Origin of the sequence: Nocardioides sp. NBC_00850 (assembly GCF_045207335.1) — a bacterium.
GTDB lineage: Bacteria > Actinomycetota > Actinomycetes > Propionibacteriales > Nocardioidaceae > Nocardioides.
On sequence record NZ_CP108845.1, the window covers coordinates 397010 to 454423 of the forward strand.

Genomic DNA, 57414 nt, shown 5'->3' on the forward strand with positions numbered 1-57414 from the left:
GGCCGAGCGCGGCTACGTCCGTCTCGCGGACGGGGCTGACCTCTGATGGCCATCGTCGCGGTTCTGTACGCCTACAACGACCTCCCCGACGTGCGCGCCGAGCACCTCGGCGCCCACCGGGAGTTCCTGGCGAGCCAGCCCAACCTGCTGCTCTCCGGCCCCACCTCCGACGGCTCCGGCCTGCTCGTCTTCGATGGCGAGGTCGCCGAGGTCGAGAAGGCCCTGGACGACGACCCGTTCCTCGCGGTCGGGCTGATCCAGGAGCGTCGGGTCTTCGAGTGGACCCCGGCCCTCGGCTCATGGAAGACCCAGCTGGGTCTGTGAGGGCCGGGGGTCCACCCCCGGATCGGCGCCCGGAGGATCAGCCTCGGGCGAGCGCCTGCAGGCGGTCGTACGCGCCGTTGAAGGTGTTCTGGTCCAACGGTGACGAGGTGTACTGCCAGAAGGTGTAGTAGCCCCAGCCTGCGGGCAGGGTGCCCGGCGAGCTGGCGTAGCGCGCGATCCACAGCGGGTGGGCGGCGGCGAACTGCGAGGTGTTGCCGGTGCAGGTCGTCCACCAGTCGGTGGTCGTGTAGATGACCGCGTCGCGGCCGGTGCGGGCGCGGTAGCGGTCCAGGAACGCCGCGATCCACGAGCGCATCGAGGCCTGGGAGAGGCCGTAGCAGGTGCCGCCGCTGTAGGGGTTGTATTCGATGTCGAGCACCCCGGGGAGGGTCTTCCCGTCGGCCGACCAGCCGCCGCCGTTGTTGACGAAGTAGTCGGCCTGCGCCGCGCCGCCCGAGTCGGACGGGTTGGCGAAGTGGTAGGCGCCGCGGATGAAGCCCTGGTTGTAGGAGCCGTTGTACTGCTGCGGGAAGTAGGTGCTGTTCCGGTAGTAGGTGCCCTCGGTCGCCTTGATGTAGGCGAACCGCTTCCCCTGGCCCCACCAGTAGGCCCAGTCGACGTTGCCCTGGTGGCCGGAGACGTCGATGCCGCTCACGGTAGCCTGCGCGGTGATCGGCGGGGCGTTCTTGGTGCCGCCCTTGGCGTCCGAGCCGGGCGTCGACCAGCCGACGTACGCCCCGTGCTCCAGCGTGACCCCGTGGGACCTCGCCTTCTGGGTGAGATGGCGGTCGTCCTTCTCGGCGGCGCCGGCGGACTGGGTCGGGGAGAGGGAGATGGCGAGGAGGAGACCGGCGGCTACTGCGGTCACTCTCATGGATCTGCGGCGCGAAGGACTCATGGGGGCTAGGCCTTTCCCGAGGAGGAGACTTGCACTGACAGACATGGTGCCGCAACCGATGTCCCCCGGGGAATGTTTTCCAGTAAGCAAGTTACTCAACCATACGGTTGACAATGTCGCAGGCGGGGCCTAGCCTCGTAGTCAACCGATTGGTTGAGGAGTACGAGATGAGCGAGGACAGACTCTCCCGAGTCTTTGCGGCCCTGGCGGACCCGACCCGGCGCGACCTGGTCGCCCGGCTCTCGTCGGCCGATGCGACGGTCGGCGAGCTGGCGGCGCCTTACGACGTCAGCCTTCAGGCGGTCTCCAAGCACCTCAAGGTGCTCGAGGACGCCGGCCTGGTGAGCCGGGAGTCGCGCCGCGCGCCCGTACGTCTCGAAGCGGAGGTGTTCGACCTCATGACCAAGTGGATCGAGAGATATCAGCAGCAGGCCGAGGAGCGCTACCAGCGCTTGGACGCACTCCTCGTCGAGATGCAGGAAAGCACGCCACCACGACAATCATCACAAGCAGAGGACGCATCATGACCACCACGAAGCACGAGACCACGATCGAGGCCTCCAAGGAGACCCCGACGATCACCATCGTCCGCGAGTTCGACGCTCCCCCGGAGCTCGTGTTCCGCGCCCACGCCGAGAAGGAGCTGTACGCCAAGTGGCTCGGCCCTCGCGACATCGGGATGAACATCACCGAGTGGGACTTCCGCACCGGCGGCTCCTGGGCCTACTCGGCCGAGCGCGACGGTGACGAGTTCACCCAGTTCTTCGGCAGCTTCCACGAGGTGCGCGAGAACGAGCGCATCGTGCAGACCTTCACCTGGCGCGGCGCGCCCGACGGGGCCTCGCTGGAGTTCCTCACCCTCGAGCCGCTCCCCGGCGGCCGCACCCGGCTGACCGGCCTCAGCGTCGTCGAGTCCTTCGAGACCCAGGCCGCGATCATGGCCAGCGGCATGGAGAAGGGCGTCCTCCAGGGCTACGAGCAGCTCGACGAGCTCCTGGCGGAGCTCTCGTGAACGACGCCGGCCTGAGCATGAGCGAGCAGCACGCGTACGACGCGGCCCGGTTCGCCGAGATCGTCGGCTCTGCCGCCGCCGAGGACTGGGCTCGCCCCAGTCCGGTGGCGGCATGGACGGCGCTCGATGTGGTCTCGCATCTGGTCGACTGGTCGCGGGGGTTCCTGATGGGATCCGCCGGTGTGGACCTGGCGCCGCTCGACGTCGCTGCGGACCCGGTCGCCGCCTGGAAGACGCACACCGCCGACATCCAGGGGCTCTTCGACGACCCCGCCGGCCGGATGATCTCCAACCCGCACATGGGCGACAAGCCGCTCGACGTGGCGCTCTCGGAGATCTACACACCCGACATCTGGATGCACTCCTGGGACCTGTCCCGCGCCTTGGGGCGCGACTACGACCTCGGCGCCGAGCGTGCCGCGGCGATGCTGGCCGGCGCTGCGGCCATGGAGGACGCGATGCGCGCCTCCGGCCAGTTCGGCCCCAGGGTCGAGGTCCCGGCCGACGCCACCCCGCAGGAGCAGCTCCTCGGCTTCATCGGCCGAGACCCGTACTGGACCCCGTGACCACCCATGTCGAGTCGGCTCGTCATGACGAGCCGACTCGAGCCCTGTTTCGGTCAGGATGCGCCGACTCGGCACGTCCGAGGCTCTGCTCCGGGTCGACGAACGCTGATCAGGACAGGGTGATCGATCCGAGGCCGGAAGCGAACTGGCACAGGTATTGCATCCGCACCGGCTCCGCGCCTGGCGGGAGCAGTGCTGAGGCGACGCGGAATCCGAGATCCTGCGAATACTGACCGCCGCTCTGTCCGCCCTCGCAGCGCACACTGACATGGCATGCCCGCTCCGCGGGGATCTCGAAGCTGACTTGGCCCCAGTAGACCCGATAGTCACGCCCGTCGATCGCCACGATCGGCGGCATCGTGGCGATGAACTTCTCCTTCGCCGTGGATGCCATCTCCAACGTCATCACCCGCGTCGCGCCCGAGTAGGACTCCACGTACGGCACGACGGTCGGCCATTGCGGCTGCGCCTGTTCGCTCACGGGCACACTGTGCCATGGCCGACCGGGTCGGCGGCTCAGGAACGGGCGAGCGCGCGGATGGCCAGGTCGAGCTCTCGGCGGTCGCGCCGGGAGATCACTGCCTCGACGACCTCGATGCCGCCGTTCGGCGAGGCGAGGGCGGCCTCGAGCTCCGGCACGGACGTGACCGCGAGGTGCGGGATGCGGTGGGCGGCGCAGAGCGCCTCCAGTGAGGTCCCGTGCGGAGTGCCGAAGAGGCGCTCGAAGCTGTCGGCGTAGTCGTCGGCGCCCTGCTCGAGGGAGGCGAAGATCGAGCCGCCGTCGTCGTTGGCGACGACGATCGTGAGGTCCGGGCGGACCTCCTCGGGACCGAGCAGGAGACCACCGGCATCGTGCAGGAAGGTCACGTCGCCCATCAGCGCGAGCGCGCGCGTCGAGGACTCGCGGCCGGCGGCGGCACCGATCGCGGTGGAGACGATGCCGTCGATGCCGGCCAGGCCACGGTTGGCCAGCACCTTCCGTCGCCCGCCGACACGGTTGGGCCGCATCATCAGGTCCAGGTCGCGTACGGGATTGGAGGGGCCGAGCATCAGCAGCCCACCGTCGGGCAGGGCGCGGGCGACACAGCCGGAGACGTCGTACGCCGTCATCTCCTGCTGCTCGTGGAGCAGCCGATCCAGCTGGCGGCTGATCGTGCGGTCGGCCTCGCGCCACTCCTCGAGCCACGCCGGATCGGGCTCGCCCTCGACGTGGAGCCGGGTGCGGATCGTGCGGTCGACCCGGAACGGGCGCGCGGGCCAGGCACCCTCGACCGGGGCCGCGATGACCTCGATGTCTGCGCGGGCGAGCAGGTTGGCGACCGGTCGGGAGAGGGTCGGGTGGCCGTAGACGACGACGCGCTCGATCCGTTCGGCGAGCGGTGACTCGAGCAGCAGCCGGTAGGAGCGCAGCGCGTTGTCGCCGGTACGCGCCCCCGAGGAGGGCTCGGCGAGCAGCGGCCAGCCGCCGTCCTGGGCGAGGACGCGGGAGGGCGGGCCGGCGTCGTCACCGGCGACGACGACCGTGCACGGCGTCCCGGGGCCGGTCGGGATCGACTCGTGGATCATCAGCTCCGGACGTACCGGCGCTGGACGGGCCTCGATGGTCCCCGGCTGCCACCGGTCGGGCGGGGTCAGCGGGTCGTCGAGCTGAAGGTTCCAGTGGACGGGGCCGCGCGCGGAGTCGAGCGCCGCGATGTCGTTCTCGTCGGGCGCGTCGGCCAGGTCGATGGTCTCCACCAGCCGGCCGAAGATGCCGACCTGGTCGGTGACCTGGTTGGCGCCGGTCTCGCGGAGCCGCGCCGGCCGGTCGGCCGTGACGACGGCCAGAGGCACTCCGGCGTGAGCGGCCTCGAGCACCGACGGGTGCAGATTGGCGACCGCGGTGCCGGAGGTGCACATCACCGCCGCGCGCGAGCCGACCTTGGTCAGGCCGAGTGCGAAGAAGCCGGCGGAGCGCTCATCGATCCGGGTGTGCAGACGTACCAGCCCCGCTCGCGACGCGTCGAGGACGGCGAACGAAAGCGGTGCGTTGCGCGATCCGGGCGCGATGACGATGTCGGTGACCCGCGCCTCGAGGAGCGCGGTGACGACCGCCCGGGCGAGCTCAGTTGCGGTGGCCATGCGTGCTCGCTTCATCAGAGGGTCTCCCGGTAGGCGAGGACATCGGCCAGGCGCCGGCGCCAGAATTCCGTACGTTCCGGGGAGGCGCTCAGCGCCGGCTCGGCAAGCAGGCGCGTCGGCACCGGTGAAGTCGGGAGCACCGGGAGGACGCCGCCGTGCGGGAGGAGCGGCGACGCGGCGATGTCCTCGGTGAGCATCGAAACCGTGCCGAGCCCACAGGCGTAGGGCAGCTCAGGCAGCGCCGCCGCGAGCGCGATCCCGGCGGCCATCCCGACCGAGGTCTCCAGCGCCGAGGAGACGACGCACGGGAGCCCGATGTCCTCGGCGATCCGCAGGCAGGCGCGTACGCCGCCCAGCGGCTGCACCTTCAGCACCGCCACGTCGGCAGCTTCGAGGTCGCGAACGCGATAGGGGTCCGCGGCCCGCCGGATCGACTCGTCCGCGGCGATCGGGACATCCACCTTGCGGCGTACGTCGGCGAGCTCCTCGACCGTGGGGCAGGGCTGCTCGACGTACTCGAGCCCGCCCGCGGCCCTGTCGAGCACCCCGATCGCGGCGAGCGCCTCCTCGACGGTCCAGAGGCCGTTGACGTCGATCCGCACCTTGCCGGCAGAGCCGAGGGCATCCCGGACCGCCTCGACGCGGGCGATGTCGTCGGCCAGGCTCTGGCCCGGATCGGCGACCTTGACCTTGGCGGTCGCGCACCCGGAGCGGGCGACGATCTCGTGGGCGCGCTCCGGACCGACCGCCGGCACGGTGGCGTTGACGGGCACGGTGTCGCGTACGGGCGTCGGCCAGTCCCCCGCGGCCGCCTCCTCGGCGCAACGCAGCCAGGGCTCGATCTCGGGGGTGTCGTAGTCGAGGAACGGCGACCACTCGCCCCACCCGCCGACGCCCTCGAAGACGAGGCCCTCGCGCTCCGTGATCCCGCGGAAGCGGGTGGTCATCGGAAGGGCGAAGACGTGTGGTTGGTCGGTCATCGCGCCTCCGCGTCGGTCGTGGCCAGCGCGAGCAGAGCCTGCCGGTCGGGCTTGCCGTTGCCGAGGAGCGGGATCTCGTCGAGCGCGACGACCTGTCGCGGCGCCCAGGAGCGGGGATGCTCAGCCGCGACCCACTCGCGGACGGCGCCGGCGTCGATGTCGCCGACGACGAAGGCGACCAGCCGCTGGCCCCATTCCTCGTCGGTGACGCCGAGGACCTCCGCGGCCTCCACGTCCGGGTGTTCGCGGAGCCTTCTGGCGACGAGTGCCGCCGGCACCTTCACGCCGCCGGTGATCACCATGTCGTCGATGCGGCCGAGGATCCGGAGCCGGCCGTCCTCGTCCAGGGTGCCGGCGTCGGAGGTGAGGAACCAGCCGTCCACCAGGGAGTTCGCGGTCTGCTCGGGGTCGTCCTGATAGCGGTCGAAGAGCGTCGGGCCGCTGATCCGGACCCGGCCGTCGGTGCCGATCGCGATCCCGACCCCGTCCAGCGGCATCGCGTCGTAGACGCACCCGCCACAGGTCTCCGCCGAGCCATAGGTGGCGACGACGTCGACCCCGGCGTTCTCGGCGCGGGCACGGAGCGACGGGTCGATCGGGCCACCGCCGAGCAGCAGCGTGTGGAACCCGGCCAGCGCGGCGAGGTCCTCACCGCCCGACTCGATGATCCGGTGCAGCTGGGTCGGCACCATCGACACGAACCGAGGCCCGTCCTCCATCGCCGCCGCGGCCTCGGCGAAGGAGCCGTGGGCGGCGGCGATCACCGGCTCGTGGCCTGCCAGCAGCGAGCGGGCGATCACGTTGGCCCCGGCGACGTACGACTCCGGCAGCGTCAGCAGCCACTGCCCGCTCGCCCCGACCCGTCGCGCCGACGCCGCTGCCGACGCCTTCACGGCCTCTCGCGAGAGCATCACCCGCTTGGGCTTGCCCGTCGATCCCGAAGTCTCCACGACCCAATGCTCCGGCCCGCCTCCGGCGAGCCACCCGGCCATCGCGGCGACGGTGCTCTCAGCCCGTTCCACCGCGTCGTTCATGGAGCCAACGCTAGCCCTCCACCGCGCTCTACCCATCGCCGGGCTGGTGGGCATCGCGCGGTGTAACACGCTGTTCGTAGGACTGTCCGGTCGTTCCAATAGGGCGAATAGTCCTACGAACGACGTGTTACACGTGGCGCAGGCGCTACTGGCCGCGGATGTTGAAGTCGCCCACCAGGCCGTGGTGGTCGGACTCGAGCCTGAAGGTCGCGTGGCGGGTGGGGGTGGCCGTGGAGCTCGAGCCGAGGAGCCAGTCGATGGTGCCGCCGCCGTCGTGGGTGGCCCAGCCCTGCGGGGGCGCGCCCAGGGTCTCGAAGGAGGAGGTCATCCCGGCCTTGGTCATCAACGGCTTCGGGCCCCACGGATCCCCGTCGCCGCCGTTGCGCGGGTAGGGCGAGTTGAGGTCGCCGGCGACGAGGACCGGGCCGTACTTCTGCAGCCCCTGGGCCAGTCCGGCGAGCTTCGCGAAGCCGCGCTGGGCCTCGTCCTTACGCGCCTGTGCACTCTTGGCGGGCGAGGTCATCGTGTGGGTCGAGATCACCGAGATGCGCCCGGAGCCGTCGCTGCTGGCGAGGACCACCCAGGTGGCGTACCTGTTGTCGTTCTTGACGCCGGTGACCGGCTTGGTGAGTTGGACGGTGCCCTTGTCGACCGCCACCCAGCGGTCGGTACGCCACATGACGACCGGACTGAGGGCCTGGCTACGGGTGCCGTACTCGTCCGCCGAGGCGCGGTAGGTGCCGTAGCCGCGCACCGAGATGTCGGAGACCGACCGTGACTGGGCCTCGTTCAGGGAGACGAAGTCGGGTCCGTGCTTCATGACCGTGGCCAGGTCGGAGCGGTATCTCGAGCTGGACATGGAGACCTTGATGTTGGCCTGCGCCAGGCGCACCTGCGGGCCGGAGACGGCGGCTGGGGAGGCGCCGACCTGCCCCGCGCCGGGCAGCCCGCCGACCTGCTTGGTCGTCTCGAGGGTCTTGCCGATGTTCTTGTCCAGCCAGGCCGCCGGGTCCACCTGGTCCTGCAGGTAGCCGCCGCCGTGCGGGTGCACCTCGAAGTGGAGGTGGCAGCCGGTCGAGTTGCCCTCGCTGCCGACCTGCCCGATGACCTGCCCGGCCTTCACCGTCTGCCCCGCGGCCACCGAGAGCGACTGCATGTGGCCGTACCACGTGGTCAGGTTGCCGGGCGCCGTCTGCACCTTCACCAGCCAGCGTCCTGCCCAGCCCCAGCTGCCGCCCGACTCCAGCACGATGGTGCCGCCGTGGGCCGCCTGCACGGGCGTGCCGCACGGCGAGGAGTAGTCGTTGCCGGTGTGCATGTTGGCCCAGTTGGAGCCGGAGTTGCCGTAGTTGTCGTTGTCGACCGCGAGACCGGCCTGGATGGGACGTACGACGCTGGTGCTGATCCCGGCCATGCCGATCGTGCAGGCCACGTCGGTCGCGGTGGCCGTCAGGTCGGCGGCCGAGACCCCGTCGGCGAGCGCGGCGACGAGGGCTCGCGCCTCGTCCTCGTGCTGGGCGTACGCCAGCGGGAACGCCGAGCGCTGCACCGCCTGCGCCGCCGCGGTGACCTGCATCTTGCGCCAGCCCGGGATGTCCAGGAGACCGGTGTTGCCGGTGTGGGCGGCCACGCCGTAGAACGCCTGGGCGGACTTGACCGGGTTCATGATGTCGGCGACCGAACCCCACCCGGAGACCGGGCGCTGCTGGAAGAGGCCCACCGAGTCGCGGTCGCCGTAGTCGAGGTTGCGCAGGGTGCTCTCCTGCATCGCGGTCGCGAGCGCGATCACCCACCCGTAGGCGGGCACGCCGGACTGCTTGCCGACCGCCACGATGGTCCGGGCGTTCTGGATCTGCTCGGTGTTGAACCCGGCGATGCTGCCCTCGGGGATCTCACCGTCCGGCCCCAGGTTGCCGGCCTGGATCGCGTTGGTGCCGCCGACACAGCCCGACTCGGCCTGGTCCTGGTTGCTCTGCTCGGTGCTCGCCAGGCCGCCGATGAGGATCACCAAGGCACCCGTGACCACCAGGACGAGCGTGGCCGCGCCGGCCACGATGCCCCAGATCAGACGCGCCTTGAAGATCCACATCGCCCTATCCCCCCGGAAGAATGTTCGCGACGTACCAGACGTTGTCGACCAGCGTCAGGTAGACGACGACCTTGGGACCGTCGGTGGTGACCTCGACGCGTGCCTCCCCGTCGGTCTGCTCGAGCACCTTCGCGGCGCCGACCACCTTGGTCGCCGGCACGGTCGCCGGGTCGGTGGAGCCCAGTGCCTGGGCCAGCGACTCGTCCGGGCGGGCGGCGTTGATCCCGGCCCACCATTCGTCGGTGGTCAGGTCGGGACGGGCCCAGGCGGCGACGAACTTGGTCGCCAAGGGTGTCGGGTCCGGGACGGGTGCCGGCGAGCCGGTCGCGGAGGCGCTCTGCTGCGCCGACGCGGAGCCCCGCTCGGGCTGGGCGGCCGGCTCGGCGTCGGGAGCGTCGCTCCACTGCGCGATGAGCCAGATGACGAAGACGATGCCGACAACCACCGAGAAGAACCGGAACGGCGACCTCATGGGCCACCTCAGCACCGGCGCGATGACCTCCCACAGCACACCACGCGTCGTTGTCGACCGCACTACCGGGCTCCTCCTTCAGACCAGCTCGGACCGTTGTCGACGGGCACCGAGCGGTTCCCGTTCGGTGAGTAGATGACGAAGACCGCGTTGCCGTCGGCGTCGTAGTCCACGTTGGCCTCGGCCACCGGCGACTGTCGCGGCGGCTCCGGCTCGCGGTCGGCGTAGGCGCCCGCGGTGTAGTCGACCGGGTTCGGCGCCTCGGGGCGGTCGTTGTTGTAGACCTGCCCGGCGGCGAACCCTGGGCGGGCCTCGTCGCGGATGGACGGCTCGTCGCGCTCGACGGAGCGCGAGTCGAACCATTGGCCGGCCACCCGCTCACCTTCCTCACCGCTCATCGAGGAGCCCAGGGCGTACGTCGGTGTGCTGCTCGCGCTCGCCCCGGCACCCAGCGCTCCGGCGGCCGTCACCGGAGCCTGGTTGGGCACCTGTTCGGCGACCATCGTCGGTCGGCTGCCGGTCAGCTCGTGTCCGGGCATGTAGACGCCGCCGGGGCTCGAGACCGATCCTGTGCCTGCCGGGCCACCGCTCGGGACGGGCGGCCGGTCGGCGTTCGCGTCGCTGACCCCGGCCTCGGCACCCGCCCGGGTGCCGACGTACGAGGAGAGCATCGAGGTGAGCCGGCCCATGCCCGGCAGCGGGATCCCGTAGGCGGCGGGTCGGGTGAGCCGCCAGGCCAGCACGGTCAGCACCGCGATCAGCCCCAGCTTCAGCACGAACCACATCGTCGAGGTCAAGATCGCCGAGTCGAGCCGCAACAGCAACAACGCGACCAGGAAGTAGATCGGGCCCATCACCAACGGACCCACCACCCGCTTGAGCATCGCCACCGCGGCGTCCCGGGTGTGATCCAGCATGAACAACACCCCCGCCGCCGGCGCGAACGGCACGATCAACCGGATCAACGCGAACGACAACAAGATCGCCAGCCCGGCCACCAGCAGGAACCCACACACCACCACGACCACGGCCAGGTTCACCAACGCCGTGGTCGCCCGCTGGGACCAGTGCTCACCCTTGAAGTACTCATAGGCGACCGGGTCGGACTTCTTGACCGCCTCGGCATGCTCCTTGAAGGCGTCCTGCTTGGCCTCCAGGACCTTCTTGCCCTCGCCGTTGGGGTCCTTGCGGTAGGTGTCGTACTCCTGCCAGGAGAAGTGCGTGGACCGGAACACCCGCGGCCCATACGTCTTCGCGGTGGCCGAGTCCGGGTCACCGAAGGCACCGGCCAGCCAGGTGCGGTACTGCGTCGACCGCACCACCTCGTCCATCTGGCCATCCACGGCCTTGACCGCATCGGTCTCACCGAACTTGTCGTCGTTGACCCCGGGCACCGTCCGGCCGTCGTTGAACCCGGTCGCGATCATCCCGGTCGCCGACCGGACCCCGTCATCGACCAGCTTGGTCGACTCCACCGGGTACTGGATCAGCCACGAGGTCACCACCAACACGCCCAGCGCCCAACCCGCCGCCGTGACCGCCCGCGCGAACCGGCCATCACGCGCCCGGATCATCACCGTCGCCGCCACCAGCAACAACACCACGCTCACCCACGGCGCCCACACCCCATCGGTGACCGCCTCCGAGGCCGCCACGATCGGGTCGTCCAACGCCTTGAGGAAGGAGTTCTCCCCGATCACCGCGTTCAACAACGCATGCGACCAGTTCGGCAGGATCCCCGAGATCTCCAACATGATGTTGCCGATCGAGGTCCCCGCCCCCGCGACGAACTGCCCCGTGCACCCGTTGTCATAGGTCCACCACTGCGGTGTGGTCCCGTAGGCCGACTCCAGCGAGACCTCGTCCTTGTTGCGGAACGGATCCAGCTCGTCGTTGATCTCCTTCGGGTCGTTCAGCTGCGTACCCGCCTTCGACGCCGCCCCCAACGCCGTCATCCGCACGATGAAGCTGCCGTCCCCGTAGGGAGAAGCCGGCATCGGTGCGTCCAGGTTGTTGCACGCATCGCTCACACCCGAGAGCCCACCCGTCGGATCGAACGGGATCGGGATGTCGATCCCCCTCGGCCCCGCTGCCGCCGCCGGTCCGGCGACCGACAGCAGAGCAACCACGAGTACGACGAGGGCAGCCGCCCTACGGCGCAGGGGTGTCCTGTGGTGAGCGGGGCGCGGCTGCATCAGCCGATCCCATCCCCGGAGAGCTCGGTCTTGGGAAGGTCGGTCGGCTCGCCGCCGATGGCTCGGCTGACGCGGCGGGTGGGGTCGGCGGTGGTGTTGAGCGCCTCCTGCAGACCCGGGTGGTGGTTGAGGGTGACCTTGATGATCTCCATGCCGCCGTGACCGGTGTCGCCACCGAGGCCGTCGCGGTAGATGAACTCGCGGTAGCCCAGCTGCTCGTCGCCGCGCCTGGTGCGCGGCGAGAGCCGCGCCAGGATCGACTCGTAGCCGAGTCCCTCGGGCTTGCCGAGCAGCTTGAGCGCGTCGCGCTGGGCGCTCTCGTCCTGCGTACGTCCCACGAAGGCCGCCCCGACGAAGTTGTTGATGTCGGAGCCCAGGATCGCGGAGGCGTTCTGGGTCGAGACCAGCGCGGCACAGTTGTTCTTGCGGGAGTCGCTGGAGAGCTTGTGGACGAGGGCGCGACCGGTGCCGCCGGAGGCCTGGGTGACCTCATGGGCCTCGTCGAGCGCGAACAGCTTCCGCTCGTTGGGGTCGCTGCGGTAGATCAGGTGCAGCGCGGACCAGGCGGCCAGGGTCATGATCGGGCGCGCCATCTGCTCCTCGGCGCTCCACTCCTCGCGCGGCACGTGCTCGGGCGGGGTGTTGAGTCCCTTGAGGTTGTAGAAGGTGAACGGCGTGCCCTTCAGCTCCTCGTCGGACTGGAGGAAGTCGTTGCCGAAGAAGAGACGACCGAGCTCGCGCTCACGGGCGGCGGCGAGCTCGCGGCCGATCTCGTGGTCACCGCCGTCGCCCTCGAAGAGCATCTTCACGATCGTCGAGGTGTCGGCGCCGCGGTCGGCCTGCGCCTCCATGACGCGGGCGCGGATGCGCTTGAGCACCTCTTCGTTGTTGGCCAGTCCGACCGGGAGGCAGGAGCGGAGCACCGAGACGGTCAGGTCGCGGCGCTGCTGTACGGCGGCCGACCGCTCCCGGTGGAGCCGCTCGGCGAACTCGTGGTCAGACATCGCCTCGGCCCGGATCAGCTCCGGGTTGGGGTCGGGGACGACGGCGTACGGCGACAGGCTTCCCGGGCGGCCGCCGAGGACGTCCACGCTGCGGGCGCGGGCCGGCACCTGCTGGCCGTTGAAGACGCCACCGCCGATCTCGGGCAGGGTCATCAGCCGCTGCAGTCGTCCGGCCGGGTCCATGGCGACGCCGTGGATGCCGGACAGGATCGACATGTAGATGACGACGCCCATCAGGGTCGACTTTCCGGAACCGGGCGTGCCCACGAGCGGGATCAGACCGGCCTGCTCCATGACCTCGGTGAGGTACCACGGGTCCATCAGCACGGCCCGAGACGCCATCGCGGAGGTCTCGCCGAGGTAGAAGCCGCGCTTGTCGCCGACCTCCGCGGTGACCGCCGGCAGCCCGGCGGCGACCTTGAGCACCGGGAACTTCCGGGCGTGGGCTGTGCTGGCCAACGGCTCGCCGGGGACGAACTCGCGGGCCAGGTGATATTGCCCCAGCTGGCGGGTGATCTTGATCTGCGGCCGGTAGAGGTCGACGACCTTCTGCGCCTTGTCGAGCGCCTCCGCCTCGCTGCGGCCGGTGACGGCGATCCGGTACCAGCCCCTGGTGCGGGTGGACAGGCCGGTGAACTCCGAGCGCATCTCGTCCTCGACGTCGGCGGCCCGGCCGGCCTGACGGGAGAGCTGCTTGGGAGGCCGCTTGCCGTGGTCCTCGGACCAGTGGCTGACCTGGCCGTCGATGCGGCGGGTCAGGGACGCCATCTCGCGGGAGACGTCCTCCGGAGAGCGGGGCTCGACCCGGAACGACCACTCCACCGGGAAGCCGAGCGCGTCGGTCTTCGCCATCCACGGCGCGTGGGTCTCCGGGACCTCGATGTCGCCGATTCGGGAGACCGTCAGCACGCACACGTGGCTGGTCTCCTGGCGGCCGCCGATGCTGCTGGTGACCTGCACGGTCGGCGCCAGCGGCTCGGCCGACCAGGCGACCGACTCGAACCACTCGGCCATGTCGTCGGTGTCGAGGAAGTTCTGCTGGGCCTCGCCCGGCTCGGGCACCGGGATCTTGGCGCCCAGGGAGAGCGAACGGGCGATCATCCACTCCATGTCGTGACCGACCGCCGGCCGCGCGGAGAAGCCCGGACGCGACATCACCCGGTTGACCGTGTCGAGGCGCTCGCTGATCGCGGCCATCTCACGCTCGGCGGCGCCGGCGGAGAACTTCGCCAGCGTTCTCACCGTCGCGTCGCGGCGGCCGAGGTCGACGCCGTAGTAGACGAGCTTGTCGGCCTGGCTGTGGGCGGCCATGTGGGCCTGGTTGCGCGCCATCATCTCCTCGAACCCGGGCTGCGGGTCGGGAGCGTTGGCGAACGCGGCGTGTGCCCAGTGACGTACGGGATAGGGGCGGGTGGTGACCCGGCCGTGGACCGTGTTGCCGACCAGGTCGGCCAGCTGGCTCGCCTGGTCGGTGATCAGGGCCTCGAGGTCGGAGTGGGCGCGGAACGACCAGGTCTGCGGCTCGGCGAGGTACCAGGCGATGATCCGGTCGCTGGTGAAGGTCAGGTGACCGCGCACCTCCTCCAGCGCCCAGCTGTCGCCTCTGGGCTCACGGACGCCCTTGGAGTCGTCGCCGCCCCGGCCGAAGACGCTCTTGCGTCCCGGCTTGGGCTTCTCGAAGCCAGGCCCGTAGGCCCGCTCCGTTCGCGGCCGCCTCATGCGGTTCCTCCGTCGTTGGGTGCGTCGTCGCCGTCGAGGCGCTTGCGGTAGTCGTCCACACTCTGCGGGCGCCCGTCAGGCACCGCCCGCTCGTCCTGATTGTCCCTGGGACGCGTACGTCCTGAGGGCGCATCGTCGAAGTCGTCCCATTGGTCGGCGTCGTCCCATTCGTCGACGTCGTCGAACTTTGGCTCCGGTGCGATCACCACTGCCGGCCTGACCGCATGCGAGAGCGGCAGCCGGGCGGGCTTGGGCGCGGACTCCGGCACAGGCTTCGGCACAGGCTTCGGTTCGGTCTTCGGGGCAGGCTGCTGGGCAGCTGGGGCCCTCGCAGGCGGTGGCGGAGGAGGTGGCGGGGGTGGCGCAGTGGGCGGTGCCGGCTGGGCTGGGGGCGGAGGCGGCGGTGCAGCGGAGGCGGCGGTCTCGGCAGCCGGAGCCGGCGGCGCGGGCGGCGCGGGCTGAGCGGCCTGAGCGGTCGGCTCGGGGGACGGCTGCGGGGGCGACACGGGCTGCTCCGGCTCCTGCCGGGCCTGCCACGGCGCACCGCCCTTCCACGGAACGTCGCGGGGCTCACGCGACGAGGAGGACGGCCGACTCGACCAGCCACCCTTCGCCGGACGTACGCCGGTGGTGTGCTGCTGCCTCGCGGGCTGGGCCTCGGGCTGGACCGTGAGGTGGGCCGGGAGCGGCTCTTCGACGACCTTCGCCTCGATCACGGGCCGCACGGGGGCAGCCTTGCCTCGCACCGGCTGGCTCGGGGCGCTCGGCGTCGAGGTGACGACCGTCGCCGGCAGCATCCTCGGCGAGGGGGTGGCACCGGGCTGCTGGGCGAACCGCCGGCCGGGTCGTCGCATGGCCTTCGCCCAGCCGCCGCGGGGGATCGTGGCGTGCCGGAAGGCGACAGCCGCGCCGCCTGCGTACTGGGCGCTGGTCTCCACGCGCGGCGTGGTCAGCTCGTGCCAGAAGGTCATCAGCCAGGCGCCGGCCGAGCTCTCCGAGCTGATGTAGTCGGAGGCCTTCATCGAGAGGTAGGAGGCGCCGATCAGCCACAGCCCCATGCTGAGCAGCGTCACCGGCATGCCGAGCTTGCGCAGCAGCACAAGCGTCAATGGTGCGATCACCAGAAAGAGGAAGATGGTGCGATAACGCATCTCCCCGATGTAGCGACGAGGGGGACCGAGATAGGTCTGGTCGACCTCGTACAGCTCGTCGTCGTCAGGCAGCCTCATCCCCGAGATCCCTCCCTGGATTAGCTAACGGGACCGGGTTCACCCCTTGAAGAGACCAGCCATCCACTGACCGAGGTCCGTGGCGTTGTTGCCCACGGCCAGGCCGAGGACGCCGAGACCGATGATCAGGCCACCGACGATCGTGACAGCCTTCGAGATGTTGCCGCTGCGGGCAGCCCACAGGACCGTGACGCCCAAGATCAGGACGACCAGCGTGATGATGTTGTCGGTGATCCATTCGGCCAGGCCGCCGGTGCCATACTCAGCGGCTTGCGTCGTACTTTGAATCAACTGGTGCGGTGCCATTGTTCTGCTCCCTTTCCCGAGGTGAGGTGTGGTTGCCGGATCCGTCCGGAAGTATTCGGTTGTCCCGCCCGGCGCAGCCCCATGCGGCACCGGTGGGTGGAGGCGCCTTGCCCCTCCCGCGGGCTGACGCAGACTCCCGGGCATCGGCATTCTGGACAAACGCCACCGCCATGTGAGACGAGCGTAGTCGCCAGACCGCCGTAGCGCACCTCGTTCCACCTGACGACACGTGCACACCGCGCGCGTACCAGCGCTCCGTGGACCGCGTCACCGGGACGTCATGCCGCACACCGGACCGCTGTGCGCGACACTGTCCCGCTCAGCGGTCTCCTTCGCCGTAGTCTTGCGAGGGGAGGCTAACTTCGGGGAATCTATATCCCGGAGCAACCTCGCGAGTTTCGCGCGCTTGCGTCCGGATTCGCGAATTCACTCCACATTCAATCGGATTTCTCGGGAGGACGAGCTCACATGGACAAGAAGAAGATCTTCATCGTCATCGGCGTACTGTTCGTCGGGTTCTGGCTGTTCACCGATCCGCAAGGGCTGACCAGCACGATCTCCGCAATCGCCGGCGGCATCTGGGGCGTCACCACCGACGTCTTCGGCGGCGTCATCGGCACGATCGAGGGCTCCACCCGCTGACCTCGGCCGCCACCTACGCCGACGCAAGGGCGTCGGCGCGATGGACTCCTTTTTCCTCGCTGCCCGGTTTGGGGACCGATCAGCACAGATAACTGTTTGACGTCGAACACCGCGATGACAAGACTGCGCTTGTCTCGATGTCAAGATAGTTTGGAGTCGTCTTGTCCCCTCACTTCATCCGGTTGAGGGACAAGGTCCTCTCAGACGACCCGCTCATCCGGGCGATGTCGTACCAGTCGGTGTTGTCGGCCTTCGCCGAAGGCACCTTTCTCACCGGCTCGGCGGTCTTCTTCACTCAGATCGTCGGCCTCTCCGCCGCACAGGTCGGCCTCGGTCTCACGATCGCGGGCGCAGCAACCTTCTTGTTCGCCGTCCCCCTGGGCCGACTCGCGGATCGTCTCGGCACCCGATTCAGCTGGATCGCCGGTGCCGTCCTCCAGGCGCTGCTGTTCGGTGCCTGGGTGCTGGTCGGCAACTTCGCCGCGTACGTCGCCGTCGAGGTGCTCCTCGCGCTCGCCTCCTCCTGGCAGAAGTCAGGCCGCGACGCCTACCGGATCTCGGTCTTCCCCGCGGCGACCCGGGTGCGTGGGTTCGCCTACATGCGCGCCGCCCGCAACGTCGGCTACACGCTCGGTGCCCTGGCCAGCGGTCTCGCCCTGGCCGCCGACTCCAACACCCTGATCAAGGCCGTCCCGCTGATGACCGCCGTGGTGCTGCTGGTCAACGCCTACTGGATCTCGCGCCTCCCCCGGCTCGCCACCGCTGCCTCGCCCGGTGATCTGAAGGCGGACGTACGCGACCGCCTCGGCGCCCTGCGCAACCGCGCGTTCCTCGCGACGACCTTCTTCGACGGCGTGCTCGGCACCCACCAGGTCCTGCTCAACGTCGTCATCCCACTGTGGCTGGTCCAGGAGACCGACGCCCCGCGGGTGCTGCTGGCGTGGCTGTTCGGCACCAACACCGTGATGGCCGTCGGGCTGCAGGTCATCGCCGCCCGTGGCGTCACCGACGTGACGACGTCTCTCAAGGCCCAGCGCCGCGGCGCGCTCTGCTTCCTGGCCTCCTGCGCGATCATCGCGGTCACCCACGACACCGTCGGCCTGATCACGATCGCTCTCGTCTGGATCGGCCACGTCACCGTCACCGGCGCCGAGCTCTTCCAGTCCGCCGGCGAGTGGGGCCTGGTCGCCGATCTCTCCGACCCGGAGCACCGTGGCGACTACCAGGGCGCCGCCCAGGTCGGCTACACCCTCGGCACCGTCTGGGCCCCCGCGGCGTACACGTTCCTGGCCATGGAGCTCGGCCACCTCGGCTGGGCCATCATCGCCGGGATCATCGTCATCGCCGCGATCGGCGTCCACCCCTCCGCCCGCGCCGCCGAGCGCTACCTCGCCCGGCGTACCCAGCCCGTCCCGGCGCCGGCGTAGCCGCTTCGGAGATAGCTGCTCGGGGGGCCGCTTCGGTGTAACACGTCGTTCGTAGGACTACTCGCCCTATCAGAACGACCGGATAGTCCTACGAACAGCGTGTTACACGCGACCGTGCGCCACCTCGGGGCCACTCGCTCTCCACAGGCTCATCTCGTGTTGGGGTTATCCACAGTGCGCCGTTGAGCGCCGGCGAGTGTCGGATCCGGGCCACAGGCTGTGGCTATGAACCCACGTACCCAAGCGATCATGGCGGCCAACCATGGCCTCATCACTCGCCGCCAGGCACTCTCATCCGGCCTCGATCTCGACACGCTCTATCGACTCGTCGAGAGCGGCACGTGGACGGCCGTACGCCGCGGCGTCTACGCCGAACGCACCTACGTCGAGAGCATCACCTTGCCCACAGACAGGCGGCGCCTTCTCGATCGGGCAGCCTGCGCGGCCATCACAGTTCCGTTCGTACGAAGCCATGAAACGGCAGCCCTCGAGCTCGAGATGGGCATCCTCCTACCCGTGAAGGCCCAGACCCATGTCACTCGCCAGCCCGTGGTCGGCACCCATAACAAGTGGGGTGTGAAACACCACCTTGCGCCCTACTCCGAGGATCAGGTCGTGCAGGTGAACGGGTTCAACGTGCTCGGTCTTGCCCGGACGGCGATCGACATCGCTCGCGAGCACGGTCGGCCGTACGGGGTCGTCGCCGTCGACTCCGCGCGGCGGATGGGCGTATCCGTCGACGAGCTCTGGGAGGTCCTCGAACACATGAAACACTGGCCCAACCGCCGCCTGGCCAGGGAGGCCATCGAACTCTCGTACGCCGGGGCCGAGTCGGTTGGGGAGTCACTCACCCGGGACGTACTCGAGGAGCTCGGGCTGACCGGCATCGAGACCCAGTTCGAGATCACGGACGGCGTACGTACTGCTCGATTCGATCTCCGGGTGGGCCGTCACATCTTCGAGTTCGACGGCCGGAGCAAGTATGTGGCCACGGCAGATGGAGGCCTGGCGCTCCGGTCGGTCGACGACATCCTCGCCGAGGAGAAGACCCGACAGGACTGGGCCCACGGCTTTCATCTCGGCATGTCACGGGTCGGATGGGCCGATCTCTTCGGCCGGCAGCGCGACTACCTCAAGAACCGCCTGGATCGGGAGTACCGAGCCACCTGCCGAGCCTTCGGCACCGACATCTCAGACCTGGAACGGTTCCGCGTACGTCGTTCGAGGGCTGCCTGATCCCGCGGCTCAGACGAACAGCAGAGGTACGCCGACGAGCAGTCCCCACACCAGCGTGGCCAGCCCGGTCTGCTGGAGGACGGGGATCAGGCGCGGGCCGAGGTTGGCGCGGTCGAGGACAGTGCGTACGCCCTGGGCAGCGACGGCGATGAACCCGAGACCGAGCAGCGCCCACCACGACGTCGTCAGAGCCACGAGCACGACGGCGACGGCGGCGACGGCCACGAGGGCGACGTAGAGCCAGCGGGTCCGCGCGTCGCCGAGGCGTACGGCGAGGGTGATCTTCCCCGACTCGGTGTCGCCGGGGATGTCGCGGAGGTTGTTGGCGACGAGGAGGGCGGAGGTGATCGCGCCGATCCCGACACCGGCCCACAACGCGCCCCACTCCCAGGACTGCGTCTGGACGAAGGTCGTGCCGATGACCGCGACGAGTCCGAAGAAGACGAAGACCATGACCTCGCCGAGGCCGGCGTAGCCGTAGGGGCGGGAGCCGCCGGTGTAGTACCAGGCCGCGATCATGCAGACCAGGCCCACGAGGATCAGCCACCATGCGGAGGTCAGCGCCAGCACCAGGCCGGCGACCGCGGCGATCCCGAAGGCGATGAACGCGGCGCGCTTGACCGCGGCCGGCGTCGCGAGGCCGGAGCCCGTCAGCCGCAGCGGGCCCACGCGGTCGTCGTCGGTCCCGCGGACCCCGTCGGAGTAGTCGTTGGCGTAGTTGACCGCGACCTGCAGCGCCAGCGCCACCACAAGAGCGAGCAGCGCCTTCCACCAGACCAACCCACCGGCGTACGCAGCCACCCCTGTGCCGGCGATGACCGGCGCGAGCGCCGCGGGGAGGGTGCGAGGACGGGCTCCCTGGAGCCACTGAGCGGAGTTTGCCACCCGGCTATTCAACACCGACGGCTCGTTGCAGGTCCCGCGGGGATGTAACACGTCGTTCGTAGGACTACTCGCCCTATCAGAGCGACCGGATAGTCCTACGAACAGCGTGTTACACGACCCCACACCAACCCCGAAAACCCAGCGACCCCTGCCCGGAGGGAGGCAGGGGTCGCGGGGTGGGGGTGTGGGGGATGGATCAGGTCTTCGGAGGATCGTTGGAGTCGACGCTCAGCTCGGCCTCCATGGCCTCGATCTCCTCGGCCAGCTTGTCGGGCGGCGGAGCGCTGGGCTCGGCAGCCTCGGCACCGGCACCACCGGACCCGGCGGTACGGCGCTTGTTCCACACGTCGAAGGCGACGGCGAGCAGGAGCACGAGGCCCTTGATGGCCTGCTGCCAGTCGATGGAGACACCGAGCAGCGACATGCCGTTGTTGAGGACACCCATGACGAGACCACCGATGATCGCGCCGACGACGGTGCCGACACCACCGGTGACGGCCGCGCCACCGATGAAGGCGGCGGCGATCGCGTCGAGCTCGAAGTTGACGCCGGCCTTGGGGTTGGCCGCGGTCAGGCGGGCGGTCGTGACCAGGCCCGCGAGGCCGGACAGGAGCCCCATGTTCACCATGACCAGGAAGTCGACACGCTTGGTGTTGACGCCGGACATCGTGGCGGCGTCGACGTTGCCGCCGATCGCGTAGACGTGCCGGCCGAAGACGGTCTTGTTCATGATGAACGTGTAGACCACGATCAGCCCGGCCAGGATCAGCCCGACGATCGGCAGCCCGCGCGCGTCGGCGAGCAGGTAGGCGAAGTACATGATCACGATCGTCAGCAGCGCCAGCTTCACCACGAAGAGCGGGAAGGGCAGGACGTCGAAGTTGTACGCCATCTGGGCGTTGCGGCGACGCACCTCGAGGAAGATCAGCACACCGACAGCGGCCACCGCGATGAGGAGCGTCAGGTTGTGGAACCCGGTGTCGGGCCCGATCTCGGGCAGGAAGCCGTTGCCGATGGCCTTGAACTGCTCGGGCAGACCACCGACGGTCGCGCCCTTGAGCACGACCAGCGTCAGACCGCGGAAGAGCAGCATCGAGGCCAGCGTGACGATGAACGCCGGGATCCCGACGTACGCCACCCAGAAGCCGTGCCAGGCGCCGATGGCGGTGCCGATCAGCAGGCCGAGGAAGACGGCGACCCACCACGGGAAGTCGTACTGGGTCATCATGATCGCCGCGGCGGCGCCGACGAAGGCGGCCACGGAGCCGACCGAGAGGTCGATGTGACGCGCCACGATCACGATCACCATGCCGATGGCCAGGATCAGGATCTGGGCGTTCTGGACTACCAGGTTGGAAACGTTGAGCGGCTTGAGCAGCACGCCCTCGGTCGAGATCTGGAAGAGGATGACGATCGCCGCCAGAGCGATGATCATCCCGTACTGGCGGACGTTCCCGCGCAGCGTGTTGAGCAGGGCATTCATCGGGGGTTACTTCCTCGCGTCCGCGGTCATGTAGCGCATCAGGGACTCCTGGGTGGCCTCTGAGCGGTCGAACTCATGGGTGATCACGCCCTCGGCGAGCGTGTAGATGCGATCACACAGGCCGAGCAGCTCGGGCAGCTCGGAGGAGATCACCAGTACGCCGCGACCGCTGCGGGCGAGCTCCTGGATGATCCCGTAGATCTCGTACTTGGCGCCGACGTCGATGCCTCGGGTCGGCTCGTCGAGGATCAGCAGCTTCGGGTCGGTGTACATCCACTTGGACAGCACCACCTTCTGCTGGTTGCCGCCGGAGAGCTTCCCGACCCCGGCGGTGATCGAGGGCGCCTTGATGTTGAGGTTCTTGCGGTAGCCCTCGGCGACCACGACCTCCTTGTGCTCGTCGACGACGAGCCCGGAGCGCAGCTTCTTCAGCGCCGCCGCGGTGACCGAGGTCTTGATGTCGTCGATGAGGTTGAGCCCCAGGCCCTTGCGGTCCTCACTGACGTACGCGATGCCGGCATCGATCGCCTGGGTGACCGTGTTGAGCTGCAGCTCCGCGCCTTCCAGGATCAGCGAGCCGGAGGTCCGGGAGCCGTAGGAGCGACCGAAGATCGACCGCGCGAGCTCCGTACGTCCCGCGCCCATCATCCCCGCGATGCCGACGATCTCGCCGGCTCGCACGGACAGGTTGGCCTGGCGGATGACCTCACGGTGGCTGTCCTGCGGGTGCATGACGGTCCAGTCGCGCACCTCGAAGAGGACGTCCCCGATGGAGGGGGTGTGATCGGGGAAGCGGTTCTCGAGGTCGCGGCCGACCATCCCGCGGATGATCCGGTCCTCGTCCACGCCACCGCCGGCGACGGACAGGGTCTCGATGCTCTGGCCGTCACGGATGATGGTGATCTCGTCGGCGATCTGCTCGATCTCGTTCAGCTTGTGGCTGATCATGATCGAGGTGATCCCCTTCTCCTTCAGCCCCTCCAGGAGCGCGAGGAGGTGCTGGGAGTCGTCGTCGTTGAGGGCGGCGGTCGGCTCGTCGAGGATGAGCAGCTTGACCTCCTTCGAGAGCGCCTTGGCGATCTCGACCAGCTGCTGCTTGCCGATGCCGAGGTTCTTCACCGGCGTCAGCGGGTTCTCCCGCAGGCCGACCCGCGCGAGCAGGTCGATCGCCTCGCGGTTGGCGCGGCCCCAGTCGATGATGCCGCGCTTGGCGGTCTCGTTGCCGAGGAAGATGTTCTCCGCGATCGAGAGCTCGGGGATGAGGGCGAGCTCCTGGTGGATGATCACGATGCCGGCGGCTTCGCTCTGCCGGATGTTGGCGAACTTCGCGGTCTCGCCCTCGAAGACGATGTCGCCGCTGTAGGTGCCGTGGGGGTAGACCCCGCTGAGCACCTTCATCAGGGTGCTCTTGCCGGCGCCGTTCTCACCGCAGATCGCGTGGATGTCACCGCGGTTGACGACGAGGTTGACGTCGGCGAGCGCCTTGACGCCGGGGAACTCCTTGGTGATGCCGCGCATCTCCAGGATCGGTGAAATCATGTCGTTCCTGCTATCTGGCCAGGTGCCGGCGTGGGCCCGGTCCGGAGGGACCCGGGCCCACGCCGAGTACGGGGCGCTACTTGATCTCGTCGGCGGTGTAGTAGTCGGAGTCGACGAGCACCTTGCTGACGTCGTCCTTGGTGACCACTACCGGGTCGAGGAGGTAGGACGGAACGACCTTCTTGCCGTTGTCGTAGGTCTCGGTGTCGTTGACCTCGGGCTCCTCGCCCGCACCGACGGCGACGATCATGTCGACGGTCACCTTCGCGAGCTCGCGGGTGTCCTTGAAGATCGTGGAGTACTGCTCACCGGCGTTGATCGACTTCACCGACTGCACCTCGGCGTCCTGACCCGTCACGACCGGGAGGTCGGCGGTGGTGTAGCCGTTGCCCTTGAGGGCGGCGATGATGCCGAGCGAGAGGCCGTCGTAGGGCGAGAGCACGCCCTGGACCTTCTTGGAGGCGTACGTCTTGGTGAGGATGTCCTCCATGCGCTTCTGCGCGGTGGCGGGGTCCCAGCGCAGGATCGCGGCCTGCTTGAAGTCCGTCTGACCGGAGGGGATGACGATCTCGCCGGACTTGATCAGCGGCTCGAGCACCGACATGGCGCCGTCCCAGAAGAAGGTGGCGTTGTTGTCGTCCGGCGAACCACCGAAGAGCTCGACGTTGTAGGGGCCCTCGCCCTTGGCCTTCAAGCCCTCGACGAGCGAGGTGGCCTGCTGCACGCCGACCTGGAAGTTGTCGAAGGTCGAGTAGTAGTCGACGGCCTCGGTGTCGCGGATGAGGCGGTCGTAGCTGATGACCGGGATGTCCTGCGACTCAGCGGTCTCGAGGACCTCGCCGAGCGCGGTGCCGTCGATGGCCGCGACCACCAGGACGTCGACGCCCTTGGTGACCATGTTCTCGACCTGGGAGACCTGGGTCGGGATGTCGTCCTCGGCGTACTGCAGGTCGACGTCGTAGCCCTCGGCCTCGAGCTGCTTCTTGATGTTGTTGCCGTCTGCGATCCAGCGCTCCGAGGACTTGGTCGGCATGGCTACACCGACGGTGCCCTTGTCGCCGCCCTCGCCGCCGTCGCCGCCGCCGCATGCCGCGAGGCCGAGCGCAAGCGCTGCCGCGGTGATCGTGGTGAGTACCTTGCGCACTTACCTGCTCCATTTCGTCTACGGCCGCGTCGGTAGGCCTACGCGCCGCTGTCGGGGGGTGCCGGGAGTTCGGCGCACGGGCCGGCTCCCAGGTGAGTCACATCACAGATGTGAACGCTCACATCGAGACAATGTGCCTCTTCATGTCCGAATGCGTCAAGTGCAGGACGACGATGTTTCCGACTCGTGACTTACGGGAGGCTCCGTTGATCATCTGCGCCACACAGCGGACTCACAGACAAGCCCAGAGGCCGTCCCGTCACAGGTGGCGTACGCCGACCAGCGCCCCGGCGCCGTCCGGCCAGGTGACCTGGATCGACTCCGCGCCGTCGGCGTCGGAGCCGTCGACGACCCGCTTCACGACGATCGCGAAGCTGCCCGCGTCCACGCGGGTGTCGGCACCGTGGGAACGGATGGTGACGCCGTCGAAGTGCGGCACCGCGTTGCGCGACCACGAGCCGGTGCCGGTCGCGGTGACGACGCTCTCGCGACGATCGACCAGGCGGCCCCGGTCGTAGACGTCCATCGGCTCCTGGGTCGCGCCGGTGAGCGCGGCCGTCAGCAGGGCCCGGACCGCCACCGCGTCGGCGGTGGCGTCGTAGACGTAGCGCGTGCCCAGCGCCGAGTGTTCGGTGGTCGCCATCAGGAAGTCCTCGGCGCCGTCGAGGGGTGCCTCACGGTAGGAGACCGGGAGGTGGACGACGGACTCGCCGACCTCGAGGAGCACGCACTCGATCCCGACCCGTCCGGCCGGGTCGTCGAACCGGTAGGAGCCGATCGTGCCGGTCAGGTCACCCTCGCACCACGTCCGGGTGGCGAGCCAGGCGCCGAAGATCTCTTTCTTCGACGGGGTGAGCGTGGCCTTGTGAACGATCGACATGACCGTTATCTACCAGGTCAGGACACCTTGTGGCTATCGCCTTCGCCGTTCGAGGTGGTGTCGGTCCCAGAGCCGGCCCCGGAGTCGATCTCGGCGTCCTCCTTGGCGCGAGCGGCCTCGACCGCCTTCGCGGCCCGCGTCTCGACCTTCTCGGCGAAGGCCCGGCGCTGCGGGTCGAGCACGAAGAAGGAGAGCACGCCGCTGATCACGAACGCCACGATCACCGCGAAGAAGATGTCGACCTCGCCCGCGACGAGCGACCAGATGCCCGCCACGATGCCGAAGGTGGCGAGCAGCGACAGCAGCCGCAGGCCGGTGTAGATCCAGAACTCTTTCATCGTGAGGCTCCCTCGGTGAGCTCGACGACCGCCGGGGCTGCGGGCGCAGCGTACGAGTGCTGCGAGGTCGAGGAGAAGTAGTTGATGCCGATGAAGTTGAACCACAGCGTGGCCAGCCCGATCAGCGCGACGATCGCCGCCTTCTTGCCCTTCCACCCGGCGGTCGCGCGGGCGTGCAGGTAGCCGGCGTAGACGACCCAGGTGATGAACGCCCAGACCTCCTTGGGGTCCCAGTTCCAGTAGGAGCCCCAGGCCTCGTGGGCCCAGATCGGACCGGAGATCAGCACCCCGAAGGTCCACACCGGGAACGCGAAGGCGTGGATCCGGTAGGAGACCCGGTCGAGGTTGTCGAGGTCGGGCACCCGCGCCAGCAGGGCGGCGTCGGGGTAGCGGGCCTTGAGGAGGTACGTCACCGAGGCGATGCCGCCCAGCGTGAACCCGCCGGTGGCGATGATGGCCGCGATGACGTGGATGACGAGCCAGTAGGAGTTGAGCGCCTCGGTCAGCGGCGCGACCGGCTCGTAGAGCCCGACGACGGCCAGCATCAGCACGACGACCGTGAAGCCGAGCACCCACGGCGCCATCCAGGAGAGCTTCAGTCGCCGATAGAGAACTACGTACGCAGCGGCCACCACGAACGAGCCGGAGATCGTGAACTCGTACATGTTGCCCCACGGCACCCGGTTGGGGTCGGCGGCCATCCCGCGGCCGACCAGCGCGATCAGGTGGCACGCGACCGCGATGGCGGTCAGGAGCAGGCTGAGGCGTCCGAAGAGGGCGGCCCGCTGCTCGCGTACGGCAGCGGCGGGGTTCGCCGCAGCGTCGGTCTCGTCGGCCGGCGCACCGGCGCCGACGAGCTCCTTCTCCGCGACCGCGGCCCTGGCGCGCGACTGCCAGGCCGACCACTCGACCAGCGCGCAGAGCAGCGCCAGGAAGTAGACGACGCCGGCGGCCGTGATGGCCTGGTTGCTGAGAACGCCCCAGGTGTGGTCAGTCATCGGTTCTCCTCCTGTGTTCGCGCGCCTCGTAGGGTCTCCGCAAGGCCGGCGACGACGGCTGCGGTGTCTCCACCGCCGGAGCGGTCGAGGGCGGCGATCTCGACCAGTGTGCGCCCATCGACTCGGCGGGCGCGAACCCACACCCGTCGCGAGCGGATGAAGAGGGACCCGAGGAGCCCCATGAGGGCGAGGGAGACGCCGAGGAGCGCCCACTCCTTGCCGGGCGACTTCGAGATCTGCACCCGGTTCCACTGCTGGACGTCGTCGAAGGAGATCGATCCCAGACCGTCGGGGAGCTGGGCCGTCTCCCCCAGGCGCAGGTTGAACGCCTTCCCGGTCTCGTCGGGCGACATCATGTTGGCCTTGGAGGTGTCGAGCGAGTAGACCGACTGCGGCCCGGCGTCGAGGTTGAGGTCGCCCCGGAAGCCCTGCAGCGAGAGCATCGCGTGCGACCCGTCCCCGATGTCGCCCATCAGGTTGACCGGCTCACCGTCGACCGTGCCCTCGAACGGGTAGAACAGCCCCTGGAAGCCGAGTTCCTCGGGCGAGGCGTACGGCGCCTTGACGACCCCGAAGGAGAGCAGGTTCTGGCTCTGCGGGAGGAAGATCGTCGGGCCGGAGTAGGCCACGTCGCCCTTGCCGTCGCGCACGGTGATCACCGGCGCATAGCCGTGGGCGAGCAGGAAGACGTCGGTGCTGCCGATGGTCAGCGGGTGGTTGACCCTGAGGTCATAGCTCTTCTCGTCGCTCGATCCCGCCGTGTAGCGGATCTTCGAGTTGAACCCGCGCGCGGTCCCGGCGCCCGCACCGGTGGTCAGCCACTCGGCCTTGAAGTCGTCGATCTTGAAGCTGAAGTCGTCGAGGTCCTCAGGGGCGAAGAGCGAGCCGGACTTGAAGTCGTCGTACTGCGACAGCTCGTTGGCGAAGCCGTACTCCTCCCCCACCAGCACGATCACGCCGCCCTTGTAGCCGAACAGGCTCCCGGTCGCGAACGCGACGAGCACGATGATCAGGGACATGTGGAAGATCAGGTTGCCGGCCTCGCGCAGATAGCCCTTCTCAGCCGAGACGGAGTCGCCGTCACCGTCTTTCCGGATGCGGTAGCCGCGCAGCTGTTTCCGCGCCGCGGCGAGCACCTCCGCGGGCTCCTCGTCGGTGACGTACGTCGCGGAGTCGGGCAGCCGGGTCAGCTTGGCCGGCGTCGCCGGCGGCTCGGCCCGCATGGCCCGGGCGTAGACGAGGCACCGCGGGATGATGCAGCCGACCAGCGAGACCATCAGCAGCAGGTAGATCGCCGCGAACCACGGCGTCGAGTAGACGTTGAAGAGTCCGAGCTTCTCGTAGATCGGCGTCAGCGTCGTGTGCGCCTCGCGCCACTGGTCCGCTTTGAGCGAGTCGACGCCGTCCTGCGGGATCAGGGACCCCGGGACGGCCGCGAGCGCGAGCAGCAGCAGCAGGATCAGTGCCGTACGCATCGAGGTCAGCTGACGCCAGCCCCAGCGTGCCAGCTCGCGGGCGTTCAGCTCGCCCGGGCGGCGTACGTTCTCTTGTTTCTGCTGGTCAGCAGGGTCTTTGTCGGTCATCGGGGTGCTCACAGCGCGATGCCCTCCCAACGCTGGACGAGCTGGACCTGCAGCCACTGGACGCCGTTGTCCCACCAGCCGGTGAGCATGGCGACGCCGATCAGGATCATCAGCACGCCGCCGATGATCGTGATCGCGCGGGTGTGCCGGCGGAACCAGGTGAGCGCGACGGTGGCCTTGCGCCACATCACCGCGACGAGGATGAACGGGATGCCGAGCCCGAGCGCGTAGACCGCGAGCAGCAGGCCACCGCGGGCGGCGGTGCCCTGGTCCCAGGCGAGGCCGGCGATGACGCCCAGCGTCGGTCCGGTGCACGGGGTCCAGGCGAGCCCGAAGAGGAAGCCGAGCAGCGGCGCCGCGGCCAGGCCGACCGCCGGCACCTTGTGGAACTTCAGGTCGCGCTGCAGCAACGGGATGAAGCCCATGAACGCGATCCCCATGATGATCGAGAGCACGCCGAGAACCTTGGTGCCGGTCTGCTGGAACTCGAGCAGCTTGTAGGCGATCCCGCCGACGGTGATGCCCATCAGGACGAAGACCACCGAGAAGCCGGCGACGAAGAGCAGAGCGCCCGCGAGCATGCGGCCGCGGCGTACGTCACCGGAGGCGAGGTCGGCGCCGGACAGGCCGGTGGCGTAGGAGAGGTAGCCCGGGAGCATCGGCAGCGTGCACGGCGAGACGAACGAGAGGAACCCGGCCAGCAGCGCGACCGGGATGGCCAGCATCAGCGACCCGCTTCCCGCGGTGCTCGCGAACCAGTTCGTCACGAGGATTCACCTGCCGTGGAGATCAGCTCGTCGAGCGTACGTGCCGAGGGGATCTCGCCGCGGATCAGCGCCGCCACGCGCCCCTCGGTGTCGAGGATCGCGGTGGCCGGGATGGCGCGCGGCGCCAACGAGCCCTTCAGCGCGAGGACGGCGGCTCCGTCGGGCGAGTAGACCGAGGGGTACTCCACGCCGTAGTGCCGCTCGAAGGCCAGCCCCTGCGCGGCCGAGGCGTCGCGGGTGTTGAGCCCCACGAAGGCGACCTCGTCGCCCAGCTCCTCGTAGGCGGCCTGGAGCATCGGCATCTCCTTGCGGCACGGCGCGCAGCCGGTCCACCACACGTTGAGGACCGTGACCTTGCCCCGGGTGTCGGCCAGGTCGAACGGCTTGCCCTCGAGGGTCTCGCCGGCGAGCTCGACGGGCTCCCCGCGGTCGGCGACCGGGATCTCCTGGGTGCGGCCGTCACCGGAGATGTAGCCGGCTTCGTTCGTGCCGGTCTGCCCACACGCGACCAGCAGCCCCACCATCACCACTGTGAGGAGGCCACCCAACTTCTTACGCACGCGCAGGACTCTTCCTGACAAACCTGAGAGACCCGTTAATCTTCCGAGTCGCCGGCCGAGAACGGCGCGTACTTGTCCTTCGCCGGCAGCATGTCGCCGGCCGGCTCGCCGTAGGAGAGCGCGACGAACTCGTCGTCGACGAAGTGCAGCGAGGTCAGCGAGCACAGCGCGCACTGGCGGCGGCGCGGGTCGTGCAGGAAGCTGCGGCCCTCGATGTGCAGCCGGGTGGTCCAGATCGGCAGCTGGTGGGAGACGATGACCGCCTCGTGGCCCTTCGCCTGGTCCCGGGCGTCGTGGATCGCGGCCATCATCCTGGCCACGATCTCCAGGTAGGGCTCGCCCCACGACGGCTTGAACGGGTTGACCAGCTTCGGCCAGACCTTGGGGTCCTTCAGCGGGCCCATGCCGTCCTTGAAGCTCTTGCCGACGAAGAGGTTCTCCGACTCGAGCACCCGCTCGTCGAGCGAGATGTCGACGCCGAGCGCCTTCGCCAGCGGCCCGGCGGTCTGCTGGGCGCGCTCGAGCGGGCTGGAGATGACGTGGGTGATGTCCTGCCCGCCGATCCGGTCGGCGACCCGCTCGGCCATCCGCAGGCCGAGCTCGGAGAGGTTGAACCCTGGCCGGCGCCCGTAGAGGATCCCCTCCGGGTTGTGCACCTCACCGTGGCGCAGCAGGTGGACCGTGGTCTCGATACTCATGACTTCACCTTTACAGCAGCAGCCTCGGCGGCGTACGGAAGCGCCTCCGTGATCTGGGAGATCGCCCGCTCGTCGTGGGCGGAGGATAGGAACCACGCCTCGTAAGCGCTCGGCGGCAGGTAGACGCCCTGGTCGAGCATGGCGTGGAAGAAGGCCTTGTACGCCGCCTCGTCGGTGGTCTTGGCCTCGTCGAAGTTGCGCACCGGCTCGTCGGTGAAGAAAACCGAGAACATCGTGCCGGTGGACTGGATGACGTGCGGGAGACCGACCTTGGTGAAGCTCTCCTCGATCGCGGCCTTCACGACGTCGGCGGCCCTGGTGATGTGGTCGTAGACCTCATCGGTCGCCAGCTTGAGGGTCGTGAGGCCGGCGGTGGTCGCGACCGGGTTCCCGGAGAGCGTGCCGGCCTGGTAGACCGGGCCGTCAGGGCTGAGCGAGCCCATCACGTCGGCGCGGCCGCCGAAGGCCGCCGCCGGGAAGCCGCCGCCCATCACCTTGCCGAAGGTGACCAGGTCGGGCGTCCAGCCCTCGTGCTTGCCGTCCAGGCCCCACTGCCCCTGCTTGCTGGCCCGGAACCCGGTCATCACCTCGTCGGAGATGAACAGGGCGCCGTTCTTCGTGCAGGTCTCGCTGAGGAACTGGTTGAACCCGGGCTCCGGCGGCACGACGCCCATGTTGCCCGGCGAGGCCTCGGTGATCAGGCAGGCCACCCGGCCGGCGTATTCCTCGAACGCCGCCGTGACCGCGGCTCGGTCGTTGTACGGCAGCACGACGGTGAGCTCGGTGCTGCTCTCCGGGACGCCCGGGGTGCCGGGGATCGCGTGGGTGACCAGCCCGGAGCCGGCGCTGGCGAGCAGCGAGTCCACGTGGCCGTGGTAGTTGCCGGCGAACTTCAGGATCACGTCGCGCCCGGTGAACCCTCGTGCCAGCCGAATGGCCGACATCGTCGCCTCGGTGCCGCTGCTGACGAACCGCACCTTCTCGACCGGCGCCCGCTCGACGATCGCCTCGGCGAGCTCGACCTCGGGCGTGGTCGGGGTCCCGTAGGACGTGCCCCTGGTGACGGCCTCCAGGACCGCGGCCTGGACCTCCGGATGGGCGTGGCCCAGCAGCATCGGGCCCCAGGAGCAGATCAGGTCGACGTATTGGTTCCCGTCGACGTCGGTCAGCCACGCCCCCTTCGCCTCCCGGATGAAGCGCGGCGTCCCGCCCACCGCGTTGAAGGCGCGCACGGGCGAGTTCACGCCGCCCGGCGTCACGGCCTTCGCGCGGGCGAAGAGCGCTTCGGATGCCGCTGCGGACAGGGGTGCGATGTCGTGAGGCACCGGGTCATTCTTCATCAACCCCACCCGAATCCCCATTTCCGCCCCGGCGCGGCCCCGGCTCGGCTCCTGGTCAACCGTCTTGGTCACGTACGCTGGCGGCATGGGCTTCCTACTGACGAGAGACCTCTGATGGCGCGCGTCTCGGCCGACGTACGCCGCGAACGCCTGGTCGAGGCCGCGATCCGGGTGATGGTCCGTGACGGCGTCGCCAAGACCACGACGCGCTCGATCGTGGCGGAGGCAGACATGCCGCTCGGGGCCTTCCACTACTGCTTCCGCTCCAAGCAGGAGCTGCTGGAGAACGTCATCGAGGCGATCACCGGGCACACGCTCCAGCTGGCGCTGGTGGAGATGCGCGGCGAGGAGTCGTTCGAGGAGAAGCTCCAGGCGGCGCTCAGGGCGTACTGGCAGCACGTCATCGCCAATCCCGAGGAGCACCAGGTGACCTACGAGCTGACGCAGTACGCCCTTCGTCAGCCGGGCCTGGCCACGGTCGCGCGCCGTCAGTACGAGACCTACCTCGAGGCCAACACCCAGGTCCTCACCGTCCTCGCCGAGTCCACCGGGGTGACGTGGGACCAGCCGATCCCCATGCTCGCGAGATACCTCACCGCCAACATCGACGGCCTCACCCTGCTGTTCCTCAACGAGGGCGACGCCGAGGCCGCCGGCGCCGCGCTCGACTTCGCCGCGGCACACGTCGCCTCCATGGCCAGATCGGCGTAGTCACGGGCCCTTGGACCGTTGACCCGGTCATGCGACCAACTCTAGGATGCGGCGTACGTCACGCACCCTGGAGGCACTGTGAACGCCATCCGCACGCTGCTCTGTCTCGTCCTCATCGGCTTCGTGGCGTTCGCCCCGCCGGGCTGGTCGTCGCCGCCGGACCAGTGGTGGGAGCCGGCCGACCGGCCGGCGCCCGACTCCCAGGTCAACGTCACCGGCAAGCCTTTCACCGGCACCGATGCCAACGGTGACGTACGCGGCTTCGCCGACGTCCACAACCACCTGATGACCAACGAGGCGTTCGGGGGCGAGCTGGTCTGCGGCAAGCCGTTCTCCGACGCCGGGGTCGCCGACGCGCTCGAGGACTGCGCGGCCCACTACCCCGACGGCTCCGGCGCGCTGCTGGAGAACCTCACCGGCGCAGAGCCGGACGGCAAGCACGACCCGGTGGGCTGGCCGACCTTCAAGGACTGGCCGTCGTACCGCACGATGTCGCACCAGCAGAACTACTACGCCTGGCTGGAGCGGTCGTGGCGAGCCGGGCAGCGCGTCCTGGTCACCGACCTGACCAGCAACGGCGTCATCTGCTCGATCAACCCCAACCGCGACCGCGGCTGCGACGAGATGGAGTCGATCCGGCTGCAGGCGGAGAAGACCTACGACCTGCAGGACTTCGTCGACAGGATGTACGGCGGCGAGGGCAAGGGCTGGTTCCGGATCGTCACCGATCCCGCGCAGGCCAAGCAGGTCATCGAGGACGGCAAGCTCGCCGTGATCCTCGGCGTCGAGACCTCCGAGCCATTCGGCTGCAAGCAGGTCCTCGACGTCCCGCAGTGCAGCAAGGCCGGTATCGACCAAGGCCTCGACGAGCTGCACGCCCTCGGCGTACGCAGCATGTTCCTGTGCCACAAGTTCGACAACGCGCTCTGCGGGGTGCGCTTCGACTCGGGCACGACCGGGACGATCATCAACGTCGGCCAGTTCCTGTCGACGGGCACCTTCTGGCAGACCGAGAAGTGCCACGGGCCGCAGCACGACAACCCGATCGGCGACGCGCCGGTCCCCGAGATCGAGGAGAAGCTGCCCGCGGGCACCGAGGTGCCGACGTACGACGACGAGGCGCAGTGCAACACCCGCGGCCTCTCCCGTCTCGGCGAGTACGCGATGCGCGGGATGATGCAGCGCGGCATGCTCGTCGAGCTCGACCACATGAGCGTGAAGGCCACCGGCCGCGCGCTCGACATCCTCGAGTCGGCCGACTACCCCGGCGTCATCTCCAGCCACAGCTGGGCCGACCTCGGCTGGGCCGAACGCGTCTACGGGCTCGGCGGCTTCATCGGTGAGTACATGTTCGGACCCGAGGAGTTCATCGGCGCCGCCGGGCGGACCGAGGCGCTGCGCACCGAATACGACAAGGGCCTCGGCATCGGCACCGACTTCAACGGCCTCGGCTCTCACCCCGCTCCCCTGGGTGCCGACGGACCCAGCCCGGTGACCTATCCGTTCCGCAGTGTCGACGGCGGGTCGCTGATCGACAAACAGGTCACCGGCGAACGGGTCTGGGACGTGAACACCGACGGCGGAGCCCACGTCGGCCTGGTCCCGGACTGGATCGAGCAGATTCGCCGTCTCGGCGGCACCGAGGCCGTCCAGGACCTGATGGGCGGAGCCCAGTCCTACCTCGACACGTGGGGCGCCGCATCCGGCTACACGCTGCCGGGCAACCTCGCGGCCGGGTCGCGCGCCACGGCGAGCTCGTCGGAGTGGAGCGCCTTCACCAGCTTCGCGCCGGGCCGCGCCATCGACGGCGACACCGGCACCCGCTGGGCCAGCGACTGGAGCGACGACCAGTGGCTCACCCTCGACCTGCGCAGCGAACGGACCGTGGGCCGCGTGGTCGCCGACTGGGAGAGCGCCCATGCGGCGGCGTGGAAGGTCGAGGTCTCCTCGGACGGTACGACGTGGCGCACGGTGTGGTCGACCGACACCGGGAAGGGCGGGGTCGAGACCGCGACCTTCGAGCCGACCACGGCGCGCTACGTACGCATCCACGGCGTCAGCCGCGCCACCCGCTACGGCTACTCGCTGTGGGAGGTCGGCGTCTACGACCGCTGACCTGCCGGAGCGGGTCCCGCCCGCCGGTCAGCGGCGGGCGGCGATCAGCTCCTGGTACCAGCGGAACGAGTCCTTGGGAGTACGCCGAAGCGTGTCGTAGTCGACGTGCACGAGCCCGAAGCGCTCGGCGTACCCTTCCGCCCACTCGAAGTTGTCGAGCAGCGACCACGCGAAGTAGCCGCGTACGTCCACACCGGCGGCGATCGCGTCGGCCACCGCCCGCAGGTGCGCGTCGTGGTAGTCGATCCGGGGCTGGTCGTGCACTCCCCCGTCGGCCGCGACGGTGTCGTGGAACGAGCAGCCGCTCTCGGTGACGTAGACCGGCGGCAGCGCGTCGGCGTACCGCTGGTGGAACTGGGTCAAGATCTCGGTGAGCCCGTCGGGGACGATCGCCCACCCGAAATCGGTGGTGGGTACGCCGACGAGCTGGCGCGGCTCGAACGGAAGCCCCTCCGGCATGATCGCGCCCTCGAGCGCCGGGCCCTGGTCGCCGCCGGAACCGGGGGCGCCGACCAGCACCGGCTGGTAATAGTTGATGCCGTACCAGTCGAGCGGGGTCGAGATCACCTTCAGGTCCTCCGCCACAGGTCCAGGCATCATCGAGGTGATCAGCTCGTCGGGGTACTCGCCGCGCAGGATCGGGTCGGAGAACAGCCAGTTGGTCAGCGTGCCGAACATCTCGGCCGCATCGCGGTCCTCGGCCGAGTCCGACGCCGGCCGGGCGGGCTGGTGGTTGGACGCGATGCCGATGTTGCTCGCTCCGGCCGCGCGCAGCGCGGAGACGGACAGGCCGTGACCGAGCAGCAGGTGATGGGCCACCGGCAGCGCGTCGAAGCCGAGCGCCTGGCCGGGGGCGTGGGTGCCGAGCGCATGCCCGAACATGGTGACCACGACCGGCTCGTTCAGCGGCATCCACATCGAGACCCGGTCACCGAGGTGCTCGCCGACGATCGCGGCGTACTCGGCGAGGCGGAGCGAGGTGTCGCGATTGAGCCAGCCGCCGGCGTCCTGCAGAGCCTGCGGCAGGTCCCAGTGGTAGAGCGTCGCGGCCGGCTTGATGCCCGCCTCCAGCAGCCCGTCGACGAGCCGGTCGTAGAAGGCCAGCCCCTCGGCGTTGGCCGGCCCGGAGCCGGTCGGCTGGATCCGCGGCCAGGCGATCGAGAACCGGTACGCATCCACGCCGAGGTCCTTCATCAGCGCGATGTCCTCGGGGTAGCGGTGGTAGTGGTCGCACGCGACCGCCCCGGTATCGCCGTTCTTGATCCGGTCCGGCTCTGCGCAGAACGTGTCCCAGATCGACGGCCCGCGGCCGCCCTCCTCGACGGCACCTTCGATCTGGTACGACGCGGTGGAGACGCCGTACACGAAGTCGGTGGGGAGCTGCAGGCTCGGCAGATCAGGATGGGTGGTCACGAGTTGTCTCCTATCGAACGGACTTGATCCGGTAGACCAGGACGGCGCCGGTCAGTGTCACGCCGGCGGCGACGGCGTACAGGGTGGAGTAGCCGCCGAGCACGCTCACGATCGGTGCGGCCACGACGGGGGCGAGCACCTGCGGCAGCGAGTTGGCGATGTTGACGACGCCGAGGTCCTTGCCGCGGTCGATCGCCTCGGGGAGTACGTCGATCATCAGCGCGAGGTCGACCGAGGTGAACACGCCCATGCCGAGACCGAGGACGGCCACGCCGATGATCGCGGCCGTCCAGGAGTGGAAGCCGGCCAGCGAGAGGGTGCCGGCAGCCATCACGACGCCGGCGACGGTCACGAAGATCCGGCGGCGATCGAACCGGTCCGACAGCCATCCGCCCGCAACGACCGTGACCAGCAGAGCGAGGGAGTTGACCGCCGAGAGCAGGAAGACGCCGGCTTCGGGGTTCTCGTGGTGAACCGCGTCATCGAGGTAGAAGAGCAGGTAGACCAGCCCGATCGAGAACCCGAGGTTCATCAGGAAGCGGGTGAGCCATGCCCAGGCGAAGTCGGGGTGCAGACGAGGGCTGATCCAGAAGCCACGGAGGAACGTTCCCCACGAGAACGATGGCCGGTCGGAGGGGTCGAGGACCAGGTCGCGGCGCATCGCGACGTACGGCGCGCTCGCGATCACCAGGAAGACCGCGCACGCGAGGTAGCCACCGACGATCCCGCCCGCAGCCGCCGCGAGCCCGGCGCCGACGACGGCGCCGACGGTCTGGGCGAGGCCGAGGAAGCCGCCGATCGTGCCCCGCTGCTGGTGCGGCGCATGGTCGGGTACGGCGGGCGTGATCGCCGCGAAGTTCGCGTTGAGGGCGATCTGGGCCAGGCACCATCCGATGGCCACCACGACGAGGTTCGGCGCGAAGGCCAGCAGCACCAGGCTGGCCACGCCTCCGCAGATGCCGAGGACCGTCCACGGCAGTCGACGGCCGTAGCGCGACGTGGTCCGGTCCGAGAGCGCGCCGAAGACCGGGTTGGCCACCGTCGAGCAGAGCGCGCCGATGCCGACGACCCAGGCGAGCGCGGCCTCCTTGTCGTCACCGGCGAACCGCTCCGCCTGCATCCCGAGCAGGGTCAGGATCGGGCCGAACCACGCGGTGAACAGACCGACGTTGGCCAGCGAGATCGCGGCCACCCATGACGCGGGGGCCGGCTTGGCCGGCTCGTCCAGCGCCGACCGAATGAGCTCAGAGCTGGTCACGTTGGGCGCCGATCAGCTGCTGATACCAGGAGTAGGAGTCCTTCGGCGTCCGCACCAGGGTGTCGTAGTCGATGTGCACGAGGCCGAAGCGCTGGGTGAAGCCGTGGGTCCACTCGAAGTTGTCGGTCGGCGACCAGACCCAGTAGCCACGGACGTCCGCGCCCGCCTCGATCGCCTGGTGCACGGCGCGCACATGCGCGTCGAGGTAGGCGATCCGGCCGTCGTCGTGGATCCTGCCGTCGGGGCCGGGTTCCTCGGTGCCGGGCTGCTGCGAGGTGCCGTTCTCGGTGACGATCAGTGGCGGCAGGCTCTCGCCGTACCGCTCGGTCAGCGTCAGCAGGACCTCGCGCAGGCCGTCGGGGCTGATCTCGCCGCCGAGCCCGGTCTTGGGCCCATCGACCTCGACCGCCCGGAACGGCATCTCCGCCGGGATCTCGTGCTCCTGGATCAACGACGGCTCACCGGTCGGGGCGGCAACTCGCTGCGGGCTGTAGTAGTTGACGCCGTAGAAGTCGAGCGGGGTCGAGATGACCTCGAGGTCTTCGGCGACCGGACCGGGCATCCCCTCGGCATACCCCTCAGGGTAGCGTCCGAGGAGGATCGGGTCGCCCCAGATCCAGTCGGTCAGGTCGGCGCTGAACGCAGCGGCAGCGAGGTCCTCCGGACTGTCGGAGGCGGGCCAGGTCGGCGCGTGCGGGTTGGCGGTCCCGACGCTGCCGCCGCCGGATGCACGGATCGCCTGGACGCTGAGCCCGTGGGCGAGCAGCTGGTGGTGGACGGTCGGGAGCGACTCGAAGAGCAGCTCCTGCCCGGGGGCGTAGCCGCCGATCGCGTAGCCGAGCATCGAGAGCACCACCGGCTCGTTGAGCGGGATCCAGTACGCCGCGCGGTCGGCCAGCCGCTCGGCCACGACCGCGGCGTACTCACCGAAGCGGAGCGCGGTGTCTCGGTTCATCCAGCCGCCGGCATCCTCGATCGGCAGCGGGGTGTCCCAGTGGTAGAGCGTCGGCGCCGGCTTCAGACCGGCAGCCAGCATCTCGTCGACGACCCGGTCGTAGAAGTCCAGGCCCTTGGCGTTGACGTCGCCCGACCCGGTCGGCAGGATCCGCGGCCAGGCGATCGAGAATCGGTAGACGTCGGCACCGAGGTCGCGTACCAGCGCGATGTCCTCGGGGTAGCGGTCGTAGAAGCCGGCGCTGGTCGCCGGCGTCGATCCGTCGGCGATCCGCCCGGTCTGCTCGCAGAACACGTCCCACGTGGACCGTCCCCGCCCGTCAGCGTCGAGCGCGCCTTCGGTCTGGTACGCCGAGGCGCCGACACCCCACTCGAAGCCAGGTGGGAATCGGGGCGGCGGCCGGGTCATGGCCATGACGATAACGCGAATACCGAATGGCCGCTAGGTTTTCGTTCGGGCCGCCTAGACTGCGAGCATGTCCAGCCGAGCCCGTGGTCCGTACGCCAAGTCCGCCGAGCAGCGGCGCCGGATCCTCGACGTGGCTCAGGACGTGTTCGGGCGTCGAGGCAGCCACGGGGCATCGCTGCGGGAGATCGCGGACCTGGCCGGCATGAGCCAGGCCGGGGTGCTGCATCACTTCGGCTCCAAGACGGGCCTGCTGATGGCCGTGCTGGAGGAGCGTGACCAGGCCTCGCGCCAGCAGGCGGACACCGGCGCGACCTGGGACGAGCAGGCCCAGGTGGCGCGGAGCATGTTCGAGCGGGCCATCGCCGACCGCGGGCTGACCCAGCTGTTCACCACCGTCACCGCCGAGTCGATCGTCCCGAGCCACCCGGCCCACGACTTCACCGTCGCCCGCTACCGGCGTACCGTCGCCGAGTTCACCGCAGCGCTGACCGAGGCCGCACCGGACGAGCTCGAGCCGGACGCGGCCCCTGCTACGGACATGGCGGGCGTCGCGCGCCTGGTGATGGCAGCCATGGACGGCCTGCAGCTGCAGGCCCTGCTCGACCCCGACGCGGACGTGCTCGGAGCCTTCGACATCCTGCTCGAAGCGCTACCTCTCCTCGCCCCGCGCTCACCCAGCTCGACGGACTGACCGACGTCCATCGGAGCGCTCAGTCCCAGCACTCATGCCTTGCTCCTCACATAGGGGGCGAACCGGGATGCCATCAGCAACAGGACCGGGCTCAGCAGCAGCGGCAGCACGAACATCGCGCGATGGCTGATCTGCTCGGCGACGGTGGCGATGGCGACGGCGGCCACGAGGTAGCCGACGTAGTTGGACACATTGACCCGGGCGACGGCCTGACCGCCACCGTCGGCGTCCAGTTGACCGGCCGCGACGAACGACAGCGGCGGGATCATCGCCAGGCCGGCGCCGAGCAGGCCGAACCCCACGATCGCGACCCACACCGACGGCGCGGCGACGACCAGCGCCATCGAGACGATCGCGACGAGCCCGCTGATGCGCACGGTCCGCACCGGCCCGATGCGGCGTACGACCTTGTCACCGAACAGCCGGGTGACCAGCAGCACCGCCTGGTACGCCGTGAACGCCAGGGCCGCCGCGCTCTGCGTCGACGACAGCCCGTCGACCAGGTAGATGCCACCCCAGGCCGAGATCGACGAGTCGAGGAACCACATCACGAAGGTGGGTACGGCGAGCAGCAGGACCGGCAGCCACGGCACGCTCGGCGCATGCTGCCCTGCATCGACGTGACCGTCGATCGGGTCGACCTGGAGCAGATCACCCAGCAGCGCGAGGTTGAGCACGAGCCCGACCGCGCAGACGATCGCGAACGACGGCAGGAGCGACCAGCCCAGCTCCAGGGTCAGCGCCGCATAGCCGCCGCCGATGACCGCGCCGAGGCTCCACATGCCGTGGAAGCCGACCATGATGCTGCGGCCGTAGCGGTCCTCGATGCCGACGCCCTGCATGTTCATGGCCGCATCGATCTGACCGACGAAGAGCCCGTAGGCACACACCGCGACGACCAGGCCCGCCACGCTGTCCGGGAGCGAGACGAGCAGTGTCGCCACCGACGCGCCGACGAGCGCGACCCTGAGGACCGTGGCGCTGCCGAAGCGCGCGGCGGCGTACCCGGTGATGACGCTGCCGACGGCCGACGCGATCGCCACCCCGCCCAGCAGCAGGAGCACCTGGTAGTCGCTCAGGTCGTGCTCGGCCTTGATCGTGGGCAGCCGGGTGATCAGGGACGCGAACGTGAATCCCTGGATCCCGAAGGCCGCGAAACAGGCCCGGCGTGCCGCACGTGGCGGCGCGGGGGTGACGGTGGTGGTCATAGGAACGTCTTTCCTTCTCCTCGGTAGGTCGGGACGGCGTCGACAACGCTGCCGCCGTCGACGAGCACCAGCTCGTCGACGTGCTCGCAGAGCTCGCCGGCCTTGGTGTGGCGGAACCAGACCCGGTCGCCGATCCGGAGACGGGCAGCCGCAGCACCGGTCAGCGGCGTCTGCACCTCGCCCGCTCCCTCGGACGGCACCAGACCGAGGCCGCGCGGCCACACCGGGATCGGGAGCCGGTCCTTGCCGGCCGCTCCGGAGGCGATCCAGCCACCACCGAGAACCGTCGCGTGGCGCGGTGAGGGGCGGCGTACCACCGACAGGACGAAGTACGCCGCAGGCTGGGGGTGGAAGCGGGTGTAGTGGTCGAACTGGTGCGGAGCGAGCAGTCCCGACCCGGCGGCCACCTCGGTCACGGCGTCCTCAGCGACAGTCGTCTCGATGCTGCCGGTGCCGCCGCCGTTGACGAACTCCAGCGGCGCCACACGTCGCACAGCGGCCACGGCGGCGGCCCGTCGTTCGGCCAGCTCGTCGACGGACCTCCGCTGCAGCGCACGGATGACGTGCTTGGACAGGCCCGGCTGGTTGTCGCCCATCCCCGCGATCTGGCCCTCGTAGGCCATCACGCCGACCAGCTCGCAGCGCGGGTGGGCCACGACGGCCCGGGCGAGTGCGGCCGCCTGCTCGGGCGCGTGCACGGGCGAGCGCCGGGCGCCGAGGTGCACTCTGCCGGAGGCCAGGCGGAGGGAGGCGTCGAGCTCGATGCAGATCCGGATCCGCGGACCGCTGGCGCCGGCCGCGGCGGCGATCAGCTCCAGATGCTCGACGCTGTCGATCATCAGCGTCACCCGAGAGGCCAGCAGGTCGTCGTCGGCGAGTCGCCGGATGGCGGCCGTGTCCGCGGTCGGGTAGCCGACCACGACGTCCTCGACCTCATGCGCGAGCCAGAGCGCCTCAGGCAGGGTGTAGGCGAGCACGCCCTGGAAGCCCGGCATCGCCAGCGTGCTCCGCATCAGGGCACGGCAGCGCACGGACTTGCTCGCGACGCGGATCGGCTTGCCGCCGGCCCGACGAACCAGGTCGGCTGCGTTGGTGCGCAATGCGGCCACGTCCACCACGGCGTACGGCGTGGGGAGGTCGGCGGTGGCGGCTTCGAGGTCGTCGAAGGAGGCACGTACGCGCGTCGGGACGGTGAGATCCAGCATTCACTGAGCATGGACCGACCATCGAATTAGGTCAAGTGTCCAAGACTATTGACCTTTGGTGTGACCTGGGCCATCCTGAGGGCCGACCGTCCGCAGAAGGGACCCACCCATGAGCACTCGGTGGCGCAACTGGTCCGGGACCGAAGAGGTGACCCCGGCACGCGTGGCCACGCCCGCGACGACCGATGAGGTCGCGGCCGCCGTGAAGGCTGCCGTCGCCGACGGTCTGACGGTGCGCGCGATCGGGTCCGGGCACTCCTTCACCGGCGCGGCCGTCGCGCCCGGGCTGCAGCTCCGGCCGGACCGGCTGGACGGCGTGCTCGCCGTCGACGGGCACTCGGGCCTGGTCACCGTCGGGGCCGGACTCCCGCTGCACCGGCTCAACCCGATGCTCGCCCAGCACGGGCTGGCGATGGAGATCCTCGGCGACATCGACCGGCAGACGGTCGCCGGCGCGATCTCGACCGGCACCCACGGCAGCGGCGAGAGGTTTCGGAGCATCTCCAACCAGATCCGCGCGCTCGAGCTGGTGCTCGCCGACGGCTCGGTCGTGACGTGCTCACGCGAGGAGCGGCCGGAGCTCTTCGAGGCCGCGCGGGTGTCGATCGGAGCGCTCGGCGTGATCACCAAGGTGACGCTCCAGTGCGTGCCTCTCTATGCCCTGCGCGCGGTCGACGCGCCGATGCCGTTCGATGAGACGCTCGACGGGCTCGACGAGCTGGTGGCGGGCAACGACCACTTCGAGTTCTTCTGGTTCCCGCACACGACCACCGCACTGACTCGCCGTTTCGAGCGGCTTCCGGGCGACGTCGAGCTCAACCCGATGAGCGCGTTCGCCAGGACGATCGACGACAAGATCGTCACCAACATCGGCTTCGAGGCGCTGTTGCGCCTCGGCACCCGATTCCCTGACCTGGTGCCCGGGATCACCCGGTTCGTGACCCGCGCGGTGTCGTCCCGGGACTTCACCGACCTGGCCCCGAACGTGTTCGCGTCCCACCGCGACGTGCGCTTCCGCGAGGGTGAGTACGCCGTCCCGCGGGCCGCGGTCGCAGACGTGCTCCGCGAGCTCCGGCAGTGGGTCGACACCCATGACGAGAAGGTGTCGTTCCCGCTCGAGGTGCGCTTCGTGAGGAGCGACGACATCTGGCTCTCGCCGGCGTACGACCGCGACGTCGCGTATGTCGCCTTCCACCAGTACCACCGGATGCCCCACGAGCGCTGGTTCTCCGTCTGCGAGGACATCCTCGGCGCTGCCGGCGGGCGTCCGCACTGGGGCAAGATGCACCGGCTCACCGCGGCCGACCTCGCCGAGCGATACCCGCGATTCGGCGACTTCACCGCGCTACGCGACGAGCTGGACCCGACCGGCGTCTTCGCCAACCCGTACGTCGACCGGGTCCTCGGCCACACCTTGCACCAGATCTCGCCGACCCGTCACTGACCTTCGGCGACGATCAGGTCCTCCAGGTTGCGCATCGACTGCTGGAACGCCTTCCGCAGCCCGGGCTGGGTGACCTTGTCGATCACCGCGCCGAGCGGGCCCAGGCCGACGCGGTAACGGACGGCGTACGTCATCTCGGTGCCGGCACCGTCGACACCGTCGACAGCGACCGGCCGGAAGCGAAAGACGTTGGTCATCTCGTGCAACGGGGCGAAGCCCTCACCGGTGTCGATGCGGGTCGTCAGCGGCTCGATCTCCCTGACCGTCCACGTCGACCGCGTGGACAGCGGTCCGATGGTGCGGTTGCGTTCAGCGTAGGTGCGACCGACCTCGGCCTCGCCGTGATGATCGGTCACCTCGAAGACGCCGTCCACCCACTCGGCGTACCGGTTCGTCGCCGACACCACCCGCCAGACCCGCTCCACAGGGACGGCCAGCACAGCGGTCTCGCTCAGCTCGGTCATGCTCATCTCTCAGTTCCTTCCAGTACGTCGATCACGGCAGCCGCGGCGTCGCGGCCGGAGCGGACGGCGCCGTCCATGTAGCCGTTCCAGTAGTCGGCGTGCTCCGCGCCGGCCCAGTGCACGAGCCCGAAGGGCCGGTCCCGCCAGGCGCCGAGGGCGGTGAGTACGCCGGGGGGCAGGACCGATGTCGGCCCGCCCCGGGTCCACTCCTCGCTAGACCAGTCCTGCTCGAAGTAGTCGCGCGGGCGCAGCGCCTCCCGCCCGACCGCCCGCGCGAAGGTACGCAGCACGGCGGCCCGGCGCTCGCGTGGCGGCCGGTGGGACAGCGCCCGCCAGGCACGGCCACCGAGGAACCCCATCAGCACACCGGGTCCGCCGCTCGGCGGGGTGTTGTCGAACATCGAGCAGATCGCCGAGTCGGGCGAGCGGAACGTGGCCTGGCCGGAGAGCCCGTCCGCGCGCCAGAACGGCTCGTCGTACACCGCCTCGCACTTCATCAGGTTGCCCATCGGCATCCGGTCGAAGAGAGCCGCCTGCGGCGCGGGCAGCAACGGCGACCACGAGATCTTGCCGGCGAGCGGGGGTGGGACGGCGACGATCGCGTGCCCGGCCTGCCACACGCCCACGTCGGTACGCAGCTTCACGGTGCGGCCGTTCTGCTCGATCGCGCGCACCGGAGCGTTCGGCACCACCCGGTCCCCGAGCTGCTCGGCCATCGCCAGCGAGACCACCTGCGAGCCGCCGACGAAACGATCCTGCTGGGCTCCGCCCTCCACCCCGATCCCGCGGGCGATCGAGCCGGGGTTGTCCTCATCGCCCATGCCCGCGACGTAGTGGAGGCTGAACAGAGCCGAGGCATCCGCCGCGGTGCCGCCGTAGGCCGAGCCGAAGAAGATGTTGACCAGGTCGACGCCGGCTGCGCTGACAGTGGTGTCGCGGATCCACGAGTCGAAGGTGACGGCGTCCAGCCGTGCAGCGTTGCGTGCCTGCCATGGTGCGCCCAACGGGATCCGCCGGGCGAGCCGGTCGATACGGGCCAGCGTCACCGCGACATCCGCCAGGGCCGTCGGGTCCGGAGGGATGTCCCCGGCGTAGCGCTTGGCGCGGCCGCCGCGGACGTAGACCGCCTCACCCTCGGTGTACGCCGGGAAGGTCTTGACGTCCAGCTCGGCGGCCAGCCCGAGGATGTGGTTCTGGGTCGGCCCGACGAACTGTCCGCCGGCCTCCACGACCTGCCCGTCGCCGAGGTCGTGGTTGAGGGTGCGACCGCCCACCCGGTCGCGCGCCTCGAGTACGACGACGCTGCGGCCCGCGGCCACCAGGGCGCGAGCGGCGGTCAGCCCGGCCAGGCCGGCACCGACGATCGCCACGTCGACCCGAGCGGGGCGTGGCACCGCTCAGACCTCCTTGAGCGCCGCGTCGGCGGCGAAGCTCTCGACCGAGGCGAGATCGAAGCTGCCGAAGTCGGACCCGAGGCCGCCGGCGACCTGAGCGGCGGTGGCGCAGCCCAGCCCGGCCGCCTCGGCGGGCGTCCGGCCCAGCGCGAGACCGCGGATGTAGCCCGCCGAGAACGCGTCGCCGCAGCCGGTGGTGTCGACCACCTCGATGTCGTACGCCGGCACCCGGACCGTCTCGTCCGCAGTCACCACGACCGCGCCCCGGGCGCCGGCGGTCACGGCCACGCAGCCGGCGCCGGCCTCGACCAGCTTGCGGCAGGCCGCCTCCAGGTCGACGGCACCGGTCCAGCCGAGCGCCTGCTCGTCGTTGACCAGCAGGTGGTCGACATAGGGGAACGCGGCCGCGATCCACTCGAACATGCCCGGGTCGCCGGGCGCGAGGGAGTCGAGCGAGGTGGTCACGCCGTTGTCGCGCGCGTGGGCGAGGATCTTCGCCGCCGCGTCGCCGCCCATGAACTCCGGGCCGCCGAGGTGCAGGTGGTCCGCCGCGGCGATCACGTCCAGCGGCGCGTCGTCGACACCGTAGGCGCCGTTGGCACCGATCACATGGAATGCCGGCCGCGACCCGTCGGGACGGATCGGGAGCACGCTCGCCGAGGTCTGGTGGTCCTCGCGGCGTACCAGATGCTCGGTGTCCACGCCATCGCGCTGCAGCAGCGAGAGCAGCTGGTCGCCGACCGCGTCGGTCCCGATGGCGCCCGCGCTGACCACGGTCGCGCCGAGCTTGGAGAGCACCAGCGCGGTGCCCCCGGCGGGGCCGGCCGCGGTGACCCGGATCTCGTCGACCAGCTGGCCGTCCTGTCCTTCGGGGATCGACTCGACGTGGCGTACCAGCGTGTCGAGCACGTGTGCGCCGAGGGTGACGACGGTGGGGGAAGTGGTCACGAGTTCTCCTGTGATGAGGGACGGGTGGTGCCGTAGCTGCGGGTCAGGGCGGCGTGGATCACCGCGGCCTGTTGGTCCTCGTCGAGGACGCGCGGGGTGCCGATGGCGGCGGCGCGCCAGTAGACGGTGCAGCCCCACTCCAGGAGCAGGGCCAGCTCGACCGCCTTGGCCAGGTCGGCCGCATGGGTGATGGCGCCGTGGTTGGCCATGAGCGCGCCGGCGCGGTCCTCGAGTGCCTCGATGACCAGCTCGGCGAGCTCCGGCGTGCCGAAGGTCGCGTACGGCGCCACCCGGACCGTGCCGCCGAGCGCCAGCAGGCCGTAATGGACGCACGGCAGCTCGGTCAGGACGCACGACAGCGCGGTGGCCATCGGAGCGTGCGTGTGAACGATCGCGCCCGTCTCCCGGCGTCGGTAGAGCCCGAGGTGCAGGTCGACCTCGGACGTCGGCGCGAGCTCACCCGCGACGACCTGCCCGTCGAGGTCGAGGACGGTCACCTGGTCTGCGGTCATCGTGGCGAACGACGCCCCGGTCGCGGTGATCGCGACCAGGTCACCGGAGCGGACGCTGACGTTGCCCGCCGTACCGATGACGAGCCCCTCGGCCGCCAATGCGCGGCAGGCATCGGCGACCGCCTCTCGCTCCGGCGTCATCGTGCCCCTACCGGAGCGTCGTCGGTCGGGAGCACGGCGTCCGGGTGCTCGCGGAGCCAGCGCTGCTGTTCGCGATCGCCCCGCACGTTGTCCGGCCGCGTCTTCGGCGCGGTCGTCCCGGCCACCGACTGCTCGCCGAGAGCATCGAGCACGATCTTGCTGATGGCGCGCATCCCGGCGCCGTTGGGGTGGTACGCGACCCCCGCGAGCAGGTCCGTCGACTGGCCGCGCACCCAGGCTGCGTCGCCGGCGCAGGCGTCGTGACCGAGAGCGGGCCCATAGGTGTCGACGTACGTCGCGCCCTCGTCGGTCGCGGCGCGCTTCATCACCGCGTTGAGCTTGCGGTTGAGGGAGTCGGCCCAGGCGTAGTCGCCATCGGCGAACGGGACCACGTCCGGGCAGTAGCCGGCGGGCGGCAGCAGGCGCGGGTAGCCGACGAGGACGACCTTCGCGCCGGGAGCGCGCTCCTTGATCAGGGCCACCGAGCGCTTCAGGTTGCGGCCGGTGTTGTCGAGCGCGGCCGAGAGCGTGTCGATCCCGCCGACCGTGTAGTGGTCCCGGCACGGCGTACCCGTGGGGTTCTGGTCACGGAAGTCGCCGCAGCCGATGAGCGAGCCGAAGACGCCGTAGTCGTTGCCGCCCATCCCGAGCGTGACCAGGTCGGTGTCGAGGGTGATGGCGTCGAGCTGAGGCGACTGGCTCGCCAGGTTGAGCTCGGGCGTGGGCGTCGGCTGCGCCAGGGTGAGGTTGCTCGTGTCCGCCGACGAGCAGCTGACGTCGTGGAACGCACCCGGCTCGTAGTAGATCCCGAGATCGGTGGCCAGCCACGCCGGATAGTTGTTGTTGGAGCGGAAGCACCAGGTGCTGTTCCACGGGATCAGCGGCCCGGCCGTGAAGGAGTCACCCAGGGCGACGTACTTCTGGTACGCCGGTGCGGCGCTCGGGGTGCGTGCCGGGTCGGCGACGGCGGGTGCCACGGTGGCACCGAGCACGGCGCCCACGGTCAGAGTCGCTGCGATGACGCTCCGCAGTCGGGGTGTGACGGTCATCGGAGCTCCTCAGCTGCCTGCGACGGGATAGTGGTCGGAGTAGTCGGTGTAGGCCGTCCCGGCGTGCTCCCAGGTCGGCGACGTGGGCGTGAGCACTGTGTTGGTCCACACCCGCGGACGTACGTGGCCGCGGCGATGCAGCACGTAGTCGAGGTGCTCCTGCCCGCCCGTGGCGAGCGGGTTCGTCGTCGGGTCCCAGCTGAACGGATGCCCGGCGTACGCCGTCGGGGCGACGGTGTCGGTGGCCGCGAGCATGTCGGCGTACTCCGGTGAGGCCTTGTCGACGTTGAGGTCGCCCGTCACGATGACCTGTTCGTCGGACGGGATCGCCAGGCCGTCCAGGAACTCGTCGATCGTCGCGAACTGCTCGGCGCGTACGTCGGCCCCGCCACCGAAGCAGAGCGGGTCCTCCGCCTGGACGTGGGTGCCGACGACGTGGACAGGAGTGCCGTCGACATCCAGCTGCACGTAGACGAAGCCCTTGTTGGACAGCGCGTCGGCGCCGCAGCCACCGCTGTAGACGTACTGGATCCTGTGGGTGATCGGCCACTTGCTCAGGATCGTCACGCCGCCGTCCTCGGGCGCCAGCCAGGAGTAGGCACCGAGGGTCTCGTCCCAGCCCGACGTCGAGCGCCCGAGCAGCGGTGTCTGGTGCGGATACTGCGCTGCGAGCCGGCTCTTGAGGGTCTCCGACGGACCGTTGTCGAAGGCCTCGTCGAAGACCACGACGTCGTAGCCCTTCACGTAGGCGGCCTTCGCGATCAGCTCCGCCCGGGTGGCGTTGGCCTTGCCGCCGATGATCGCCGGCAACATCTGCACGTTGTGCGTCAGCACTCGCACTCGCGGCGTGGCGGCCGCCGCTTCGGGCGCGGCCGTGGCGGTCCCCGGGAGCGCGAGCCCCGACGCCGCCAGCAGAGCGACACCCACCACCCGACCCGAGACCCGGCTCACGAGCTGACCCCGAAGACGGGCGAGGTGCCGGTGAACGGCGAGACCGTCCCGAGCAGGTTGCGCGCGTCGCCGAAGTAGCGGATGCGGTAGCTCCCTGACGCGGTGTCAGGTGGGACGTCCCACGTGATCGTCACCTTGGAGGCCGCGATGCCGTCGCGCGCCCAGCGGAACTTCGTCGACCAGTCGCCGTCGTCGGCGACCCGCTGCCAGGTCGTACCCACCTTGCGCTCGACGGCCAGGTAGCTGCCACCTAGATGGAGGTTGTTGTTTGGGTGCGCACCGGCGAAGACCACGCTGACCTGCTGGCCGGGGCGGTAGATCGAGCCCGGCGCGGTCAGCACGTCGCCGAACCTCCGGCCGATCTGCGGCGCATCGACGAGTACGGCGCCGCTGGGCGACGGCAGCTGCCAGGCGCTCCGGTCGGCCTCCTTCTCTCCCTGCGGTACGTCGACCCCGTCATCCATCGCCGAACCCAGGTCGGACGCGACCTGCGCGAAGGCCGGCTGCTCGTAGCGGCCGAAGAGGGTGCTGGCGCCTTCGTACTCCTTGGAGTCGTACTCCTCGGGCGTGGTCAGGTAGTGCGCGTAGGCGTTGGCATAGCCCTGCACCAGGACGTTGTCCAGGTCCGTGCCGACCGCCTCGGCCACCGCCTGCCGGATCCGAAGACCCGCCACCACGGTCACCTCGGCCGGGATCCCGACCAGATAGAAGTCGCCGATCCGCATCAGCTGCACCGGCAGCTTCTGCTGCACCAGGTCGAGGTCGCCCACGGGCAGCAGCACCTCCTTCGGCGACTGGCAGGCCTTGAGCTCGGGCGATCCGGTGTAGAGCGCTTCGGAGATCAGCCCGACCAAGGGATTGCCGCCGTCCTTGCCCTCCTTGAAGATCGGCAGCCCGCCGCCACCGTCCTCGGTGCTTCCCGCCGCGAAGGACGCCCCGAGCGCCGCCGAGCAGGTGTTGTGCGGCTTGCCGTCGGGTGTGAACTCCGGCCGCACGGCGACCTTGCTGAGGTCCACGTAGACGATGCGTGAGTCGATGCCGCCCTCGAGCGACCGCTTGTCGGACTCGAGTCCCTCGCGGGCCGCGTCGAACATCCGGGTGCCGATGATGCGGGTGTTCTCGAACTCGTCCTTGGTCGGACCGTCGGTCGGCTGCAGGTTGAGGTTGGGCGACATGTCCCCGGCGTTGGTCTGCGCGAACGACGCCACGAAGTCGGGGGCGGTGTCGTCGATGTAGTCGACGCCGCGCACCTGCCGCTCCCAGACGTACTCCGCATACCCCTTGTTGTCGGGGCTGATCAGCGTGTTGCCGGTCGACATGCTCGTGGCGTGGACGGGGAACCAGTTGATGATGCCGTCAAGCACGCCGTCCCGCTGCACCTGAAGCGTCGTGCTCCGGGTGTCGGTGCCGTTGGGGAAGTACGCCCTGTCGGCCTCCGGGTTGCGGTCGAACGCCTGCTTGGAGCGATTGACGTTGGCGTTGGTGAGCCGGCTGGTCGACAGACTGAGGTCCGCCGGCGCGAGGTCGGCGTCGGCGCGTCCGATCGCGGCGACGATGCCGTCGACGACCGCCCGGAAGGTCTTCTCGTGGTAGCCGAGCGTCGTGATGTTGTAGAGGTTGTGGTGCGAGAACCCGCCCGGCCCGGCGTGGGTATGGGTCGCGGTGAGCATGACGTTGCGCTCGCCGTAGCGATCGCCGTACCGCTGCTCGAGCTTGGTGAGCACTGCGTCGCGCACGCCCTGAAAGATCATCCCGACGTCGGCCACGACGTGGACCACGCGCTCACCGCTCGCCGCGTCGGCGATCACGAAGGCGCGGGCGCGCTGACGCATGTGGATGCCCGTCGTGCTCTGCGCGAGGTCGGCGTAGCCCATCATGCCGTTCTCCCCCGGCTCGCCGGTGACGTCCGCGATGCCACGGCCGACGAGGTACGCCGACTCGGAGGCGGCGCTCGCGCTGCTCAGCCCCGGCCCGGGTGATGGCCCGAGCACCAGCACAGCGGCGGCAAGTGCGGCGACCAGCAGGCTGGCGCACGTCGTACTCGAACGGTGATGGCTCATCGGTCGGATCCTCTCGCCGGGTTGCGGTGTGATGAGGATTACCTTTTTGACTCGTTCGGTCAATCGTCCTGGTCACTTGACCCACATATTGGGACCAGAATGTTTCAGATCTGGGTTCGGCGTCATGAACTGGAGCTTTCATCCGTCTCACAGGCGTCTCGTTTAGTGGAACGCTATGTTCACGTAAAACGTGACGCGCGTAACTTCGACGTGAGACGGTTCGTTTGAACGTTGCATGAGGGAGCACGACCTCCGTACGATTTCAGTGCGGTGATCACCAGGGGAGATTCGATGTCCGCTTCGCGCTACAGCCGCCTTCAGAAGGCGACCGCGCTCGTTCCGCTCGCCGTGCTGAGCGCGGCCTGGACGGTCAACGTCACCGGTCTGACGCAGTCGAGTGCCACCGCATCAGGGACCAGATACGACGACGCCTTCAGCCTGCCCGACGGGACATCGGTCCCGGCCGAGGCGATCGAGGCGCCGGCCAGCGTGTCGGCCTCGACCAACGAGGGCGGCAACTCGCTGCCCGGGACCGCCAGCGCTGCCGGGATCCCGTCCGCCGCGCTCGCCGCCTATCAGCGTGCGGCCACGGTCATCAACGCCGCGGACGCCGCCTGCAAGATCGACTGGCCGCTGATCGCCGCGATCGGGCGGGTCGAGTCCAACCACGGCCGCGCCAACGACAACCGTCTCAGCGCCGAAGGCGTCTCCACGCCCGGCATCTACGGGGTGCCGCTCAACGGCAAGGGCAACGTCTCCCAGATCACCGACACCGACGGTGGACAGTACGACGGCGACACCAGCTACGACCGCGCGGTCGGCCCGATGCAGTTCATCCCCTCCACCTGGGCGATGGTCGGCGTGGACGCCGACGGCGACGGCAAGCGCAACCCGCAGGACATCAACGACGCCGCCCTCGCCTCCGCCGTCTACCTCTGCTCCGGCAACGACGACCTCTCCACCGACCAGGGCGCGCGCGCAGCGGTCTTCCGCTACAACCACAGCCAGTCGTACGTCACGACGGTGCTCGGTGTCGCCGAGGCCTACCGCTCCGGTGACTTCACCTCGATCCCGAACAGCACGGTCCCGGTCGACTACGCGATCCCGCGGATGGAGGCTCCCAAGTCTTCGAAGCAGAAGGACCGCGAGTTCCGGGCAGGCGGCCAGCAGGCGGGCCCGCGCGGCGGCTCCTCGCAGTCTCCCTCCGGCCCCTCCAGCGAGGCCCCTTCCGGTGAGACTCCCGGCGGGAGCACCGGTGGTGGCACCGGCGGCGGTGACGACGGCGGCAGCACCGGCTCGCCTGCGGAGACGGTGACCGAGCCGCTCAAGGAGACGGTCGAGACGGTCGTCGCCACGCCCGCTCAGATTCTTGCCGCGTGCCAGCGTGAGCTGGCGAAGTACCCCCTCCTGAGCGCGAGCCAGTCCGGCCAGGCGTTGACCCAGTGCGTCAATGCCATGGCCGGCAAGACACTCGAGCAGGTCAACGCGACCGTCAGCAACCTACTCACGCTGATCCTCAAGGGCATCCTCGGCGGCCTGTTCGGAGCCCTCACCGGCAACTGATTCAGACATGCGAAGGGCCCCGCCACCTGGCGGGGCCCTTCGCATGTCTGGAGCGCTCAGGCGGCGGGCTCGTCGTCCTCGTACTCGGTGACGAAGGCACGCCCGAGCTCGCGGACCGCATCCAGGGAGGATGCGTCGGCGAGCAGGGAGCTGAGGTGGTAGTCGGCGACCGACTCGGCCAGGGCATCAGGACTCGCCAGGGCCTTCTCGTCGTCACGCCGGCCGTGCCAGAGCCGGTGCTGGGCGCCTTCGTTGAGCGAGAGCAGCATCAGCGCGGTGGCGGCGGGGTCGGTCTGACGCAGCTCACCGCTGTCGACGCCCAGCTCGAGGAGCTGGGCGGCCGCGTCACGCAGCTTGTCGCCGTCCTCCTCGAAGCCTGCGAAGACCTGCGGCTGCGCCAGGGCGGCCACCTCCAGCTCGTAGAAGTCGAGCGGGGCGGTGCACAGCTGGCGGACGTCGGTGTAGAGGAAGGCGTAGAGCCGCGGAGCAGCCGGGCCGTCCTCCTCGAGAAGCTTCTCCGCGAGCGTGAGCGACTCGCGGTTCTTCTCCATCAAGGCGGAGAGGATCTCCTCCTTGGATTTGTAGTAGTAGTACATCGAGGACTGGCGCAGTCCGACGCACTCGGCAATCTGGCTGATCGTCGTCGCCGCGACCCCTTGAGCGGTGAAGAGGCGGGATGCCTCTTTGAGAATCTCTTCCCGCGGGTTCGCCGAATTCCGTCCACTGTTGCGCGGCCGACCGGTGCGCTTGGGGCTGGCCAACTCTCGATTGGTCACGGGCTGCAGTCTACTCTCAGGATATGTTCCACGTCACAGAGCTGAGCGGCTGATCAAGCGAGAACGTCAGCCTCGCAGCCAGCCAGCTGCTTCGGTGGCCCAGTAGGTCAGAATGACGTCCGCGCCCGCCCTCTTGAAGGCGGTGAGTGTCTCCAGGATCGCCGGTTCGCGGTCGATCCAGCCGTTCGCGGCGGCGGCTTCCAACATCGAGTACTCCCCTGAGATGTTGTAGGCAGCCACCGGAACATCGACAGACTCACGCACTCGCTGCAGGACGTCGAGATACGGGAGCCCGGGCTTGACCATCACGATATCGGCACCCTCAGCGACGTCAAGGAGCGCCTCGCGGACGCCCTCCAGCGCGTTGGCCGGATCCTGCTGGTAGGTGCGCCGGTCGCCCTTGAGGGCGGAGTCGACGGCCTCGCGGAACGGGCCGTAGAAGGCCGAGGCGTACTTCGCGGAGTAGGCGAGGATCGAGACGTCGGTGTAGCCCGCGCCGTCGAGAGCATCGCGGGTCACCGCGACCTGGCCGTCCATCATCCCGGACGGGCCGACCATGTGGACGCCGGCCTCGGCGTGGGCGATCGCCATCTGGGCGTAGATCTCGAGGGTGGCGTCGTTGTCGACGGAGCCGTCCTCGGCGAGCACGCCGCAGTGACCGTGGTCGGTGAACTCGTCCAGGCACAGGTCGCTCATGACGGTGAGCGCGTCGCCCACCTCGGAGACGACGTCGGCGATGGCCACGTTGAGAATGCCGTCGGGGTCCAGCGCGCCCGAGCCCATGGCGTCCTTCGTCTCCGGGACACCGAAGAGCATGATGCCGCCGATGCCGGCGGACGCGGCCTCGGACGCGGCCTTCCGCAGCGACTCCCGGCTGTGCTGGACCACGCCGGGCATCGTCGAGACCGGGACGGGCTCATCGATCCCCTCGCGCACGAACGCGGGCAGGACCAGGTTGGCGGGACGTACGGCCGTCTCCGCGACCATCCGGCGCATGATCGGCGTGCGGCGCAGCCGGCGGGGACGGATCACGGGCTTCTCGATGCTCATCGGCACTCCATCGCAAAAGGGTACGTTCCACGGTAATGCAACAGCCGCGTGCACCCACACTCGGGAGCACGCGGCTGTTGCCGTCGAACGGTCGGTTCAGGAGGTGCGCGAACGGCGGCGCGAGGCGGGGCGCCGGTCGGACGGCTTGGTGACCGGCAGGCCCTGCTCGACCAGCGAGGCACGACGCGCGGCACCGAAGGCGGCGAGCGCCTCGGTGAGCGCCTCGATCGACGGCTCGGGCGACATCACGTCGACCCGCAGGCCGTGCTCCTCGGCGGTCTTGGCGGTGGCCGGACCGATCGCCGCGATCACCGTGGAGGTGTGCGGCTTGCCCGCGATGCCGACCAGGTTGCGGACCGTGGACGAGGAGGTGAAGACCACCGCGTCGAACTTGCCCGTCTTGATCGCGTCACGGGTCGGCGCGGGCGGCGGGGCCGCCCGGACGGTGCGGTAGGCGGTCACGTCGTCGCACTCCCAACCGAGGTCGACCAGGCCGGCGATGAGGTTCTCGGTGGCGATGTCGGCGCGCGGGAGGAAGACCCGGTTGATCGGGTCGAGGTCCTCGTCGTACTCCGGCCACACCTCGAGCAGGCCGGCGGCCGACTGGTTGTCGGTGTTCGGCACCAGGTCGGGACGCAGGCCCCAGGCCTCGAGCGCCTGCCCGGTCTTCTCGCCGACGGCGGCGATCTTCAGACCGGAGAAGGCGCGGCAGTCCAGGCCGTACTCGTCGAACTTCTCGCGTACGGCACGCACCGCGTTGATCGAGGTGAAGGCGATCCAGTTGTAGCGGCCCTCGACCAGGCCGCGTACGGCCTTGTCCATCTGCTGCGGGTTGCGCGGCGGCTCGACGGAGATCGTCGGCACCTCCTCGGGCACGGCACCGAAGCCCTTCAGCTTCAGCGACAGCGCAGGCGCCTGCTCCTTGGTGCGGGGCACCAGCACGCGCCAGCCGAACAGCGGCTTCGTCTCGAACCACGAGAGCGTCTCACGCAAGTTGACCACCTTGCCGATCACCACGATCGCCGGCGGCGCCATCCGTGCGGCACGAGCGTCGACGGCGATGTTCTCCAGCGTCGACTCTACCGTCGACTGCTCGGTCGTGGTGCCGACGCGGGTGATCGCGACCGGGGTCTTGGCCGAGCGGCCCGCCGCGATGAGCTCCTTGGCGATGTCGCCGATCATGCCGACACCGGAGAGGAGAACCAGGGTGCGGTTGTCGGCGTATTGGCTCCAGTCGATCTTCTCGTTGCAGGTGACGACCGCGACCTCTTGGTGGTCCTTGGTCGTCAGCGGGATGCCGGCGTAAGCGGGAACGGCCGACACCGACGAGACGCCGGGGACGATCTCGAAGCCGATGCCCGCCTTGGCGCAGGACTGCGCCTCCTCGGGGCCGGAGGCGTAGAGGAAGGGGTCGCCGGTCATCAGGCGCACGACGCGCTTGCCCAGCTTCGCCTGCTTGACGACGGCCTTGGCACGGGCGGCGTTGGCCAGGGGCTGGCCGTCGACGCCGAACCCGCCGTCGATGAACTCGGGTCCGACCGGTTCCGGGGTCTCGTCACCCTCGGCCGGCTCGACCGGCTCGGGGATGCCGAGAACGCCGCGCACCATCGAAGCGTGCTCGGGGGCCTCGGTCACGACAACATCGGCCTGCTTCAACAGGTCGATCGCCCGTACCGTCAGCAGCTCAGGGTCACCAGGACCGCTGCCGACGAAGGACACCCAGCCCAGTGGGGTGGCCGAGCTGTGCTCGGCCGTCTGCTCGGTGGTCTTTGCTCGGGTCATGCGTTGTGCACCTTGTCCTGCTCGGGAGCGGTCTGGGGGGAACCGCCCGTGTCCATGACAGCCTGGCCGGGGTCAGTGGTGGGGTCGTCGGTCAGGTCTGCTGCACCCTCGGCGAGCATCTCCTCGGCGAGCCGGCGACCGACGCCTGCGGCGTCGTCGAGCGGCCCGGATGCGGAGAGTCGAATCGAGAGCGAGCCATCGAGTGAGAGCGCGACTGCCCGCACCCACAGCTCTGGTCCTTCCTCACCCTCAACCACGTCGGCGAGGGTCCCGATGGGCGCGGCGCAGCCACCTTCGAGGGTGGCGAGCACCGCGCGTTCCGCCTCGACAGCCGCTCGGGTGGGCGAGTCGTCGAGGGAAGCCAGAATCTTGCGTACGTCGGCATCGGCGTCGCCTGCGCGGCACTCGACCGCCAGGGCCCCCTGACCAGGAGCGGGCAGCACCTGGATCGGGTCGAGGACCTCGGTGACCTCGTCGAGCCGGTCGATGCGGGCCAGGCCGGCACGCGCGAGCACGACCGCGTCGAACTCGCCCGAGCGGACCTTGCCGATGCGGGTGTCCACGTTGCCGCGGATGCCGGCCAGCTCCAGGCCGAGGCCGAGGGCCTTGATCTGGGCGACGCGTCGCGGTGAGCCGGTGCCTACCCGCGAGCCCGGCGGGAGCTCGCCGAGGGTCAGGCCGTCGCGGGCGACGATCACGTCGCGCGGGTCCTCGCGCGGCAGGATCGCGACCAGCTCGATGCCTTCCTCGGGGTAGGTCGGCAGGTCCTTGAGGGAGTGGACCGCGAGGTCGATCTCCTTGGCGTGGAGCGCGTCGCGCAGTGCGCTGACGAAGACGCCGGTCGAGTTCGCGCTGGTCAGCGGGGTGTTCGCCGCCTGGGTGCGATCGCCGTCGGAGACGATCTCGACCAGCTCGACGATGTGGCCCTGGGCGCGGAGCATCTCCGCGACGAGGGTCGACTGGGTGACGGCGAGCTGGGAACGGCGGGTGCCGAGGCGAAGAGTTCTCATGAGGGGTCTCCTGGGACATCGGCCCGGGTCACCGCGGAGACGGCCTCGGGGTCGAGCGCGAAGAGCTCAGCCAGTGCAGCGGCGTAGGACACCGCGCCGGTCTCGTTGGCGAGCTCCTTGACCCGGACGGTCGGCTCGTGGAGCAGCTTGTCGGCCACGCGGCGTACGGCGTGCAGCACCTCCGCGCGGGTGGCCTCGTCGAGGCCGGGCAGCTTGTTGTCGAGACGCTCCATCTCAGCGGCGACGACACCAGTGGCCATGCTCCGCAGCGCGACCACCGTCGGGGTCACCGCGGACTGGCGACGAGCGCTCAGGAACGCCGCGACCTCCTGGGTGACGATGTCGCGGACCGCGAGCACCTCCTTGCCGGCGGGCGAGGCGTGCAGCTCGTCGGCGAGGGCAGCCAGGTCGATCAGGGTGGCACCCGGGAGCGACCCCGCGGCGGGGTCGATGTCGTGGGGCAGGGCCAGGTCGATCAGCGCGATCGGGCGGCTGCTGCGGTCACCGACCATGTCCGCCGGGACGAGCAGCCCGCTGGCGCCTGCGCAGGTGATCACGATGTCGGCGGCCGCGACCTCGTCGGCCAGCGTGTCGAGCGAGGCGGAACGCGCGGAGTACTCCTTGGCGAGGCGCTCGGCGTTGGCCGTGGTGCGGTTGACCACGACCACGTCGGCGGCCCCCAGCCGGGAGACGGTCGCGGTGGCCAGCCCGGCCATCGCACCGGCGCCGACGACGGCGACCCGCTTACCGCGTACGTCACCCACGGCTCGCGCGGCGCGGTCCAGCGACGCGGTGACGAGCGACGGAGCGGCCTGGTCGATGTCGGTCTCCGCGCGC

The 57414-nt window shown here is 69.7% G+C and carries 53 protein-coding genes (2 of these 53 only partly in view); 13 read left to right on the forward strand and 40 right to left on the reverse strand.

The features are described from left to right. On the forward strand, positions 1–46 hold the end of the coding sequence (locus OH802_RS01950) for an MBL fold metallo-hydrolase (protein WP_406024608.1). The gene continues 587 nt to the left of window position 1, outside the view; the window shows 46 of its 633 coding nt (coding positions 588–633); the start codon falls outside the window, past its left edge; the stop codon is at positions 44–46. Then, the gene (locus OH802_RS01955; RefSeq protein ID WP_406024609.1) at positions 46–324 is read left to right on the forward strand and encodes a YciI family protein; all 279 of its coding nucleotides are present in this window, start codon (positions 46–48) and stop codon (positions 322–324) included. Before OH802_RS01950 ends, OH802_RS01955 begins: the two co-directional genes overlap by 1 nt. Before the next feature lie 37 nt (positions 325–361). Here OH802_RS01955 and OH802_RS01960 read toward each other — a convergent pair whose 3' ends face one another. Next, positions 362–1192, reverse strand: coding sequence for a GH25 family lysozyme (locus OH802_RS01960; protein ID WP_406024611.1), 831 nt, complete (start codon positions 1190–1192; stop codon positions 362–364). 197 nt (positions 1193–1389) lie between these two features. On the opposite strand from OH802_RS01960, the gene OH802_RS01965 reads away from it, so the two are divergent. Genes OH802_RS01965 through OH802_RS01975 form a run of 3 tightly spaced genes read left to right on the forward strand, consistent with a single transcriptional unit; the run spans position 1390 to position 2800 of the window. Then, entirely contained in the window at positions 1390–1749 is a 360-nt protein-coding gene (locus OH802_RS01965; protein ID WP_406024613.1) for an ArsR/SmtB family transcription factor, read from the forward strand. Further along, a complete protein-coding gene (locus tag OH802_RS01970; RefSeq protein ID WP_406024615.1) occupies positions 1746–2234 on the forward strand; it encodes an SRPBCC family protein in 489 nt (162 codons plus the stop codon). The genes OH802_RS01965 and OH802_RS01970 overlap by 4 nt, the downstream gene beginning before the upstream one ends. Then, positions 2231–2800 (forward strand): TIGR03086 family metal-binding protein, encoded by a 570-nt coding sequence (locus OH802_RS01975; RefSeq protein WP_406024617.1) that lies wholly within the window; start codon positions 2231–2233, stop codon positions 2798–2800. Before OH802_RS01970 ends, OH802_RS01975 begins: the two co-directional genes overlap by 4 nt. Before the next feature lie 109 nt (positions 2801–2909). On the opposite strand, the gene OH802_RS01980 is transcribed toward OH802_RS01975, so the two are convergent. From OH802_RS01980 to OH802_RS02025, 10 genes are all read right to left on the reverse strand, one after another. Further along, entirely contained in the window at positions 2910–3281 is a 372-nt protein-coding gene (locus OH802_RS01980; protein ID WP_406024619.1) for a hypothetical protein, read from the reverse strand. Positions 3282–3316: 35 nt separating this feature from the next. Next, positions 3317–4921: a 2-succinyl-5-enolpyruvyl-6-hydroxy-3-cyclohexene-1-carboxylic-acid synthase gene (gene menD, locus OH802_RS01985; RefSeq protein ID WP_406024621.1), complete on the reverse strand. Its 1605-nt coding sequence runs from the start codon at positions 4919–4921 to the stop codon at positions 3317–3319. A gap of 14 nt (positions 4922–4935) precedes the next feature. Further along, positions 4936–5901 carry an o-succinylbenzoate synthase gene (locus tag OH802_RS01990; RefSeq protein WP_406024623.1) on the reverse strand — a complete coding sequence of 322 codons (966 nt, stop codon included), beginning with the start codon at positions 5899–5901 and terminating at the stop codon, positions 4936–4938. Beyond that, complete coding sequence (locus OH802_RS01995; protein WP_406024625.1) at positions 5898–6935, reverse strand: AMP-binding protein; 1038 nt, start codon at positions 6933–6935, stop codon at positions 5898–5900. The genes OH802_RS01990 and OH802_RS01995 overlap by 4 nt, the downstream gene beginning before the upstream one ends. Before the next feature lie 145 nt (positions 6936–7080). Next, positions 7081–9024 carry a peptidoglycan DD-metalloendopeptidase family protein gene (locus tag OH802_RS02000; RefSeq protein ID WP_406024627.1) on the reverse strand — a complete coding sequence of 648 codons (1944 nt, stop codon included), beginning with the start codon at positions 9022–9024 and terminating at the stop codon, positions 7081–7083. Positions 9025–9028: 4 nt separating this feature from the next. Further along, positions 9029–9496 (reverse strand): hypothetical protein, encoded by a 468-nt coding sequence (locus OH802_RS02005; protein ID WP_406024629.1) that lies wholly within the window; start codon positions 9494–9496, stop codon positions 9029–9031. Positions 9497–9558: 62 nt separating this feature from the next. Continuing rightward, entirely contained in the window at positions 9559–11691 is a 2133-nt protein-coding gene (locus tag OH802_RS02010) for a hypothetical protein (RefSeq protein WP_406024631.1), read from the reverse strand. Further along, positions 11691–14414: an ATP-binding protein gene (locus OH802_RS02015; protein WP_406024633.1), complete on the reverse strand. Its 2724-nt coding sequence runs from the start codon at positions 14412–14414 to the stop codon at positions 11691–11693. Before OH802_RS02015 ends, OH802_RS02010 begins: the two co-directional genes overlap by 1 nt. Next, a complete protein-coding gene (locus OH802_RS02020) occupies positions 14411–15643 on the reverse strand; it encodes a hypothetical protein (protein ID WP_406024635.1) in 1233 nt (410 codons plus the stop codon). The genes OH802_RS02015 and OH802_RS02020 overlap by 4 nt, the downstream gene beginning before the upstream one ends. A gap of 39 nt (positions 15644–15682) precedes the next feature. Then, on the reverse strand, positions 15683–15949 hold the full coding sequence (locus OH802_RS02025) for a hypothetical protein (RefSeq protein WP_091043078.1): 267 nt from the start codon (positions 15947–15949) through the stop codon (positions 15683–15685). A gap of 468 nt (positions 15950–16417) precedes the next feature. On the opposite strand from OH802_RS02025, the gene OH802_RS02030 reads away from it, so the two are divergent. The 3 genes from OH802_RS02030 (at position 16418) to OH802_RS02040 (ending at position 19254) form a co-directional block, all read left to right on the forward strand. After that, a complete protein-coding gene (locus OH802_RS02030) occupies positions 16418–16591 on the forward strand; it encodes a hypothetical protein (RefSeq protein WP_008356373.1) in 174 nt (57 codons plus the stop codon). A 161-nt stretch (positions 16592–16752) separates the two neighbouring features. Then, the gene (locus OH802_RS02035; RefSeq protein ID WP_406024638.1) at positions 16753–18018 is read left to right on the forward strand and encodes an MFS transporter; all 1266 of its coding nucleotides are present in this window, start codon (positions 16753–16755) and stop codon (positions 18016–18018) included. A 225-nt stretch (positions 18019–18243) separates the two neighbouring features. Further along, positions 18244–19254 (forward strand): type IV toxin-antitoxin system AbiEi family antitoxin domain-containing protein, encoded by a 1011-nt coding sequence (locus tag OH802_RS02040; RefSeq protein ID WP_406024640.1) that lies wholly within the window; start codon positions 18244–18246, stop codon positions 19252–19254. A gap of 9 nt (positions 19255–19263) precedes the next feature. Here the strand turns inward: OH802_RS02040 and OH802_RS02045 are convergent, their stop codons facing one another. The 12 genes from OH802_RS02045 to hemL all read right to left on the reverse strand — a co-directional run bounded on the left by OH802_RS02045 (position 19264) and on the right by hemL (position 31454). Further along, positions 19264–20139: a 1,4-dihydroxy-2-naphthoate polyprenyltransferase gene (locus OH802_RS02045; RefSeq protein WP_406024642.1), complete on the reverse strand. Its 876-nt coding sequence runs from the start codon at positions 20137–20139 to the stop codon at positions 19264–19266. A 196-nt stretch (positions 20140–20335) separates the two neighbouring features. Then, on the reverse strand, positions 20336–21622 hold the full coding sequence (gene mmsB / locus OH802_RS02050) for a multiple monosaccharide ABC transporter permease (protein WP_406024644.1): 1287 nt from the start codon (positions 21620–21622) through the stop codon (positions 20336–20338). A 6-nt stretch (positions 21623–21628) separates the two neighbouring features. Further along, the gene (mmsA, locus tag OH802_RS02055) at positions 21629–23161 is read right to left on the reverse strand and encodes a multiple monosaccharide ABC transporter ATP-binding protein (RefSeq protein ID WP_406024646.1); all 1533 of its coding nucleotides are present in this window, start codon (positions 23159–23161) and stop codon (positions 21629–21631) included. Positions 23162–23237: 76 nt separating this feature from the next. Continuing rightward, the gene (chvE, locus tag OH802_RS02060) at positions 23238–24305 is read right to left on the reverse strand and encodes a multiple monosaccharide ABC transporter substrate-binding protein (RefSeq protein WP_406024648.1); all 1068 of its coding nucleotides are present in this window, start codon (positions 24303–24305) and stop codon (positions 23238–23240) included. A gap of 259 nt (positions 24306–24564) precedes the next feature. Next, complete coding sequence (locus OH802_RS02065) at positions 24565–25185, reverse strand: maltokinase N-terminal cap-like domain-containing protein (RefSeq protein ID WP_350713478.1); 621 nt, start codon at positions 25183–25185, stop codon at positions 24565–24567. Positions 25186–25202: 17 nt separating this feature from the next. Further along, positions 25203–25523, reverse strand: coding sequence for a DUF4229 domain-containing protein (locus OH802_RS02070; RefSeq protein WP_406024650.1), 321 nt, complete (start codon positions 25521–25523; stop codon positions 25203–25205). Next, complete coding sequence (ccsB, locus tag OH802_RS02075) at positions 25520–26521, reverse strand: c-type cytochrome biogenesis protein CcsB (protein WP_406024652.1); 1002 nt, start codon at positions 26519–26521, stop codon at positions 25520–25522. Before ccsB ends, OH802_RS02070 begins: the two co-directional genes overlap by 4 nt. After that, complete coding sequence (locus OH802_RS02080; RefSeq protein WP_406024654.1) at positions 26518–28104, reverse strand: cytochrome c biogenesis protein ResB; 1587 nt, start codon at positions 28102–28104, stop codon at positions 26518–26520. Before OH802_RS02080 ends, ccsB begins: the two co-directional genes overlap by 4 nt. An 8-nt stretch (positions 28105–28112) precedes the next feature. Further along, complete coding sequence (locus OH802_RS02085; RefSeq protein ID WP_406024656.1) at positions 28113–28871, reverse strand: cytochrome c biogenesis CcdA family protein; 759 nt, start codon at positions 28869–28871, stop codon at positions 28113–28115. Beyond that, the gene (locus OH802_RS02090; RefSeq protein WP_406024658.1) at positions 28868–29431 is read right to left on the reverse strand and encodes a TlpA family protein disulfide reductase; all 564 of its coding nucleotides are present in this window, start codon (positions 29429–29431) and stop codon (positions 28868–28870) included. The genes OH802_RS02085 and OH802_RS02090 overlap by 4 nt, the downstream gene beginning before the upstream one ends. Before the next feature lie 35 nt (positions 29432–29466). Further along, the gene (locus tag OH802_RS02095; RefSeq protein ID WP_406029441.1) at positions 29467–30123 is read right to left on the reverse strand and encodes a histidine phosphatase family protein; all 657 of its coding nucleotides are present in this window, start codon (positions 30121–30123) and stop codon (positions 29467–29469) included. 2 nt (positions 30124–30125) lie between these two features. Beyond that, positions 30126–31454 carry a glutamate-1-semialdehyde 2,1-aminomutase gene (gene hemL, locus OH802_RS02100; protein ID WP_406024660.1) on the reverse strand — a complete coding sequence of 443 codons (1329 nt, stop codon included), beginning with the start codon at positions 31452–31454 and terminating at the stop codon, positions 30126–30128. A gap of 129 nt (positions 31455–31583) precedes the next feature. On the opposite strand from hemL, the gene OH802_RS02105 reads away from it, so the two are divergent. Both OH802_RS02105 and OH802_RS02110 read left to right on the forward strand, forming a co-directional pair. Beyond that, positions 31584–32180, forward strand: a complete 597-nt coding sequence (locus OH802_RS02105) for a TetR family transcriptional regulator C-terminal domain-containing protein (protein WP_355020704.1) — start codon at positions 31584–31586, stop codon at positions 32178–32180. A gap of 78 nt (positions 32181–32258) precedes the next feature. Continuing rightward, a complete protein-coding gene (locus OH802_RS02110) occupies positions 32259–34295 on the forward strand; it encodes a discoidin domain-containing protein (RefSeq protein ID WP_406024663.1) in 2037 nt (678 codons plus the stop codon). Positions 34296–34322: 27 nt separating this feature from the next. Here the strand turns inward: OH802_RS02110 and OH802_RS02115 are convergent, their stop codons facing one another. From OH802_RS02115 to OH802_RS02125, 3 genes are read right to left on the reverse strand one after another with little or no spacing between them, the layout of a single operon-like run. Next, positions 34323–35708: a GH1 family beta-glucosidase gene (locus OH802_RS02115; RefSeq protein WP_406024665.1), complete on the reverse strand. Its 1386-nt coding sequence runs from the start codon at positions 35706–35708 to the stop codon at positions 34323–34325. Positions 35709–35718: 10 nt separating this feature from the next. Next, a complete protein-coding gene (locus tag OH802_RS02120) occupies positions 35719–36966 on the reverse strand; it encodes an MFS transporter (protein WP_406024667.1) in 1248 nt (415 codons plus the stop codon). Continuing rightward, positions 36953–38329 carry a GH1 family beta-glucosidase gene (locus OH802_RS02125; RefSeq protein ID WP_406024669.1) on the reverse strand — a complete coding sequence of 459 codons (1377 nt, stop codon included), beginning with the start codon at positions 38327–38329 and terminating at the stop codon, positions 36953–36955. Before OH802_RS02125 ends, OH802_RS02120 begins: the two co-directional genes overlap by 14 nt. A 67-nt stretch (positions 38330–38396) precedes the next feature. Here OH802_RS02125 and OH802_RS02130 point away from each other — a divergent pair, with 67 nt between their 5' ends. After that, positions 38397–39020 (forward strand): TetR/AcrR family transcriptional regulator, encoded by a 624-nt coding sequence (locus OH802_RS02130; RefSeq protein WP_406024671.1) that lies wholly within the window; start codon positions 38397–38399, stop codon positions 39018–39020. 32 nt (positions 39021–39052) lie between these two features. Here OH802_RS02130 and OH802_RS02135 read toward each other — a convergent pair whose 3' ends face one another. Beyond that, positions 39053–40228, reverse strand: coding sequence for an MFS transporter (locus OH802_RS02135; protein WP_406024673.1), 1176 nt, complete (start codon positions 40226–40228; stop codon positions 39053–39055). Next, complete coding sequence (locus tag OH802_RS02140) at positions 40225–41433, reverse strand: amino acid deaminase/aldolase (RefSeq protein WP_406024674.1); 1209 nt, start codon at positions 41431–41433, stop codon at positions 40225–40227. The genes OH802_RS02135 and OH802_RS02140 overlap by 4 nt, the downstream gene beginning before the upstream one ends. 109 nt (positions 41434–41542) lie before the next feature. Between OH802_RS02140 and OH802_RS02145 the strand changes: the two genes are divergently transcribed. Next, the gene (locus OH802_RS02145; protein ID WP_406024676.1) at positions 41543–42877 is read left to right on the forward strand and encodes a D-arabinono-1,4-lactone oxidase; all 1335 of its coding nucleotides are present in this window, start codon (positions 41543–41545) and stop codon (positions 42875–42877) included. On the opposite strand, the gene OH802_RS02150 is transcribed toward OH802_RS02145, so the two are convergent. The 7 genes from OH802_RS02150 to OH802_RS02180 are packed head-to-tail and all read right to left on the reverse strand — an operon-like array spanning position 42871 to position 50396. Then, positions 42871–43347 (reverse strand): SRPBCC family protein, encoded by a 477-nt coding sequence (locus OH802_RS02150; RefSeq protein ID WP_406024678.1) that lies wholly within the window; start codon positions 43345–43347, stop codon positions 42871–42873. The two genes, OH802_RS02145 and OH802_RS02150, sit on opposite strands and share 7 nt — an antisense overlap. Then, on the reverse strand, positions 43344–44735 hold the full coding sequence (locus OH802_RS02155) for a flavin monoamine oxidase family protein (protein WP_406024680.1): 1392 nt from the start codon (positions 44733–44735) through the stop codon (positions 43344–43346). Before OH802_RS02155 ends, OH802_RS02150 begins: the two co-directional genes overlap by 4 nt. A gap of 3 nt (positions 44736–44738) precedes the next feature. Further along, positions 44739–45683: a carbohydrate kinase family protein gene (locus OH802_RS02160; RefSeq protein WP_406024682.1), complete on the reverse strand. Its 945-nt coding sequence runs from the start codon at positions 45681–45683 to the stop codon at positions 44739–44741. Further along, positions 45680–46336, reverse strand: coding sequence for a class II aldolase/adducin family protein (locus OH802_RS02165; protein ID WP_406024684.1), 657 nt, complete (start codon positions 46334–46336; stop codon positions 45680–45682). The genes OH802_RS02160 and OH802_RS02165 overlap by 4 nt, the downstream gene beginning before the upstream one ends. After that, positions 46333–47385, reverse strand: coding sequence for an SGNH/GDSL hydrolase family protein (locus tag OH802_RS02170; RefSeq protein WP_406024686.1), 1053 nt, complete (start codon positions 47383–47385; stop codon positions 46333–46335). The genes OH802_RS02165 and OH802_RS02170 overlap by 4 nt, the downstream gene beginning before the upstream one ends. Before the next feature lie 9 nt (positions 47386–47394). Further along, a complete protein-coding gene (gene sph, locus OH802_RS02175; protein ID WP_406024688.1) occupies positions 47395–48336 on the reverse strand; it encodes a sphingomyelin phosphodiesterase in 942 nt (313 codons plus the stop codon). Further along, positions 48333–50396 (reverse strand): neutral/alkaline non-lysosomal ceramidase N-terminal domain-containing protein, encoded by a 2064-nt coding sequence (locus tag OH802_RS02180; protein ID WP_406024690.1) that lies wholly within the window; start codon positions 50394–50396, stop codon positions 48333–48335. The genes sph and OH802_RS02180 overlap by 4 nt, the downstream gene beginning before the upstream one ends. Before the next feature lie 291 nt (positions 50397–50687). Between OH802_RS02180 and OH802_RS02185 the strand changes: the two genes are divergently transcribed. Then, positions 50688–51959, forward strand: a complete 1272-nt coding sequence (locus tag OH802_RS02185) for a lytic transglycosylase domain-containing protein (protein WP_406024692.1) — start codon at positions 50688–50690, stop codon at positions 51957–51959. 56 nt (positions 51960–52015) lie between these two features. Here OH802_RS02185 and OH802_RS02190 read toward each other — a convergent pair whose 3' ends face one another. From OH802_RS02190 to OH802_RS02210, 5 genes are all read right to left on the reverse strand, one after another. Then, positions 52016–52735 carry a TetR/AcrR family transcriptional regulator gene (locus tag OH802_RS02190; protein ID WP_406024694.1) on the reverse strand — a complete coding sequence of 240 codons (720 nt, stop codon included), beginning with the start codon at positions 52733–52735 and terminating at the stop codon, positions 52016–52018. A 66-nt stretch (positions 52736–52801) separates the two neighbouring features. Next, a complete protein-coding gene (hemB, locus tag OH802_RS02195) occupies positions 52802–53785 on the reverse strand; it encodes a porphobilinogen synthase (RefSeq protein ID WP_406024696.1) in 984 nt (327 codons plus the stop codon). A 96-nt stretch (positions 53786–53881) separates the two neighbouring features. Next, positions 53882–55567, reverse strand: a complete 1686-nt coding sequence (locus OH802_RS02200; RefSeq protein ID WP_406024698.1) for a uroporphyrinogen-III synthase — start codon at positions 55565–55567, stop codon at positions 53882–53884. After that, positions 55564–56577 (reverse strand): hydroxymethylbilane synthase, encoded by a 1014-nt coding sequence (gene hemC, locus OH802_RS02205; protein ID WP_406024700.1) that lies wholly within the window; start codon positions 56575–56577, stop codon positions 55564–55566. Before hemC ends, OH802_RS02200 begins: the two co-directional genes overlap by 4 nt. Then, positions 56574–57414 carry the 3' portion of a glutamyl-tRNA reductase gene (locus tag OH802_RS02210; protein ID WP_406024702.1) on the reverse strand. The gene runs 455 nt beyond the window's last position, so the window shows 841 of its 1296 coding nt (coding positions 456–1296); the start codon falls outside the window, past its right edge — the gene reads right to left on this strand; the stop codon is at positions 56574–56576. Before OH802_RS02210 ends, hemC begins: the two co-directional genes overlap by 4 nt.

What these genes read in the sequence shown, in the direction of transcription:
- OH802_RS02200 (WP_406024698.1), bottom strand. Translation starts at nt 55,567, where the DNA reads ATGACCCGAGCAAAGACCACCGAGCAGACGGCCGAGCACAGCTCGGCC.
- OH802_RS02005 (WP_406024629.1), bottom strand. Translation starts at nt 9,496, where the DNA reads ATGAGGTCGCCGTTCCGGTTCTTCTCGGTGGTTGTCGGCATCGTCTTC.
- OH802_RS02040 (WP_406024640.1), top strand. Translation starts at nt 18,244, where the DNA reads ATGAACCCACGTACCCAAGCGATCATGGCGGCCAACCATGGCCTCATC.
- OH802_RS02025 (WP_091043078.1), bottom strand. Translation starts at nt 15,949, where the DNA reads ATGGCACCGCACCAGTTGATTCAAAGTACGACGCAAGCCGCTGAGTAT.
- OH802_RS01970 (WP_406024615.1), top strand. Translation starts at nt 1,746, where the DNA reads ATGACCACCACGAAGCACGAGACCACGATCGAGGCCTCCAAGGAGACC.
- OH802_RS02030 (WP_008356373.1), top strand. Translation starts at nt 16,418, where the DNA reads ATGGACAAGAAGAAGATCTTCATCGTCATCGGCGTACTGTTCGTCGGG.
- OH802_RS02125 (WP_406024669.1), bottom strand. Translation starts at nt 38,329, where the DNA reads ATGACCCGGCCGCCGCCCCGATTCCCACCTGGCTTCGAGTGGGGTGTC.
- OH802_RS02180 (WP_406024690.1), bottom strand. Translation starts at nt 50,396, where the DNA reads ATGAGCCATCACCGTTCGAGTACGACGTGCGCCAGCCTGCTGGTCGCC.
- OH802_RS02140 (WP_406024674.1), bottom strand. Translation starts at nt 41,433, where the DNA reads ATGCTGGATCTCACCGTCCCGACGCGCGTACGTGCCTCCTTCGACGAC.
- OH802_RS02000 (WP_406024627.1), bottom strand. Translation starts at nt 9,024, where the DNA reads ATGTGGATCTTCAAGGCGCGTCTGATCTGGGGCATCGTGGCCGGCGCG.
- OH802_RS02015 (WP_406024633.1), bottom strand. Translation starts at nt 14,414, where the DNA reads ATGAGGCGGCCGCGAACGGAGCGGGCCTACGGGCCTGGCTTCGAGAAG.
- OH802_RS02070 (WP_406024650.1), bottom strand. Translation starts at nt 25,523, where the DNA reads ATGAAAGAGTTCTGGATCTACACCGGCCTGCGGCTGCTGTCGCTGCTC.
- menD (WP_406024621.1), bottom strand. Translation starts at nt 4,921, where the DNA reads ATGGCCACCGCAACTGAGCTCGCCCGGGCGGTCGTCACCGCGCTCCTC.
- OH802_RS01955 (WP_406024609.1), top strand. Translation starts at nt 46, where the DNA reads ATGGCCATCGTCGCGGTTCTGTACGCCTACAACGACCTCCCCGACGTG.
- OH802_RS02080 (WP_406024654.1), bottom strand. Translation starts at nt 28,104, where the DNA reads ATGACCGACAAAGACCCTGCTGACCAGCAGAAACAAGAGAACGTACGC.
- OH802_RS01995 (WP_406024625.1), bottom strand. Translation starts at nt 6,935, where the DNA reads ATGAACGACGCGGTGGAACGGGCTGAGAGCACCGTCGCCGCGATGGCC.
- OH802_RS02135 (WP_406024673.1), bottom strand. Translation starts at nt 40,228, where the DNA reads ATGACCACCACCGTCACCCCCGCGCCGCCACGTGCGGCACGCCGGGCC.
- OH802_RS02170 (WP_406024686.1), bottom strand. Translation starts at nt 47,385, where the DNA reads ATGACCGTCACACCCCGACTGCGGAGCGTCATCGCAGCGACTCTGACC.
- mmsB (WP_406024644.1), bottom strand. Translation starts at nt 21,622, where the DNA reads ATGAATGCCCTGCTCAACACGCTGCGCGGGAACGTCCGCCAGTACGGG.
- OH802_RS01965 (WP_406024613.1), top strand. Translation starts at nt 1,390, where the DNA reads ATGAGCGAGGACAGACTCTCCCGAGTCTTTGCGGCCCTGGCGGACCCG.
- OH802_RS02130 (WP_406024671.1), top strand. Translation starts at nt 38,397, where the DNA reads ATGTCCAGCCGAGCCCGTGGTCCGTACGCCAAGTCCGCCGAGCAGCGG.
- OH802_RS02165 (WP_406024684.1), bottom strand. Translation starts at nt 46,336, where the DNA reads ATGACGCCGGAGCGAGAGGCGGTCGCCGATGCCTGCCGCGCATTGGCG.
- OH802_RS02010 (WP_406024631.1), bottom strand. Translation starts at nt 11,691, where the DNA reads ATGCAGCCGCGCCCCGCTCACCACAGGACACCCCTGCGCCGTAGGGCG.
- hemC (WP_406024700.1), bottom strand. Translation starts at nt 56,577, where the DNA reads ATGAGAACTCTTCGCCTCGGCACCCGCCGTTCCCAGCTCGCCGTCACC.
- OH802_RS02105 (WP_355020704.1), top strand. Translation starts at nt 31,584, where the DNA reads ATGGCGCGCGTCTCGGCCGACGTACGCCGCGAACGCCTGGTCGAGGCC.
- OH802_RS01990 (WP_406024623.1), bottom strand. Translation starts at nt 5,901, where the DNA reads ATGACCGACCAACCACACGTCTTCGCCCTTCCGATGACCACCCGCTTC.
- mmsA (WP_406024646.1), bottom strand. Translation starts at nt 23,161, where the DNA reads ATGATTTCACCGATCCTGGAGATGCGCGGCATCACCAAGGAGTTCCCC.
- OH802_RS02185 (WP_406024692.1), top strand. Translation starts at nt 50,688, where the DNA reads ATGTCCGCTTCGCGCTACAGCCGCCTTCAGAAGGCGACCGCGCTCGTT.
- OH802_RS02150 (WP_406024678.1), bottom strand. Translation starts at nt 43,347, where the DNA reads ATGAGCATGACCGAGCTGAGCGAGACCGCTGTGCTGGCCGTCCCTGTG.
- hemB (WP_406024696.1), bottom strand. Translation starts at nt 53,785, where the DNA reads ATGAGCATCGAGAAGCCCGTGATCCGTCCCCGCCGGCTGCGCCGCACG.
- OH802_RS02145 (WP_406024676.1), top strand. Translation starts at nt 41,543, where the DNA reads ATGAGCACTCGGTGGCGCAACTGGTCCGGGACCGAAGAGGTGACCCCG.
- OH802_RS02020 (WP_406024635.1), bottom strand. Translation starts at nt 15,643, where the DNA reads ATGAGGCTGCCTGACGACGACGAGCTGTACGAGGTCGACCAGACCTAT.
- ccsB (WP_406024652.1), bottom strand. Translation starts at nt 26,521, where the DNA reads ATGACTGACCACACCTGGGGCGTTCTCAGCAACCAGGCCATCACGGCC.
- OH802_RS02065 (WP_350713478.1), bottom strand. Translation starts at nt 25,185, where the DNA reads ATGTCGATCGTTCACAAGGCCACGCTCACCCCGTCGAAGAAAGAGATC.